Below are 57,671 nucleotides of genomic sequence, written 5' to 3' on the forward strand. Positions count from 1 at the left end.
GGCCCGGCCTCAGCGATGACGACCTGATCGCCGGAGCTCACGACGTCGGCTTTCCGGTACTGGTCAAACCCTCGGCGGGAGGCGGCGGCAAGGGTATGCGGGTGGTGCGCGACCCGTCGGAGTTGGCCGCCGCGCTGACCAGTGCGCGCCGCGAAGCCGCTGCCGCCTTCGGCGACGACACGTTGTTCATCGAGCGGTTCGTGCTGAACCCGCGCCACATCGAAGTGCAGGTGCTCGCCGACGGCTACGGCAACGTGGTGCATCTCGGCGAACGCGAGTGCAGCCTGCAGCGACGCCACCAGAAAGTCATCGAGGAGGCGCCCTCGCCGCTGCTCGACGCGGCGACCCGGGCCAGGATCGGGGCGGCGGCCTGCGACACCGCCCGCAGCGTCGACTACACCGGCGCGGGCACCGTCGAGTTCATCGTGTCCGCGGACCGCCCCGACGAGTTCTTCTTCATGGAGATGAACACCCGGCTGCAGGTCGAACACCCGGTGACCGAATTGGTCACCGGCACCGACCTCGTCGAGCAGCAGGTGCGTATCGCCGCGGGCGAGAAGCTCTCGATCGCCCAGGACGACATCGCGATGCACGGCCACGCCGTCGAGGCCCGTGTCTACGCCGAGGACCCCAGCCGCGGGTTTTTGCCCACCGGCGGCGCAGTGCTGGAGCTGGCCGAACCCGAAGGCCGTGGGGTGCGCGTGGATTCCGGGTTGGCCCGTGGCATGGTCATCGGCAGCGATTACGACCCGATGCTGTCGAAGGTCATCGCCCACGCCGAGGACCGGGCCGGGGCCATTCGCGCGCTCGACACGGCGCTGGCCGGCACCGCGGTACTCGGGGTCGCCACCAACATCGAGTTCCTGCGTTTCCTGCTGGCCGATCCCGACGTGCTCGCCGGACGCCTGGACACCGGGCTGCTCGACCGTCGCACCCCCGACTTCGACCCCGGCCAGCCAACCGACCAGGAACTGATCGCCGCCGCGGCCTACAAGTGGGTGCGTCGCTGGCACACCGCGGGCCCCGAGGTGTGGGCGGCACCGTCGGGATGGCGGATGGGCGAGCACGCACCGACGATCTTTCGGCTGCGGGCCGGCGAGCGCACCGAGCACGTCCGCCTCACCGGCACACCGCAGGCGGCCACCGCGACTGTCGAGGAACGCGAACCGCATTCGTTGTCGGCGTCGTTGACCGGAGATCGGCTGACACTCACCGTCGACGGGTTGACCGCCCGCTACCTCGTGGCCGCCACCGACGGCCAGATCTGGCTCTCGGGTGCCGGGCGCACCGCTGTGGTCGAAGAGGTGCGCGAGGCGCCCGTGCGTCCCGACGACGAACACAGCGGTGACGCCGAGTTGACCAGTCCGATGCCGGGTTCGGTGGTTGCCGTGGGAGTGTCCGACGGCCAGCACGTCGATGCCGGCGCCGTCGTGGTGACGGTCGAGGCGATGAAGATGGAACACGCACTGACCGCGCCGGTCGAGGGCGTGGTGGAACTTCTCGTCGCCGTCGGCGACCAGGTGAAGGTGGGCCAGCCGCTGGCGAGGGTCACCACTATCCAGAAGGAAGAGTCATGAGCGATTTTCTGGCGACGGGCATCCTGCCCGATCACTATGCGCAGCTTGCCAAGACGGTGCGCGACTTCGCGCAGTCGGTAGTGGCCCCGGTGTCGGCCAAACACGACGAGGAACACTCGTTCCCGTACGAGGTCGTGGCCGGGATGGCAGACATGGGACTGTTCGGCCTGCCGTTTCCCGAGGAGTACGGCGGCATGGGCGGCGACTACTTCGCGCTGTGCCTGGCGCTGGAGGAACTCGGCAAGGTCGACCAGAGCGTCGCGATCACCCTGGAGGCCGGGGTGTCGCTGGGCGCCATGCCGGTGTACCGGTTCGGCAACGAGCAACAGAAGCAGGAGTGGCTGCCGCTGCTGGCCAGCGGCAAGGCGCTCGGCGCGTTCGGACTGACCGAGGCCGGCGGTGGCACCGACGCCGGCGCCACCAAGACCACGGCGCGCCTCGACGACGGCCACTGGGTCATCAACGGCAGCAAGCAGTTCATCACCAACTCCGGAACCGACATCACCAAACTGGTCACCGTCACCGCCGTCACCGGGGAGTCCGCGGGCAAGAAGGAGATCTCCTCGATTCTGGTGCCCGTTCCGACACCGGGTTTCACCGCCGAACCGGCCTACAACAAGGTCGGCTGGAACGCCTCGGACACCCATCCGCTGAGCTTCGACGACGTGCGGGTGCCGCAGGAGAACCTGCTCGGTGAACAGGGTCGCGGTTACGCCAACTTCCTGCGCATCCTCGACGAGGGCCGCATCGCGATCGCCGCGCTGTCGGTCGGCGCGGCGCAGGGCTGCGTCGACGAATGCGTGCGCTACGCCAAGGAACGCGAGGCGTTCGGTCAGAAGATCGGTAGCTACCAGGCGATCTCGTTCAAGATCGCGCGGATGGAGGCGCGCGCGCACAGCGCCCGCACCACCTATTACGACGCGGCCGCGCTGATGCTGGCGGGTAAGCCGTTCAAAAAGGCCGCGGCGATCGCCAAGATGGTGGCCAGCGAGGCCGCCATGGACAACGCCCGCGACGCCACGCAGATCTTCGGCGGCTACGGTTTCATGAACGAGTACCCCGTGGCGCGCCACTACCGGGACAGCAAGATTCTCGAAATCGGTGAAGGGACAACGGAGGTGCAGTTGATGTTGATCGCCCGGGAGGCCGGACTGTGAGTGACAAGAAGGTGGTGGTCCAGCGTGGCCTGTGGTTCGAGGAGTTCGAACCCGGGGTGCTCTACCAGCACCGGCCCGGCCGCACCATCACCGAAGCCGACAACGTCTTGTTCACCACGCTGACCATGAACACGCAGGCGTTGCACCTCGATGCGGCGTTCTCCGACGCGCTGCCGCCGTTCAACCAGCGACTGGTCAACTCGATGTTCACGTTGTCCACGCTGGTCGGGTTGTCGGTGGCGCAACTGACGCAGGGCACCATCGTCGGCAACCTCGGCTTCGGCGAAATCGCTTTCCCGAAGCCGCTGTTCCACGGTGACACGCTGTACGCCGAATCCGAGGTGCTCGACAAGCGGGCGTCCAAGAGCAGACCGGGGGAGGGCATCGTCACCTTCTCCCACGTCGGGCGCAACCAGCACGGTGAAGTCGTGGCGACCGCGTCGCGCAAGACGATGGTGCGCATGCGGCCCGAGGGGACAACCTGATGACGTTGAGCGCGACCGGGCCCGGCTGGTTGTTCTGCCCGGCCGACCGACCCGAGCGGTTTGAAAAGGCCGCCGCGGCAGCAGATGTCGTCATCCTCGACCTGGAAGACGGGGTGGCCGCCAAGGACCGCGAGGCCGCCCGCGAGGCTCTGATCGCGTCGCCGCTGGACCCGGCGCGCACGGTGGTGCGGGTCAATCCGGTCGGTACGCCCGACCACGAACTCGATCGCCAGGCGCTGACACGCACCGAGTATTCGACGGTGATGCTGGCCAAGACCGAGGCCGCCGAGCAGGTCGCCTCCCTCGCGCCGCGCAGCGTGGTGGTGCTCGTCGAAACGCCGTTGGGCGCGTTGGTGGTCGACGAGACCGCCCGGGTCGACAACACGCTCGCCGTCATGTGGGGTGCCGAGGATCTGTTCGCGGTCACCGGCGGCACCGCCAACCGGTGGCCCGACGGCACCTACCGAGACGTGGCCACCCACGTGCGCTCCCGCAGCCTGCTGGCCGCCAAGGCGTTCGGCAAGCTCGCGCTGGACTCGGTCTACCTCGACATCAACGACCTCGACGGGTTGCGCGCCGAGGCCGACGACGCCGTGGCCGTCGGTTTCGACGCGAAGGTCGCGATCCACCCGACGCAGGTGAAGGTCATCCGCGCGGCCTATGCGCCGAGCGCCGAACAGGTCGAATGGGCGCGACACGTGCTCGCCGCGGCTCGTGATCAACGCGGCGTCTTCCAGTTCGAGGGCATAATGGTGGATGCCCCAGTGCTGCGGCGAGCAGAGCGCATCGTCGCGTTGGCGCCACACCCCGGCAGCTGACGGACGGGCCTCCCACCAGGGGTTTGCTCTGATCGCCTCCGTGCTGAGCACCTCAGTCGCCTGACGGCGCGATCCGCCGTCAGTGACCCTAGGAGGCGGTATGGCTGACGTGTCGGAGTTGATTGAACTCATCGCGCCGGACGGCGCGCCGACCTCCGAGACCCGATACCGCCGCGACCTTCCCCCCGAGACGCTTCGCTGGCTCTACGAGACCATGGTCGTGACCCGCGATCTCGACGCGGAGTTCGTCAACCTGCAACGCCAGGGTGAGTTGGCGCTGTTCGCGTCGTGCCGTGGGCAGGAGGCCGCGCAGATCGGCGCCGCGGCGTGCCTACGCAAGACCGACTGGCTGTTTCCGCAGTACCGCGAGATCGGCGCGTTTCTGCTGCGCGGCATCACGCCGGCCCAGATCGGGGCGGTCTGGCGGGGCAAGTGGCACGGCGGCTTGGGCTTCACCGACAAATGCGTTGCGCCGATCGCGATCCCGATCGGAACCCACGGGTTGCACGCGGTCGGCGCGGCGATGGCCGCGCAACGTCTCGGCGAGGACTCGGTGACGGTGGCGTTTCTCGGCGACGGCGCGACCAGCGAGGGCGACGCGCACGAAGCACTGAACTTCGCGGCGGTGTTCAACGCGCCGTGCGTGTTCTTCGTGCAGAACAACGGGTGGGCGATCTCGGTGCCGGTCCGCCGGCAGATGGCGGCCCCGTCGATCGCGCAGCGGGCGATCGGCTACGGCATGCCCGGGATCCGGGTGGACGGCAACGACGTGTTGGCGTGCTACGCGGTCACCGCGGAAGCCGCCGAGCGCGCCCGCGCCGGAGGCGGCCCGACGTTGATCGAGGCGGTCACCTACCGGATGGGGCCGCACACCACGTCCGACGACCCGGCCCGGTACCGGTCCGACGACGAGGTCGCGCAATGGGCCGCCCGAGATCCGATCCACCGGTACCGCGTCTATCTGCAGTCGGTCGGACTGCACGACGAGCGCCTCGAGGAGCGGGTGGCCGCCAGGTCGAAGCGGCTGCGCGACGAATTGCGCGCGGCGGTCGTCGGCGTCGAGGACTTCGACGTCGCCGACGTGTTCGACACGGTCTATCACGACATCACTCCACAACTGGCGGCACAGCGCCGACAGCTGCTGGCCGAGTTGGCGAAGGAGGCGTGACATGACCCAGATCATCGAGCGGCCACCGATGCACGGTGAGGACGCGCCCGAGCCGCGGCGTCCACTGCTCACCAGCCTGCCCGCCGCGCCGGCACCGACGGAGCTGAACATGGCGCACGCGATCAATCGCGCGCTGCATGACGCGATGGCCGCCGACGAGCGGGTCCTGGTGTTCGGTCAGGACGTCGCGACACTCGGCGGCGTCTTCCGCGTCACCGAGGGATTGACCGAGACCTTCGGTGAGCAACGGTGTTTCGACACGCCGCTGGCCGAGTCCGCAATCATCGGCATCGCGGTCGGATTGGCCATCCGCGGGTTCGTGCCGGTCCCGGAAATCCAGTTCGACGGTTTCTCCGCACCGGCGTTCGACCAGATCGTCAGCCATCTGGCGAAGTACCGGATGCGGACCCGCGGCGACGTCGAGATGCCGGTGACGATCAGGATCCCGTCGTTCGGCGGAATCGGTGCGGTGGAGCACCATTCGGAGTCCACCGAGAGCTATTGGCTGCACACCGCGGGACTCAAGGTGGTGGCGCCGGCCACGCCCGCGGATGCCTACTGGCTACTGCGCCAGGCCATCGCCTGCCGCGACCCGGTCGTCTATCTCGAACCCAAACGGCGCTACTGGACCCGCGATTCGGTCGACACGAGCGCGCCGGAACTGCCGATGGGGTGCGCCGCGGTGCGCCGCAGCGGTGAGGACGTCACGGTCGTGACCTACGGGTCGATGGTCGCGGCCGCGGTCAGCGCTGCCGAACTGGCAATCGAGCGACACGGCTGGAGCCTGGAGGTGATCGACCTGCGGTCGCTGAACCCGCTGGACTTCGACACCGTGGCCGACTCGGTGCGCAGGACGGGCCGGGCGGTGGTGATGCACGAGGGCCCCCGCACGCTGGGTTTCGGCGCGGAGCTGGCCGCCCGCATCCAGGAGGAGCTGTTCTACGAGCTGGAGGCGCCGGTGTTGCGTGCCACCGGTTTTGACACGCCGTATCCACCGGCACGGTTGGAGAAGCTGTGGCTTCCCGGCGTCGACCGACTCCTGGATTGCGTCGAACGAGCGATGGAGCAGCCATGACCGTGCAGGACTTCGCGGTTCCCGACCTCGGCGAGGGGCTGCAGGACGCGACGATCACGGCCTGGAGCGTCGCGGTCGGCGACACCGTCGAGCTCAACCAGACCCTGTGCACGGTGGAAACCAACAAGGCCGAGGTCGAGATCCCCAGCCCGTACGCCGGCCGAATCGTCGAACTCGGTGGACAGGAAGGCGACACGCTCGACGTCGGTTCGGTGCTGGTGCGCATCGAGACGGCGCCTGCCCGCACACCGGTGCTGGTCGGCTACGGCGCCGACGACGAAATGGACTCCAGCAGACGGCCCGCGCCACCCGCGGGACGGCCGCGGGCGAAGCCGCCGGTGCGCAAGCTGGCCGCCGAGTTGAACGTCGACCTGGGCACGCTGACCGGATCGGGGCCCGACGGTGTGATCACTCGCGACGACGTGCTGGCCGCGGCCGGCCACTCGGCACCGGAGCCCGACACGGTGGCGGTGCGTGGTGTGCGTGCGGAGATGGCACATCGAATGACACTGTCGCGCAGTGAAATACCCGATGCACACGCCAGTGTGCATGTCGACGGTTCGCGCCTGCTGGCGCTGCGCCGCCGGATCGAGGGCAGCGCCGACGAGCCGATCACCCCGTTCGTGCTGACGCTGCGGTTGTTGACCATCGCCCTGCAGCACCATCCCGTTCTCAACGCCACCTGGGTGGACAGCGCCGGTGGGCCACAGATTCACCACCACCGCGCGGTGCATCTGGGGTTCGGCGTGGCCACAACGCGCGGACTGCTGGTGCCGGTGGTCCGCGACGCCCAGGACCACACCACCCGCGAGTTGGCGGCCGCTGTGGCGAGGCTGATCTCCGGCGCGCGGGCGGGCACGCTGATCCCGTCGGAGCTCTCCGGTTCGACGTTCACGGTGTCCAACTTCGGCGCGCTCGGGGTGGATGACGGTGTGCCGGTGATCAATTACCCGGAAGCGGCCATTCTGGGCATGGGTGCGCTCAAGGACAGGCCGGTGGTCGTCGACGGTGAAGTGGTCGCGCGTCCGACCATGTCGCTCACCTGCGCCTTCGACCACCGTATCGCCGACGGCGCGCAGGTGGCGGCGTTCCTGTGCGAACTGCGCGACCTGATCGAATCACCCGATCTGGCGCTGCTCCATTAGAGATTTGTGTGCGTTCAGGAGCGGCCAAGCGCAACAAAACGCACACAAATCGCTACTTGCGCTGGGCGGCCTTCAGGCGGCGGGCGAACTCCGGCGATTCGATCGAGTGGGCCTGCGGCCCGAGTTCCACGTCGACGGCGATGCGGTGCTGGTCGCTGTCGACGACACCGGGGTTGACCGTCGCGCGCATCGAGGCCTTGGTCGCGATGACCACATCGCGTGGGGCACCGGCGGGTCCGGCGGCCAGAGCGCGGGCGGCGGCCACCGGATCGTCGGCGACCTCGAGCGCCAGCCCGTAGCGCACCGCGGCCTCGGCGTCGAAGCGCATCCCGAACAGCAACGCCGCGCGCGCCGCCTGCGGTCCGACCGCACGCTGCAGCATCCAGGTCGCACCGCCGCCGGGATGAATGCCCAGCTTCTGGAACCGGGAATCGAACAGCGCCGCAGGCCCGGCGATGCGCACGTCGGCGGCCAGCGCCAGGTTCAGCCCCGCCCCGACCGCCGCGCCGTTGACGGCGGCGATCGTCGGAAGCTTGCAGTCGGCCACCGCGAGAAACCCGTCATAGATGCGGAGCAGACCGTCCTTGGTCGCCGACCCCAGCGCGGCGAGGTTGGCCCCGGCGCAGAACGCCTTACCCGCGCCGGTGACGATGAGCGCGTGCACATCCGGATTGGCTTCGGCGGCGTCCACCGCGGCGCGTAACTGCGCGGAGATCTCCGCGGTGACCGCGTTGCGGTGGTCGGGGTCGTTGACGGTGATGAGAGCGACACGCTCTTCGACGTGTACCAGTACCGGATCAGCCACGCGCTCAGCCTAATGGTCGCGCCGTGGCGTCGATCAGTTGGTGACCGTGAGGGTGACGTTGTTCAACGAGACCGCGACGTCACCGGGCAGCACGTCCATGAACGTGGGCACGTCGCGGACGGCGGCGCCCGAGGCGATGACATTGCCGGGGAAGCTCGGACCGCACGGGAAGGTGTGGCAGCGGAACCAGAAGCCGGGCGCGCTCTGATACGGGAACATGCTCGGGGCCTGATCCACCCGGTACCGGCCGGGCGGGATGTAGGCCGTCGTCCAACCGTCGCGAGGGTTGGTGGTCACTCCGAAGACGCCGTTGCTGCCATAGCTGGGCGGACTGGCGTGACCCAGCGGCGCGGCCACTGTCAGGGCGAGCAGTGCGCCTGCCACCGAGGCCGCGGCCTTGACGTTCACGGGCTGAGTGTATCGGTGGTTTCTAGGCCGCCGCGGAACTTTCCGCGTCTCCCGGATCAGCGCTGCCCGGCCCGGTCTCGCCGGGGTGAGCGTCGGCTGGGTTGGACACCTCCGTCTCGGTGCCGGTCGGTGCGGCCGGGTCGAGGTCGGGATCGTCGTATCCGTCGGGGCTCGGCTGACCGGTTCCGCCGTCTTCGCCTCGGATCTGCCCGGGCTGGGCTTTTTCGCTCTTGCGCAGGACATTTCGCTGCTGCGGCTTGACCAGATCGTCGGCCGTGTCGGTGATCAGGTCATCGGAGAACTCGCCGGATTCCGCTGGTTGTTCGAGCGTCGCCGCAACGCCGGCGGTCGTGGGTGCCGTGCCCGTCTGCGGGGACGACTTCGCGGCCGCCAGGCTCTGCTGAATCGCCGCGGGAATCTTCGCCACCGTCGCCAGTACCTCCGCGGGCGAGGGCAGGATGCGGGCGGGCCGGTAGGCGCTGGGGTCCTTGGGGATCGGGTTGCCGCCGTAGTAGGCCGAATCGACGGCCAGTCGCAGCAACGGATCGCTGATGTCGGCGATGCGGTCACCGAAGACGTTCCGGATCAGCTTGGTCAGCGGCAGTTCGTCGGTGGTGTAGGTGACGTAGGTGGTGTTGCCGCGGGTGGTGACATACGCGGTGATCCGGTCGGCGGGCGAAGTGCAGCGGGCGTCTGCGCAATCGAGGACCGCACCGCTGAGGGTGATCGCGCAGGTGTTGGCGTTGCAGGTGACCGCCGGTGTGCCGTCGACGTTGACGGGCAGGACGCGTTCGGACTGGTTCAACCGAGTGTTAAGGTAGGCGACCAGCGAGTTGACGGCGGCGATCGGGTTCAGCACGTCCGCGGGCGCATTCGAGTTGTAGTCGTACTGGTATCCGGTGTTGACGACCGCGAGCGCGCCGGTCAGGTCGGGCGTCGGAACGGGATTGACCCCGATCAGCGCGAACCACGGGTATCTGGTGCCGAATCCGCCGTCGGGCCGCGACACGTCGTTGTCCAGGATCACCACGGTGCGGCTCAGATCGGGGTGGTTGGCCAGCAGCAGCAGGCTCGCGTTGGCGGCGCCCCAACCGGAGGCCAGCACGGCGTTGGACTCGCCGGCGTTGGCGGCGAGCGCGGCCGCGATGCCCAGCGGTCCGGTGATGAAGTTGACGTAGCTGACGTCCTCGCCGGTCGGGCCGGTGTAGACCGGATCGTCGAACTTGCCCTCGAAGAAGTCTTCGACACCGGCTCCGCTCGGGTTGGTGGAACTGCCGACGACGATGAGTGCCGTCAGGTCGACCATCGAGGCGGATACGGCGGATATGGATGCGGGCGACGTGGCGGCCACGCCGGCCACGGTGGCCGCGACCCCGGCCGCCGCAACCCCCATCGCCACCTTGCGGGCGCGCTTTGTGCCGCGTGCGGCCATTACGTGTCCTCTGCTAGCAAACCAGTGTGTGATCGAATGGTACGCGCCGTCGCGAGAGGGCGTCGCGCTGCTGCTCAACCACGGTCATTCCGGTTCAGCGCCCCCGGCAGGAATCGAACCTGCGACCTAGGGATTAGAAGGCCCTTGCTCTATCCAACTGAGCTACGGAGGCAATGCGCCTGCAGATTCTATCCCGCCACCCGGTGTTCGCTGCCTCGGTGACAGCGACTAAAGACGCGGCGTGCCACCGCGCGGCGGGCTAGCGTGGTGGACGTGAATCTTCGAAGTGGGGAGGGGAGCGACGACCTATGAGCGACGTGCCGGACCTCGACGCGGCGGGCCTTCCCGAGGAGCTCAGCCCGTTCGATCAGATTCTGCATCGCGGCGAGGCCAATCCGCGCACCCGCTCCGGGATCATGACCGTGGAGATCCTGGACAGCACGCCGGACTGGGATCTGTTCCGGACCAAGTTCGACTATGCCTCGCGAAAGGTGCTGCGGCTACGTCAGAAGGTCGTCACGCCGACGCTGCCGACGGTGGCCCCGCGCTGGGTGGTCGACCCCGACTTCAACCTCGACTTCCACGTCCGCCGGATCCGCATCGCCGGACCCGGCACGGTGCGCCAGGTGATGGACCATGCGGAGGTGGCGGCGCAGTCGCCTCTGGACATCTCCCGGCCGCTGTGGACCGTCACCCTCATCGAGGGTCTCGAGGGCGGCCGGGCGGCGTTGATGATGCACCTCAGCCACGCGGTCACCGACGGCGTGGGGGCCGTCGAGATGTTCGCCAACATCTACGATCTTGAGCGCGACCCCGCCCCACAACCGCGGGCGCCGTTGCCGATTCCGCAGGACCTCTCGCCGAATGACCTTATGCGGCAGGGGATCAACCGGTTGCCCGGCACGATCGCCGGTCGGGTGCGCGGCGCGTTGTTCGGCACCGCGCACGTCGTGGGGGAGGTGATCCGCGACCCGATCTCGAGGATGGGCAGCGCGGTCGGCTACGCCATGTCCGGTGCGCGGGTGCTCGGCCCGGTCGCCGCCCCCTCTCCGGTGCTGCGGCGGCGCAGCCTGGCCTCGCGCAGCGAGTCCATTGACATCGTGTTCGGCGATCTGCACCGGGCCGCCAAGGCGGCGGGCGGATCCATCAACGACGCCTACCTGGCCGGCGTGTGCGGTGCGCTGCGCCTCTACCACGAGGCGTACGGCATCCCGATCGACGCGCTGCCGATGGCGGTGCCCGTCAACCTGCGGTCCGAGGCGGACCCGGCGGGCGGCAACCGGTTCGCCGGTGTCAATCTCGCCGCGCCGATCGGGTTGTCCGACCCCGAGGTGCGCATCAAGAACATCCGCTCACAGATGACGAGCAAGCGCGAAGAGCGCGCCATCGACATGGTCGGGGCCGTGGCCCCGGTGTTGAGCCTGCTGCCGGACTCGGTGCTCGAGTCGATGGCCGGTTCCGTCGTCAATTCCGACGTGCAGGCCAGCAACGTGCCCGTCTATGCGGGCGACACCTACATCGCCGGAGCAAAGATATTGCGACAGTACGGTATTGGTCCACTACCGGGCGTAGCGATGATGGTGGTGCTGATCTCTCGGGCCGGCTACTGCACGATCACCACCCGCTACGACCGGGCCGCCGTCGCCGACCCCGAACTGTGGGCACACTGCCTGCTCTCCGGGTTCGACGAGGTGCTGGCCCTCGGCGGCGACGATGCACGCGCCGTACCTGCGACATTCTCGGCCGGCGCGTCGGAGCCCGCCCCGGTATCGCCGAATGGGAGTGCCTCACAATGACTTCTGGGAACGGCCAAGCCGCACCCAACGCCATCCGCAGGACGATGCGGTTACCGGGATCGGTGGCCGAGATCGAGGCCAGTCCGTCCGGCCCGAGGGTCGGGGCGTTCTTCGATCTGGACGGCACCTTGGTCGCCGGGTTCACCGGTGTCATCATGACCCGGGACCGGCTGCGGCACAGGCAGATGTCCGTCGGTGAGTTCATCGGAATGGTGCAGGCCGGGCTCAACCATCAGTTGGGCCGTTCGGAGTTCGAGGACCTCATCGGCAAGGGCGCGCGGATGCTGCGCGGGAACTCGTTGGCCGACATCGACGAACTGGCCGAGCGGCTGTTCGTGCAGAAGGTCGTCAGCCGCATCTACCCCGAGATGCGCGAACTGGTTCGCGCGCACATGGCGCGCGGGCACACCGTGGTGCTCAGTTCGTCGGCGCTGACCGTGCAGGTAGAACCGGTGGCCCGATTCCTGGGCATCGAGAACGTGTTGAGCAACAAGTTCGAGATCGACGACCACGGGCTGCTGACCGGCGAGGTGCAGCGGCCGATCATCTGGGGTCCGGGCAAGGCCAGGGCCGTGCAGGTGTTCGCGGACAAACACGACATCGACCTGTCGAAGAGTTACTTCTACGCCGACGGTGACGAAGACGTCGCGTTGATGTACCTGGTCGGCAATCCGCGGCCGACCAACCCCGCGGGCAAGCTCGCCGCGGTGGCGGCCAAGCGAGGCTGGCCCGTCTTGCGGTTCACCAGCCGAAGCGGAAGCAACCCGATATCGCAAATCCGCACGGCCGCCGGCATCGCGACGATGATGCCGATCGCGGCGGGCGCGATCGGTCTCGGGCTGCTGACCCGCAACAAGCGCACCGGCGTGAACTTCTTCACGTCGACGTTCGGCCGGACCCTACTGGGCACCGTCGGCATCGACCTCAATGTGCTGGGCCGGGAGAACCTGACCAAACAACGCCCCGCGGTGTTCATCTTCAACCACCGAAATCAGGCCGACCCGCTGATCGCCGGACGGCTGATCGAGACCGACTTCACCTCCGTCGGCAAGAAGGAACTCGAAAACGACCCCGTCGTAGGCACATTGGGCAAGGTGCTCGATGCGGCGTTCATCGACCGCGACGATCCGCAAAAGGCAGTGGAGGGTCTGAAGAAGGTCGAGGAACTGGCCCGCAAAGGCCTGTCCATCCTGATCGCGCCGGAGGGCACCCGCCTGGACACCACCGAGGTCGGGCCGTTCAAGAAGGGCCCGTTCCGCATCGCCATGTCGGTCGGAATCCCCGTCGTGCCCATCGTGATCCGCAACGCGGAGGTCGTCGCCGCCCGCGACTCGAGCACGTTCAACCCGGGCGTGGTCGACGTGGTGGTGTATCCGCCGATCCCGGTCGACGACTGGACCCACGACAATCTCTCCGAGCGCATCGCCGAGGTCCGTCAGCTCTACCTCGACACGCTCAAGGACTGGCCGCACGACGAGCTGCCGACGCCGGAGCTGTACACCCGCGCGAAGAAGGACGCCAAGAAGGCACCGGCCAAGAAGGCGTCGGCCAAGAAAGCGGCCAAGAAGGCGCCGGCCAAGAAGGCCGCGAAGAAGACCGCGAAGAAGGCCGAGAAGAAGACAGCCACCAAGAAGGCGAGCGCGAAGGCGGCGAAAAAGCCCACGGCGGAGGACCGGTCGTGAAAGTCTCTGCCGACCACTTCGCGCCGTTCACGCCCACCGGTGACGCGTTGGTGCTCGCGTCGGTGTCCTCGCCGGCCGAACAGGAACTGCTCAACGACTGGCTGCGACAACAGCGCCGGGAACATCCCGACGTCAACGTCGAGGTTCTGCGGCTTCCGCACGACGATCCACCGCCGGCCGTGCTGGCCCAACTGGTCGCGCAACTGGAGGCCGACGAGGACCGCTCGGTGGTGCCGGTGCGGGTGTTCTGGGTGCCCGGCGGGCTGCCGACGCGGTCGAAAGTCGTCGCCTTACTGTCGGGGCGCGATACCTACCGGCCGCCCGAGATCCTGCAACGGCGCATCCTGCGAAGGGACCCGTCGCGGGCGCGGCTGGTGGCCGGTGAGCCGGCCAAAGTGTCCGAGCTGCGCCAGCAGTGGGCCGATACCACCGTCGCCGAGAACCCGCGCGAGTTCGCGCGGTTCGTCATCCGCCGCGCAAGCCTGGCTATCGAACGCGTTGAGCTGCGGCTGCTGGGCCCGGAGTACAAGTCGCCGCGGCTGATCAAGCCCGAACTGCTGGACAACGCGCGCTTCCGTGAGGGTTTGGACCGGATTCCGGGCGCCACGCTGGAGAAGGCGGGGGAGATGCTCGACGAGCTCTCCACCGGATGGAGCCGGTTCTCCGTCGACCTGATTCCGTCACTGGGGCGCGCGATCTTCAGTCGTGGCTTCGACCCGAACATCGACTACGACCGCGACGAGGTCGAGGTGATGCGGCGCAATCTGGAGAACCATCCGGCGGTGCTGCTGTTCTCGCATCGGTCCTATCTCGACGGCGTGATCGTGCCGGTGGCGATGCAGGAGAACCGGTTACCGCCCGTGCACACCTTCGCCGGCATCAATCTGTCGTTCGGGTTGATGGGGCCGCTGATGCGCCACTCCGGGGTGATCTTCTTGCGGCGCAAGCTCGACGACCCGCTGTACAAGTATGTGCTGCGCCAGTTCGTCGGCTACATCGTCGAGAAGCGGTTCAACCTGAGCTGGTCGATCGAGGGCACCCGCTCGCGAACCGGAAAGATGTTGCCGCCCAAGCTCGGTCTGCTCGCCTACGTGGCCGACGCCTACCTCGACGGCCGTAGTGACGACATCCTGCTGCAGCCGGTGTCGATCAGTTTCGACCAGTTGCACGAGACCGCCGAGTACGCGGCCTACGCGCGGGGTGGCGAGAAGACGCCCGAAAGCCTGTCCTGGATGTACAACTTCATCAAGGCCCAAGGTGAACGCAACTACGGCAAGATTTACGTCCGGTTCCCCGAAGCCGTCTCGATGCGCGAATATCTCGGTGAACCGCACGGCGAGATGACCACCGACGAGGACGCCAAACGTCTTGCGCTGCAAAAGATGGCGTTCGAGGTGGCGTGGCGTATTCTGCGCGCCACACCGGTGAACGCCACCGCCCTGGTTTCGGCGCTGCTGTTGACCACGCGCGGTATCGCGCTGACGCTCGATCAGCTTCACCACACCCTGCAGGACTCGCTGGACTATCTGGAACGCAAGCAGACGCCGATGACCAACAGCGCGCTGCGACTGCGCACCACCGACGGGGTGTGCGCGGCACTGGATGCGTTGTCCAACGGTCACCCGGTCACCTGCATCGACGGCGGCAGGGAACCGGTGTGGAAGATCGCGCCCGAAGACGAGCACGAGGCGGCGTTCTACCGCAACACACTCATCGACGCCTTCCTGGAAACCTCGATCGTCGAATTGGCCCTGGTCTACGCCGCCCGCGCGAACGGAGATCGCTTGGCGGCCTTCTGGAGTCAGGCCGCCCGCCTGCGCGACCTGCTCAAGTTCGACTTCTACTTCGCGGAGTCGACGGCGTTTCGCGAGCACCTCGCCGAGGAGATGTCGTGGTACGACGGCACCTCGGGCGGTGAGACCCGGGACTGGGAGGCACAGGTCGCGGCCGGAGAGATCGACACGCTGTTGTACAAGAAGCGGCCACTGATCTCCGGGGCATTGCTGCGGCCGTTCTTCGAGGCGTACGAGATCGTGGCGGACGCCCTGCGTGACGCACCCGTCGAGATCGACGAGAAGGACCTCACCTCCAAGGCGCTGGGACTCGGTCACCAGTACGCCGCACAGCACCGGGTGGCCAGCAACGAATCGGTGTCGGCGCTGCTGTTCGCGACCGCGCGGCAGGTGGTCGCCGACCAGCGACTGTTGGAACCCGCCGACGATCTGGCCGAGCGGCGAGTGAGCTTCCGTGACGAATTGCGGGGCATCCTGCGCGACATGGACAAGGTCGACAAGATCTCGCGCGACCAGTTCTTCGCCCGCGAGAGGCAACGCCGGGGAATGCGCCGCGAGCCCGCCTGACCCCGCCAGCCGTAGGCGATGAGTTGGCAGGTCATACGCTGGATACATGACCACCCTCGCGGCCAACGTGCGCAACACTGCCGCTTGGCCGGTACTCGTCGGCGTCGGACTGCTGGCCGGTGCGGTCGCCGCGGGGCTGAGCGTGATGTCGCTGGCCGCCGCGCTGACGGCGGCTGGGCTGCCCGATCCCGGGCCGGTCACCACCTACGGCCTGCCGTTCGTGCGGGCCGCAGGCGAGATCGCCGCGGTGACCGCAGTCGGGTCGTTCCTGTTCGCCGCGTTCCTGGTGCCGCCGCAGGCCAACGGGGTGCTCGACGTGGACGGCTACCGCGCCGCGCGGATCGGCACCGTTGCCTCGGGCATCTGGAGTGTCTGCGCGGCGCTGTTGGTACCGCTGACGCTTTCCGACGTCACCGGCCAACCGGTGACCGCGCTGTTCGATCCGGCGAAGGTGTGGGCGTACGCCAGCCTGGTCGACGTCGCCAATGCGTGGCGGTGGACCGCGTTTCTGGCGGCAGCGGTGACACTCGCGGGCCTCGCGGTGCTGCGTTGGTCGCTGACGCCGGTGTTGTTCGCCGGATCCCTGGTCACTTTGGTGCCGTTGGGGCTGACGGGGCATTCGGCCTCCGGCGGCTCTCACGACCTGGCTACCAACAGCCTGCTGATCCACCTGGTGGCCGGCGCGCTGTGGGCGGGCGGCCTGCTTGCGCTGCTGGTTCACGCGTTGCGTGGCGGGGGGCACTCCTACCTGGCTGCGGGCCGGTTCTCCGCGGTGGCCCTGTGGTGTTTCGTCGCCATGGCGTTCAGCGGTGTCATCAACGTGGTGGCGCGGGTGCGCCTGGGCGACCTGATGAGCACCAATTACGGCTGGCTGCTGTTGGCCAAGGTCGCGGCGCTGGCCGTGCTCGGAACCCTCGGATGGTTCCACCGGCGGCACAGCATCGCCGAGCTTCGAGCGGACCCGACGGCCCGGACAGCACTGATCCGGCTCGCACTGGTGGAGGCCGGGGTCTTCGGGCTGACGTTCGGCATCGCGGTCGCGTTGGGCCGGACGCCGCCGCCACCGCCGCTCGTGCTCAACCCGTCGTATGCCACCGTGAAGTTCGGCTACGACCTGGACGGCCCTCCCACCCTGGCCAGGGTGCTGTTCGACTGGCGCTTCGATCTGTTGTTCGGCACCGCGGCGATTGTCTTCGCCGTCGTCTACCTGCTCGCCGTGTACCGGCTGCGGCGCCGCGGCGACGTGTGGCCGGTTGGTCGGACGACGGCGTGGGTGCTCGGCTGTCTGACGTTGTTGGTGGCGACGTCATCGGGCATCGGCCGCTACATGCCTGCGATGTTCAGCATGCACATGGTCGGCCACATGCTGCTGTCCATGCTGGTGCCGATCCTGTTGGTGCTCGGCGCGCCGGTGACGCTGGCCCTGCGGGCACTACCCGCCGCCGGGCGCGGTGAACCGCCGGGGCCACGGGAGTGGCTGCTGACCGCGCTGCACTCCCGGGTGTCGCGGGTGCTCACCAACCCCTTCGTCGCGACGTTCCTGTTCATTATCGGTTTCTTCGGGCTGTACTTCAGCGGCATCTACGACGCGGCGGTGCAGAGCCACGGCGCCCACGTCGCGATGAACCTGCACTTTTTGCTCAGCGGCTACCTGTTCTACTGGGTGATCATCGGGGTCGACCCCACACCGCGCCCGCTGCCACCGCTGGCCAAGGTCGCGGTGTTGTTCGCGTCGCTGCCGTTCCACGCCTTTTTCGGGGTGCTGCTGATGAGCACCAACACCGTGCTGGGCGAGTCGTTCTACCGGGCGCTGCAGCTTCCCTGGCACGCCGATCTGCTCGGCGACCAGAAACTCGGAGGCGGTATCGCCTGGGCCGCCGGGGAGGTGCCCCTGCTCGTGGTGGTCATTGCGCTGCTGGTCCAGTGGCGTCGCAGCGACGACCGCACCGCCAAACGACTGGACCGCGCCGCGGATCGTGACGACGACACCGAACTGGCCGCCTACAACGCGATGCTGGCCGAATTGGCCCGCCGCGACCGTGCGCACGGCTGAGCACCTCGTTATCCCCAACGGCTGATTCATCCACAACCGTCCCGGCGAGGGCGGGTGCGCTGACCCGTGCGCGTCGGTGTTCAGGGGCTCAATGGTGCTGTCCCCGACGGACCTGACGGCCGTCGCAGCAGATGAACGGAAGGAAGCACCATGTTCGAGACACCCATCACCGTGGTCGGCACCATCGTGACCAAGCCGGACCGCAAGCGGGTCGGCGATCAGGAGCTGATCAAGTTCCGGATGGCCAGCAACTCGCGGCGCCGCACGCCCGACGGCAACTGGGAGCCGGGCAACTCGTTTTTCGTCACGGTGAACTGCTGGGGCAGGCTGGTCACCGGGGTCGGCGCCGCCCTCGGGAAGGGCGACGCGGTGATTGTTGTTGGAAACGTGTACACCAGCGAGTACGAGGACAAAGAAGGCGTCCGTCGTTCCTCGGTGGAGGTGCGGGCCACTTCGGTGGGCCCGGATCTGGCGCGGTGCATCGTTCGCATCGAGAAGGTCAGGGGTCCGAACAACAGCGAGCCGGCATCCGCCCCGGCACCCGCGGACACCCCCGCCTCCGGCGACGAGAGCGCGGAGATGACCGGTGCTGACCCCGATCCCGATGGGGAGGGGCTGGCGCTGAGCGCTTAGCCGGATCCGGCCACGCCTAGGATGGTCCGCGGTACCCGAGACCACCAGACTTTCGAAAGGCAACATCACGGCATGGCCGAATTCATCTATTCGATGCGGAAGGTCCGCAAGGCGCACGGCGACAAGGTGATCCTTGACGACGTCAGCCTGAACTTCCTTCCTGGCGCGAAGATCGGCGTCGTCGGGCCCAACGGAGCCGGCAAGTCGAGCGTCTTGCGGATCATGGCCGGACTGGACACCCCCAACAACGGCGACGCGTTCTTGCAGCCGGGCGCCAGCGTCGGCATCCTGCAGCAGGAGCCGCCGCTCAACGAGGAGAAGACCGTCCGCGGCAACGTCGAGGAGGGCCTCGGCGACATCAAGGTCAAGCTCGACCGCTTCAACGAGGTGGCCGAACTGATGGCCACCGACTACTCCGACGAGCTCATGGAGGAGATGGGCCGGCTGCAGGAGGAACTCGACCACGCCGACGCGTGGGACCTCGACTCGCAGCTGGAACAGGCGATGGATGCGCTGCGCTGCCCGCCGCCCGACGAGCCGGTCACCAACCTGTCCGGTGGCGAGCGGCGCCGGGTGGCGCTGTGCAAGCTGCTGCTGTCCAAACCCGATCTGCTGCTGCTCGACGAGCCGACCAACCATCTCGACGCGGAGAGTGTGCAGTGGCTCGAACAGCACCTCGCCGAGTACAAGGGCGCCATCCTGGCCGTCACCCACGACCGCTACTTCCTGGACAACGTCGCCGAGTGGATCCTCGAACTCGACCGCGGCCGCGCGTTCCCCTATGAGGGCAACTACTCCACCTATCTGGAGAAGAAGGCCGAGCGCATCGCGGTGCAGGGTCGCAAGGACGCCAAACTGCACAAGCGGCTCAAAGACGAGTTGGCGTGGGTGCGCTCCGGTGCCAAGGCGCGGCAGGCCAAGGGCAAGGCCCGCCTGCAGCGGTACGAGGAGATGGCCGCCGAAGCCGAGAAGACGCGCAAGCTCGACTTCGAGGAGATCCAGATCCCGACCGGCCCGCGGCTGGGCAGCGTGGTCGTCGAGGTCGAGCACCTGGACAAGGGGTTCGGCGGTCGGCCGCTGATCAAGGATCTGTCGTTCACGTTGCCGCGCAACGGCATCGTCGGCGTCATCGGTCCCAACGGTGTGGGCAAGACCACGCTGTTCAAGACGATCGTCGGCCTGGAGCAGCCGGACAGCGGCACCGTCAAGGTCGGCGAAACCGTCAAGCTCAGCTACGTCGACCAGAGCCGGGCCGGCATCGATCCGAAGAAGACGGTCTGGGAGGTCGTCTCCGACGGACTGGACTACATCGAGGTCGGCCAGAACGAGATCCCGTCGCGCGCCTACGTCTCGGCCTTCGGGTTCAAGGGGCCCGATCAGCAGAAACCGGCGGGCGTGCTGTCCGGCGGTGAACGCAACCGGCTCAACCTCGCGTTGACCCTCAAGGAGGGCGGCAACCTGATCCTGCTCGACGAGCCGACCAACGACCTGGACGTCGAGACGCTGTCCTCGCTGGAGAACGCCCTGGAGAACTTCCCGGGTTGCGCCGTGGTGATCAGCCACGACCGCTGGTTTCTGGACCGCACGTGCACGCACATCCTGGCGTGGGAGGGCACTGACGACAACCCGGCCCAGTGGTTCTGGTTCGAGGGCAACTTCGCCGCCTACGAGGAGAACAAGATCGAACGGCTCGGCGCCGAAGCCGCCCGCCCGCACAGGGTGACCCACCGCAGGCTGACCCGCGACTAGTGTCCAAGGGGCAGACCACGGTGCCGCTCGGCTCACCCGCAGGCGGCGCCATCCACTGCCAGACGGTCTGCGCCAACAGGCAAGGAGCGTCGCATGTCGGACATTCCGGGAGCCTACGGACGACCAACTGACGCCGAGCCCGGGGTCGTCGGGCCGCCCGAGCCGGCGCTGAGTCAGCAGACCGTCGCGCAACTGGGCCGCGCCTACCTGGACACCTACCGCGGTCCGCACGCCGACGCACCCGACGCCGACACCGCCGTGACGCTGCCCGTGCAGCTCTCCGCGCACGCCGTGGTGTCCCCGGCGCTGATCGCCGCGCACCACCGGCTGGCCCGGCACCGGCGCGACGGCGACACCCGGGTCGCGGTGTACGGCGTCGACGACCCGGCGGGGTTCGGGCCGGCACTGCAGATCGCCACCGACTACACCCCGATGGTGCTGGACTCCGTCACCGTGCTGCTGCACCGCTTCGGCGTCGCCTACACCGCGATCATGAACCCGCTGCTTCGGGTCCGTCGCGGGCCGGCCGGAGAACTGCGCGACGTCACGCCGCTGGCCCACCTCGACGGTGCGGGCGGCGGCCTCGACGAAGTGTGGATCCACGTGCAGCTGGCACCCACCGCCGACACCGAGGCGGTCGCCGAGGTCGCTGGGCTGCTGCCCGAGGTCCTGGCCGGCGCGCGCCTGGTCGCCGTCGACTCCGGTTCGATGTCGAAGACGATGCGGGGACTGGCCGACACGCTCGACACCGCCGCCGCGGGCCGCTTCGCCGAGGCCGACCGCCGTGATGTGGCGGCGTTTCTGCGTTGGCTCGCCGACGGCCACTTCGTGCTGCTGGGTTATCAGCGCTGCGAGGTCGGCAACGGCCACGCGACGGCCGATTTGTCGAGTCGGCTCGGTGTGGTTCGGCTGCGAAGCGACGTGCTTCCCCAGCTCACCGAGGACGACGACCTGCTGGTGCTCGCTCAGGCGACCATTCCGAGTTATCTGCGCTACGGCGCCTACCCGCACGTCGTGGTGATCCGCGAACGCGCAGGCACCACGGCGATCGAACACCGCTTCGTCGGGCAGTTCACCGTCGCCGCGATGAACGCCAATGTGCTTGAGATCCCGCTGATATCGCATCGGGTACGCGACGCGCTGGCGCTCTCGGAGCGAGATCCCGGCCACCCGGGGCAGTTGCTCGTCGACATCATCCAGACCATTCCCCGCTCTGAGCTGTTCGCACTGTCCGCCCGACAATTGCTGGACATGGTCCGCGCGGTCGTCGATCTGGGGTCGCGGCGGCGTGCGCTGCTGTTCATGCGGGTCGACTCGGTGGCGCACTTCGTGTCGTGTCTGGTGTATCTCCCGCGGGACCGCTACACCACCGCGGTCCGGCTGCAGATGCAGGACATCCTGGTCCGCGAGCTCGGCGGCATCAGTATCGAGTACACCGCCCGGGTCAGCGAATCACCCTGGGCGGTCGTTCATTTCACGGTACGGATGCCCGACGGTGCCCGGACCAAGGACATCGACACCTCACTCGAGAACCAGAGCCGGGTCCAGAACCTGCTCACCGAGGCCGCCAGGACGTGGGCGGACCGGCTGATCGGGGCGGTCAAGACCGGTTCGGCGCAGCAGGCCGCCGAGCAGGGCATCGATCAGCGCAAGGCCGAGCATTACGCGACCGCGTTTCCCGAGGTCTACAAGCAGGCCGTCGCACCGTTGGACGCCATCGGTGACATCGCGATAGTCGAACAGCTGCAGCCGGATTTGATCACCCCCGTGCTCGTCGACACCTCCGACGACGGCATCGCGCAACTGACCCTGTATCTGGGTGGCCGCTCGGCGTCGCTGAGCGACCTGCTCCCGATGCTGCAGTCGATGGGTGTGGTGGTGCTCGAGGAGCGCCCGTTCACGGTGGTTCGGCCCGACGGGCTACCGGTGTGGATCTACCAGTTCAAGATCTCGCCGCATCCGTCGATCCCGACGATCGAGCCGGGACCGCAGCGCGATGCCATCGCCGAACGATTCGCCGATGCGGTCACCGCGATCTGGTACGGCCGCGCCGAGATCGACCAGTTCAACGAGTTGGTCATGCGCGCGGGCCTGACCTGGGAACAGGTCTCGATCGTGCGCAGCTACGCCAGATACCTCAAACAGGGCGGATTCCCCTACAGCCAGGCCCACATCGAGTCGGTGATCAACGAGCACGCCAAGACCGCGAGGTCACTGGTGGCACTGTTCGAGGCACTGTTTCGCCCGCCGACCGGTGCGGACGACGGATCGCCGAAGCGACAGGACGCGCAGGCCGCCGCCGCGGCGGTCGCCGCCGACATCGACGCGTTGGTCAGCCTGGACACCGACCGGGTGCTGCGGGCCTTCGCGTCGATGATCCAGGCCACCCTGCGCACCAACTACTTCGTCACCCGGCCGGATTCGGCGCGTGCGCACAACGTGTTGTCGTTCAAGCTCGAGCCGGGCCTGATCGACGAACTTCCGCTGCCGCGACCGCGTTTCGAGATCTTCGTGTACTCGCCGCGGGTCGAGGGCGTGCATTTGCGGTTCGGTCACGTCGCACGCGGCGGGCTGCGCTGGTCGGACCGCAAGGAGGACTTCCGCACCGAGATCCTCGGACTGGTGAAGGCGCAGGCGGTCAAGAACGCCGTCATCGTCCCGGTCGGCGCCAAGGGCGGGTTCATCGTCAAGAATCCGCCGCGGCCCACCGGGGACCCCGCAACCGACCGCGACGCGGTGCGCGCCGAGGGCGTGGAGTGCTACAAGCTGTTCATCTCCGGACTGCTCGACGTCACCGACAACGTCGACAAGGCGAGCGGCGCCGTCACGCCCCCGCCCGGCGTGGTGCGCCGCGACGGCGACGACGCCTACCTCGTCGTCGCCGCGGACAAGGGCACCGCCACGTTCTCCGACATCGCCAACGAGGTCGCCAAGTCCTACGGGTTCTGGCTCGGCGACGCCTTCGCCTCCGGCGGGTCGGTGGGCTACGACCACAAGGCGATGGGCATCACCGCCAAGGGCGCATGGGAATCGGTCAAGCGGCACTTCCGCGAGATGGGCGTGGACACCCAGTCCGAGGACTTCACCGTCGTCGGCGTCGGCGACATGAGCGGCGACGTGTTCGGCAACGGCATGTTGCTGTCCAAGCACATTCGGCTGCTCGCCGCGTTCGACCACCGCCACATCTTCATCGACCCCGACCCCGACGCCGCACGGTCGTGGGACGAGCGCAAACGCCTCTTCGACCTGCCGCGGTCCAGTTGGGAGGACTACGACACCGCGCTGATCAGCGAGGGCGGCGGGGTGTACAGCCGCCAACAGAAAGCCATCGCCGTCACGCCTGCGGCGCGCGCCGCGCTGGGCATCGACGACGGCGTCGAGGAACTCACCCCGCCCAACCTGATCAAGGCGATTCTGAAGGCGCCCGCGGACCTGCTGTTCAACGGCGGCATCGGCACCTACATCAAGGCCGAGACGGAGTCCGACGTCGACGTGGGTGACCGCGCCAACGACCTTGTCCGGGTGAACGGAAATCAAGTGCGCGCCAAGGTGATCGGTGAAGGCGGCAACCTCGGTGTGACACCACTGGGCCGGGTCGAGTTCGACCTGGCGGGCGGGCGCATCAGCACCGACGCGCTGGACAACTCCGCCGGGGTGGATTGTTCCGACCACGAGGTCAACATCAAGATCCTCATCGACTCACTGGTCACCGCCGGCAAGGTCAAGCCCGAAGAGCGCACCGAACTGCTGCTGTCGATGACCGACGAGGTGGGTCAGCTGGTGCTGGTGGACAACACCGATCAGAACGATTTGATGGGCACCAGCCGGGCGAACTCCGCCAGCCTGTTGCCGGTGCACGCCCGCATGATCAAGGACTTCGTCGGGCAGCGCGGTCTCAACCGCGAACTCGAGGCGCTGCCCTCGGAGAAGGAGATCACCCGCCGCGCCGAGGCCGGAATAGGTTTGACGTCACCGGAACTGGCGACGCTGATGGCCCACGTGAAGCTCGCACTCAAGGACGACCTGCTGGCCAGCGACCTGCCCGACCAGGAGGCCTTCGCCTGCCGGCTGCCCTGCTACTTCCCGGTCAGGCTGCGCGAGCAGTTCGGCAGCGAGATCCGCGCGCACCAGCTGCGCCGGGAGATCGTCACCACGATGGTGGTCAACGATCTCGTCGACACCGGCGGCATCACCTACGCCTACCGCATCACCGAGGACGTGGGCGTCGGCCCGCTCGACGCGGTCCGCAGCTTCGCGGCGACCGACGCGATTTTCCGCATCGACGAGGTGTGGCGCCAGATCCGCGCCGCAGGCGACGACGGGGTGCCCGCCGCGGTGACCGACCGCATGACGCTGGACCTTCGGCGGCTGATCGACCGGGCCGGCCGCTGGCTGCTCAACTACCGCCCCCAGCCGCTGGCCGTCGGTGCCGAGATCAACCGTTTCGCAACCAAAGTGGCCGCGCTGACCCCGCGGATGGCCGAATGGCTGCGCGGCGACGACAAGGCGATCGTGGCCAAGACGGCCGACGAGTTCAGCGCCCACGGCGTGCCCAAGGACCTGGCCTACATCATCGGCACCGGGCTCTACCAGTACAGCCTGCTCGACGTGATCGACATCGCCGACATCGTCGACCGTGAGCCCGACGAGGTCGCCGACACCTACTTCGCGCTGATGGACCACCTCGGCACGGACGGTCTGCTGACCGCGGTCTCGCGGCTGGGCCGAGACGACCGCTGGCATTCGTTGGCGCGACTTGCCATTCGCGACGACATCTATGGTTCGCTGCGGGCACTGTGCTTCGATGTGCTGGCGGTCGGCGAGCCCGCCGAGAACGGTGAGGAGAAGATCGCGGAGTGGGAGATGACGAACAGTTCACGTGTCACACGGGCCAGGCGAACGCTCGGAGAGATCTATGAAGGCGGCGAACTGGACCTGGCGATCCTGTCGGTGGCGGCGCGCCAGATTCGCAGCATGACCAGGACGAGCGGAACGGGGACCTCGGGGTGACGGGTTTTGTCGCACCGGTACACGTCCGATGGTCCGACATCGACATGTACCAACACATCAACCACGCGACCATGGTGACCATCCTCGAAGAGGCGCGGATCCCGTTCCTGCGGGAACCATTTGGCCCCGAAATCGAGACGATCGGTCTGCTCATCGCCGAGGTCAACATCTCCTACAAGGCGCAATTGCGGTTGGTGGACTCGCCACTTCAGGTCACCATGTGGTCCAAGCGGGTGCGCGCGGTCGACTTCACCGTCGGATACGAGGTGCGTCCCGTCGGCGCGGCCGTCGACTCGAAACCGGCGGTGATCGCCGACACCCAGTTGGCCGCCGTGCACATCAAAGAGCAGCGACTGCAACGGCTGTCGCAAGCGCAGCGCGAATATCTGCAACGCTGGACGCGATGAGCTGATTGCGATGGTGAGTTCCGAACGCGGTATCTGGCTGGAGCATGTCGACCACCGCGACGACCTCGCGGCGTTCGTCGATCGGGCGTTGCGTCTCGACGAAGCCGCGGTGATCAGGCTGCGGGAGCGTTCCGACGGGCTGCTGGCGGCGTGGGTGGCGACCGGTTTCGACGTGCTGGCGACCCGGGTGGTCAGAGGCCGGGTCAAACCCGCCGACCTGTCGGCGGGCGCCGACGCGCTGGCGGCCGGGCTCGCCGCGGTGGGCCCCGACGGGCGCGTCGAGCCGGGATTCCCGATGGACTCGGCCTGGCGCGGCGCACTGCCCCCCGAGACGGGCTTCGTGCACCTCGACGACGTGCCCGCCCGCGTCGTGCAGGACCTGGCCCAGCGCGGCGCGGACCTCGCCAAGGAACATTCCAGCGCGCACGGCCCGCCGGCGTCCATGCTGGATCAGGAGGTGGTCTCGGTCAGTTCCGGTGAGTCCAGCGTCGGGATTCCGATGCGCTGCGTGTTCGCGCTGACCGCGATGGGATTCCTGCCGCCCGCGGCCGACGAGATCGTGCGCGTGCGGGCGCTACCCACGTGGTTGCGCATCGACGCCCGCTTCGGCTCGGTGTATCGCCGCCGCGGCCACATCTCGGTGCTGCTGGGCTGACGTTCCTTCGAGCGGATTAGCGGTCGCTCGCGGCGGGGCTCAGACCAGCCAGGCGGCCGCGTCGGGCGGCAGTTGGCCGTCGACCAACGCGTCACTGGCGAGCAGCACCTCGCCGGCGGGCAGGGCCAGCGGCCGGCGGCCCGCGTTGAGCGCACAGGTCATTCCACCGCGCCGGAACACCAGAGCGCCGGGCGGAGCGGCCAGCCACTCGAGTGCGGTGCCGTCACCGCTGCGACGCATCCGGATGGCCTGCCGGTAGAACGTCAACATCGACCCGGGATCGTCGACCTGCTTCTCGACCGTCAGCGCCGCCCACTGCGGCGGCATCGGCAGCCACGTGTCGGGATTGTCCGAGAAACCGAACGGGGGAGCGTCACCGTGCCACGGCATCGGCACCCGGCAGGCGTCCCGGCCGCGGCGGGTGCGCCCGGAGCGCTCCCACACCGGGTCGCGCAGCGCTTCGTCGGGCAACTCGACGTTGGGCAGCCCGAGTTCCTCGCCGTTGTAGACGAACACCGCGCCGGGCAGCGCCAGCATCACCAGCGCCATCGCCCGCGCCCGCGCCAGGCCCCTGGCCCCGCCGCCGTAGCGGGTCGGCTCGCGGTCGACGTCGTGATTGGCCAGGGTCCAGGTCGGTGTCGCATCGGCGATCGCGGCGGCGGCCAGCGAGTTCTCGATGGCCCCGCGGATGTCGTCGGCGTCGAACTCGGCGCGCAGCAGCCGGAAGTTGAAGCCCAGGTGCAGTTCGTCGGGTCGCACGTAGCGGGCGAACTGTTCGTTGTCGTACACCCACACCTCGCCGATGGCCACCGCGTCGGGATAGTCGTCGAACACCCGGCGGATCTGGCGGTGGATGTCGTGCACGCCGTCGTTGTTGAACCGGGGGTCGTCGTCCATGTCGGCCAGCAGCGGTTCGCTCTGGCTCACCTGCATATCCGGCAGACCGGGCGGTTTGGCCATACCGTGCGCCACGTCGATGCGAAACCCGTCGATGCCGCGTTCCAGCCAGAACCGCAGCGTCTTCTCGAGGTCGTCGAAAATCTCCGGATTGTCCCAATTCAGGTCCGGCTGGCCGGGGTCGAACAGGTGCAGATACCACTGCCCGGGGCGGCCGTCGGGCTCGGTGACGCGAGTCCACGCGGGGCCGCCGAAGATCGACGACCAGTTGTTGGGTGGACGCCCACCGCCGGGTCCGGTGCCGTCGCGGAAGATGTACCGCTCGCGTTGCGCGCTGCCCGGCGCGGCGGTCAGCGCCGACTGAAACCACGGATGCGCCGAACTGGTGTGGTTGGGCACGAGGTCCATCGTCACCTTGATGCCGCGCCGGTGGGCGGCCTCGGTCAGCCGGTCCAGGGCGTCGAGCCCGCCGAACAGCGGGTCGACGTCGCGAGGATCGGCGACGTCGTAGCCGTTGTCGGCCATCGGCGAGACCATCACCGGGTTGAGCCAGATCGCGTCGACACCGAGTGCCCGCAGGTAGTCGAGCCGTGCGGTGACCCCGTCGAGGTCACCGACGCCGTCGCCGTCGCTGTCGGCGAACGAGCGCGGGTAGACCTGGTAGAACACCGCGTCTGACCACCAGGGCGCCGGGCCGGGGACAGCCATCAGAACGGCGAGTTCACCAGCGACTCGGCGGCCATCTCCAGGTAGTCCAGCAGCTCCTTGCGGTGCCGGTCGTCGAGCGTGTCCGAGTCGATGTCCGCGATCGCCGTGCGCATGCACCGCAGCCACGCGTCGCGCTCGAGAAAGCCGATCCGAAACGGCACGTGGCGCATCCGCAACCGGGGGTGACCTCGCCGCTCGGAGTAGGTGCGCGGCCCGCCCCAGTACTGCTCGAGAAACATCCGCAGGCGCTCTTCGGCGCCGTCGAGGTCGTCTTCGGGATAGAGCGGGCGCAGGATCTCGTCGTCGCGCACCAACTCATAGAAGCGCGACACGATGGCGTGGAAGGTCTGATGGCCACCGACCTCGTCGTAGAACGACCGCTGCGCTTGTGTCACACCACCATTGTGTCTGGTCGCCGGATCGGGCTGGTCAGGCGGTCGCGGCACCGGATGTTCATCGGATTGACCTGCGAACACAGGCAGAATTGTCGTGCGATTGCCAGCAATCCAGGGTTTACTGTGCGTCGGAGGACGTATGGCGCATCGCAAGAAAGGCCCGTCCAGAAGGGCGGCCCGGCAGCACGGCATCGCTGCGGGCGTGTCCGGGCCGGTGATGACCCACGCTCAGGCGCGCGTCCTGCACAGCGTCGAAACCCATCCACCAAGTACCACCGAGGTCTCGGTCTGGGGCCGGCGGCGGGTGCTGCTGCTCAACTCCACCTACGAACCGTTGACCGCTCTGCCCATGCGGCGGGCGGTCATCATGCTGATGTGCGGCAAAGCCACCGTCGTGCACGACGACCCAAACGGCCCGGTCATCCACTCCGCGACCCGCTCGATCGTGGTGCCCTCGGTGATCCGCCTGCACAACTACGTGCGAGTGCCCTACCGGGCGCGCGTTCCGATGACCCGCGCGGCGCTGATGCACCGCGACCGGTTTCGCTGCGCCTACTGCGGCGGCAAGGCCGACACCGTCGATCACGTGGTGCCGCGCAGCCGCGGCGGCGACCACTCCTGGGAGAACTGCGTGGCGGCCTGTTCGACCTGCAATCACCGCAAGGCCGACCGGCTGCTCGCCGAGCTGGGCTGGGCGCTGCGCTCGGCCCCGGTCCCGCCGAAGGGCCAGCACTGGCGGCTGCTGTCGAGCGTCAAGGAACTCGACCCGTCATGGGCGCGGTATCTGGGTGAGGGCGCGGCCTGACCCGCGGCTGATACGGTTTGCGCGTGAGCACAGCAGCACTTACCCATACCATCACCATCGGGGTGCCCCTGGTCCTGATGCTGATCCTGATGGCGCTGATCTACCGCCACAAGGGCCCGCACCCGGAGACGTACAAGTTGTCGGACGAGTGGACGCACGAACCGATCCTGTGGGCGGCCGACGAGCCGGTCGAACATGGACATGATTCGCGCCCGTCGACGGTAGGAGGCGGCGCCAGTGGCAAGTGGTGAAGTTCAGACTCAGACATCGACGGCCCTGGCCGAGCTGCCGCGCGGCTGGGTCGTCACGTCCAGCGGTCGGATCTCCGGGGTCACCGAGCCCGGTGAGCTGTCGCTGACATACCCGTTTTCGGTCAAGGACCTGGTGTTCCTCGACAACGCGTTGCTGTACGGCTCGCGCGCGGCCAAGGCCCGATTCGCCGTCTACATCGGTGACCTCGGCGCCGACACCGCGGCCGCTGCCCGCGACATCCTCGCCCAGGTGCCGATACCCAACAACGCTGTGCTGCTGGCTGTCTCACCGAACCAGCGGGTGATCGAGGTGGTCTACGGCAGCGACGTCAAGGGCCGCGGCATCGAGGAGTCGGCGCCGCTGGGTGTGTCGGCGGCCGCCGCCTCGTTCAAGGACGGCAATCTGATCGACGGCCTGATCAGCGCGGTGAACGTGATGAGCGCCGGCGTCTCGCCCGCGTAGTCACGTCGCCTCGAGGGCGAGTCCGGCGCGGATCTCCACGTAGCGTTCGAGGAACCTGCGCTCGTCGAGTTGCTTGCGGCGCATCCACGCGGTGACCTCGTCGTTGCACTTGCTGGTGTTGCAAGACGCGCACGCAGGCACCACGTTGTCGATGGTGTAGCGCCCGCCGCGGGAGATCGCCATCACACAGTCGCGCTGCAGCGGACGGTCGGTCGCGCCGCAGTAGGCGCATCCGCCCCATGCCGCCTTCAGCTGCTCCCACTGTTCAGGGCGCAGGTCGTGGTCGACGGCGGCGAGCCGGCGTTTGCGCTTGCGCGCTGCGCGCGCCCGACGGGTTCGACTGACGGCCACCCCACGAGGATGCCGTGTGAGCGTGCGCAAACTCTGTCTTGAGGACGGCGTGTCGCCCTCAGACGCGCACGCTCGCGGAGAAGGTGCGGGCGCGGAGCGCACGCTCGACGCCGGCGCGGCCTTCGAGCACCAGCCGGTGCAGCGGCGGTGGCACGTCGGGGTCGGAGAGGAACCTGTCGGCGGCGGCCAGCGCCTCCTCGCTGATGTCCCACGACGGGTACAGCCCGATCACCACCGTCTGCGCGACCTCGCTGGTCCGTCGCTGCCAGACCCCGGAGATGGCACGGAAGTACTTGTCGCGGAACGGCTTCAGTAGCTCGTGCTGGCCCGGCTGGACGAAGCCGCCGATGATCGACCGCGCGGTGATGTTGGGCAGCGTGTCGTCCTCGATGACCTGTTGCCACGCGGCGTCCTTGACCGCCGACGCCGGACGTGCCGCCGCAGCCGCCGCGGCGTGGCGCCGGCCCGCCGCGGTCGGGTCGCGCTCGACCTCGGCGTCGATGAACGGCGTGTCCAGGCCGTCGGAGTCGACGACGCCGGACGCGGCAAGGGCGGTGACGATGCGCCAGCGCAGGTCGGCGTCGACGAGCAGGCCGGGCAGACCCTTCACGGCCGGATCGCCGTCCAGCAGCGCCGACAGCACCTCGGTGTGACGCGCGCTGAGCACCGAGGAGCACAGCGCGTTGACGTAGGCCAACTGGTGGTCGGATCCGGGCTCGGCGCCGCGGGCCAACTCCAGCAACCGGTCGGCGAACTCGGGCCAACCCTGCTCGCGGGCCCACTGCGGCTCGGCGTAGGACGCCAGCGCCGTCTGCGCCTGCAGCAGCAGCCGTTGTGCGACACCGACTTCGGTTTCGGCGTGCACGCCACCGCAGACCAGCGACACGAAGTCCTGCGCCGTCAGCTCGGCTTCGCGGGTCATCTCCCATGCCGCTGACCAAGCCATCGTGCGGGGGAGCGGTTCGGCGATGTCGGCGATCCTGGTGAGTACGGTCTGCAACGAGTCGGCGTCCAGCCGCAGCGAGCAATAGGTCAGGTCGTCGTCGTTGACCAGGATCAATTTGCCACGCGAAACACCGTGCAAATCGGCGACTTCGGTGACCTCACCCTCGATGTCGAGCTCCTCGCGATGCACCCGCACCAGTTGCCCGGCGCCGTCGTCGTCGTAGATGCCGACCGCGATCCGGTGCACCCGGGTTTCGCCCGCACCGGGGGCCGCGCCGCTCTGACTGATCGCGAACCGGGTGAAGCGTCCGTCGGCGTCGAGGTCGAAGTCGGGACGCAGCGTGTTGAGCCCGGTGGTCTTCAGCCACTGCCGGCCCCAGCCCGACAGGTCGCGACCCGACGCCTTCTCCAGCGCGCCGAGCAGATCACCGAAGGTGGCGTTGGCGAAGGCGTGGTCGCGGAAGTAGTCGCGCAGTCCGGACAGGAACTCCTGCAGCCCGACATAGGCGACCAGTTGTTTGAGCACGCTGGCGCCCTTGGCGTAGGTGATGCCATCGAAGTTGACCTCGACCGCGGCCAGGTCCGGGATGTCGGCGGCCACCGGATGCGTCGACGGCAGTTGGTCCTGGCGGTAGGCCCACGACTTCTCGACGTTGGCGAACGTCGTCCACGCCTCGGTGTACTCGGTGGCCTCGGCCTGGCAGAGCACCGAGGCGAATGTCGCGAAGGATTCGTTGAGCCACAGGTCATCCCACCACGTCATGGTCACCAGGTCGCCGAACCACATGTGCGCCATCTCGTGCAGCAGCGTCTCGGCGCGCCGCTCGTAGGAGGCCCGGGTCACTTTGCTGCGAAAGACGTAGTCCTCCAGAAACGTCACCGCGCCCGCGTTCTCCATCGCGCCCGCGTTGAACTCCGGGACGAACAACTGGTCGTACTTGCCGAACGCGTAGGGAAAGCCGAAGTTCTGGTGATAGAAGCCGAAGCCTTGTTTGGTCTCGGTGAAAAGCCGCTCGGCGTCCATGAATTCGGCCAACGACCTGCGGCAGAACAGACCCAGCGGGATGTCGCCGTACTCGTCGGTGTAGGTGTCGTCCCAGCGCGCGTAGGGCCCCGCGATCAGCGCCACCAGATAGGTGCTCATCCGCGGGGTCACGGTGAAGCGGTGCCGCTTGGCTGCCCCGGCGTCCTCGACGTCGATGGTGGCGCCGTTGGAGACCACCTCCCAATGCGGGGGAGCGGTGACGACGACGTCGAAGGTGGCCTTCAGATCGGGTTGGTCGAAGCAGGCGAACATGCGCTTGGCGTCGGCGGTTTCGAACTGCGAGTACAGATACACCTCGCCGTCGACCGGGTCGACGAACCGGTGCAGTCCCTCACCGGTGTTGGAGTAGCGGCAGTCGGCGTCGACCACCACCACGTTGCGTTCGGCCAGACCCCTCAGCGCGATGCCGGTGGACTCGTCGTAGGCCGACACGTCGATGTCACGGCCGTTGAGGGTGGCGGCGCGGATGCGCTCGGCGGCGATGTCCAGGTAGGTGTCGGCGCCGGCCAGTGCGTCGAACTCGACGGTCGTCACCGACCGGAAGGTGCGCTCGCTCGGGCCGCCGCGGCCGTCGGTCAGATCGAGGTCGATGCGGTAGGTGTCGACGGTGACCAGCGCGGCGCGTTCGACGGCCTGCTCGCGGGTGAGGTTGGGGAGTGCCACGGGTTCAACCTAACCGCCGCGGGCGCGCGCCGCCGATCAGAGGCCAGGGGTGCGCAGCCAGTTGAGGAACACGCCGTTGCCGAGCGAGGACATCATCTGCGGGCAGTACATCGAGATCGCGATGCCGGTGAAGAACGCCGCCATCTCCGGCGGAACGCCGTTGTCGGCCACTGTCGAGTACACGCTGGCGAACGACTTGCCGGGTTCGACGAGCATGGGACACACCGACTTGCCCAGATCGACGGCGCTGGCCGGATTGTTGTAGGCGACGCCGGCGTCGGCCAGCGCGGACAGGAACGAGTCGTCGATCGGGGCCGCGTGGGCCGGTGCGGCGACCGCGACCGCGGCGGCCACCCCGGCGGTGAGCGCGAGAGTGCGAAGGGTGCGATTAACGGGTGCATTCACTTCGGTAACGATTCTTTACAACAGTCACATAAGAAACACGGATCGGTAACCGTTTGCACACTTAGGCGTTTCTTACGTGCTTATCGGGGGCCGATTGAGTCCCGCCGGTTCGGGAACACGTTCGGTGTCGGTGAGGTTGAGCTGAACAAGTCAACCCGTCACGCCAAACGAAGAGGACGCCGTATGCCCGCGAAGTCTGTCGCCGATTTCTGGTTCGATCCGCTGTGCCCCTGGTGCTGGATCACGTCGCGCTGGATCCTCGAGGTGGAGAAGGTCCGCGATATCGAGGTGAAGTGGCACGTGATGAGCCTGGCCGTGCTCAACGAGGGCCGCGACCTGCCCCAGGAGTATCAGGACATGATGAAGCGGGCGTGGGGGCCGGTGCGGGTGGCCATCGCCGCCGTGCAGGCCAAGGGCAGCGAGATCCTCGGGCCGCTGTACACCGCGATGGGAACGCGCATCCACAACCAGGACAACAAGGACTTCGACCTGGTGATCAAGGAGTCGCTGGCCGAAGTCGGGCTGCCCGCCGAGCTGGCCGAGGCGGCCACCACCGACAAGTACGACGAAGCGCTGCGCAAGAGCCATCACGAGGGCATGGACCCCGTCGGCGAGGACGTCGGCACCCCGACCATCCACGTCAACGGCGTCGCGTTCTTCGGGCCGGTGCTGTCGAAGATTCCGCGCGGTGAGGACGCAGGCACGCTGTGGGACGCCTCGGTGACGTTCGCGTCCTATCCGCACTTCTGGGAGCTCAAGCGCACCCGCACCGAACCGCCGACATTCGACTGAAGGCCGCGCCGAAATCGACGAAAATCGCGAACGTCTCGCACTTTGATGCCCGTTTGTCCGGTTGGGCAGTTTCGCTAACCCCGACGTAGGGTGGCCGCCGTGGGGGCATCGTCAGATCAGTCGTCGATGCCCGCATCGGCGAGGAGAATGAATGGCGAAAACCGGCACCCGGCGTCCCACAAGCCGTGTCGTCGACACGATTGTTGATTCCTGGCGAGGGCTGCGCAAACCGGTATTCATTCCGGCGTCGCTGCTGATCTTCGGGCTGATCCTGGTGGCGGTCGCGTACTCCAGCACCGCCGAAGACGCGATGAGCAGGCTCAACGCCAGCATATCCAACGGCATCGGATGGTGGTACATCCTGGTCACCACCGGCTTCGTGGTCTTCGCCGTCTACTGCGCCATCTCGCGTATCGGCGCCATCCGCCTGGGCGCCGACGACGAACAACCGGAGTTCGGCTTCTGGCCGTGGCTGGCCATGCTGTTCAGCGCGGGCATGGGCATCGGGTTGGTGTTCTACGGCGTCGCCGAACCGCTGAGCCACTACGTGGAACCGCCCGAATCCCTCGGCACGCCGGGGCGCACCGAAGCCGCCGCCGACCAGGCCATGGAACTGACGATGTTCCACTGGGGCCTGCACGCGTGGAGCGTCTACGTCGTGGTGGGCCTGGGCATGGCGTACATGACCTACCGCAGGGGCCGGCCGATGACGCTGCGCTGGCTGCTGGAGCCGGTGCTGGGCCGCGAGCGCGTCGAGGGCGTGATCGGACACGCCGTCGACGTCACCGCGATCGTGGGCACCCTGTTCGGCGTCGCCACCTCGCTCGGGTTCGGCATCACCCAGATCGCCGCCGGACTGCAGTACCTGGGTTGGATTGACGTCAACAACTACTGGATCATCGGCATCATCGCGGGTATCACCGCGCTCGCCACGTATTCGGTGGTGAGCGGGCTGGACCGGGGCCTGAAGTGGCTGTCGAACATCAACATGACGATGGCGGGCGCGCTGGCGGCGTTCGTCATGCTCGCCGGCCCGACGCTGTTTTTGCTGTGGGCTTGGGTGCAGAACATCGGCGGCTACGCGCACAGCCTGCCCGCGTTGGCGCTGCGCACCGCGCCGTTCTCGGACAACTCCTGGTTGGGGTCGTGGACGATCTTCTACTGGGGCTGGTGGATCAGCTGGGCGCCGTTCGTCGGGATGTTCATCGCCCGGATCTCGCGCGGACGCACGATCCGCCAGTTCATCGGCGGGGTGCTGCTGGTCCCGACCGTCATCACCTCGCTGTGGTTCACCATCTTCGGCGACTCGGCGATCCTGCGGCAGCGCGAGCACGACGACATGCTGGTCGACGGGGCGGTCGACACCAACACCACCCTGTTCCGGCTTCTGGAGACGCTGCCGTTCGGCGTCATCACCAGCGTGGTGGCGATCGTGGTGATCGGCCTGTTCTTCATCACCTCGTCGGACTCGGGGTCGCTGGTGATCGACATTCTGGCCACCGGCGGTGACCTGGATCCGCCGAAGGCCAGCCGGGTGTACTGGTCTCTGCTTGAGGGCGTGGCGGCCGCGATGCTGCTGGTCATCGGCGGCGCCGGCTCCCTGACGGCGTTGCAGACCGCGTCGATCGCCACCGCGGCGCCGTTCTCGGTCGTGATGGTGTTGGCCTGCTTCTCGCTGCTGCGGGCCTTCCACTACGAGGTGGCGACGAGGCCGCGGCTGCTGCACGTGTCGCCGCCCGACGGCCTCGATGGCGAGCGAGGCCCGCGGCGCACCGTGTCGGCCACCTTGGCCGGACTGGTCGAGGTGCGCCAACTCGAACGCGGCGGCTTCGAGGTGGACGAGGACACCGGCACGCTGACCCTGCAGCCCGATCCCATCGGCGAGTACGAGCCGGAGCATGCCGACCTCGACAAGGTCTAGCTCGTCTAGCTCGGTTTAGCTCGCCGCGAGATCTACGCCAGGGTCGTGGTCAGCCGGAATCGACAACCCTCGTGTCGATTTCGGTGGCCCCGAAGTAGGGTGACCGCCATGCGCGTCTACCTGGGAGCTGACCACGCGGGCCTCGAGCTCAAGCAGGCCATCATCGAACACCTGCAGAAGAACGGCCACGAGCCCGTCGACTGTGGCGCATTCGCCTACGACGCCGAGGACGACTATCCGGCGTTCTGCATCGCGGCCGCGGAGAAGACTGTGGCCGACCCGGGCAGCCTCGGCATCGTGCTCGGCGGGTCGGGCAACGGCGAACAGATCGCGGCGAACAAGGTGCCCGGCGCACGCTGCGCCCTGGGCTGGAGCGTGGAGACCGCGCAACTGGCCCGCCAGCACAACAACGCCCAGCTGATCGGCATCGGCGGGCGCATGCACACCGTGCCCGAGGCGTTGGCCATCGTCGATGCGTTCCTGGAGACGCCGTGGTCGCAGGCCGAACGACACCAGCGGCGCATCGACATCCTCGCCGAGTACGAGCGCACGCACGTCGCGCCGCCCGTGCCCGGCGCCCCGGACGCCTGAGGTATGCCCGAGGGCCACACGCTGCACCGCCTGGCCCGGTTGCATCATCGTCGCTACGCGCGCGCACCGGTGACGGTGTCCAGCCCGCAGGGCAGGTTCGCCGACGGTGCCGCCGCGGTCGACGGCCGGATCCTGCGAAAGGCCACCGCGTGGGGAAAGCACCTGTTTCACCACTACGAAGGCGGCCGGGTGGTGCATGTGCACCTCGGCCTGTACGGCACCTTCACTGAAATGCTGATCCCCATGCCGCCGCCGGTCGGCCAGGTGCGGATGCGGATGATCGGCGCCGAGTACGGCACAGATCTGCGCGGGCCGATGATCTGCAGGGTGATCGACGAACCCGAAATCGCCGACGTCGTCGGCGGACTCGGGCCCGACCCGTTGCGTCGCGACGCCGACGGTACGGTGGCATGGAATCGAATCCGCAAGTCGCGCAGGCCGATCGGCTCATTGGTGATGGACCAGAAGGTGATCGCGGGTGTGGGCAATGTCTACCGCAACGAGTTGCTGTTCCGGCACGCCGTCGACCCCTACCGTCCCGGCACACATGTCGACGAAGCCGAATTCGACGCGATGTGGGCCGATCTCGTCGACCTGATGAAGGTGGGCGTTCGTCGCGGGAAGATCATCACGATCCGGCCCGACGACGACCACGGCCTGCCCGCCTACGGGCCCGACCGGCCCCGCACCTACGTCTACCGCCGCGCCGGTGAACCATGCCGGATCTGCGGCACCGAGGTCCGCACCGCGGTGCTGGAGGGGCGAAACCTGTTCTGGTGCCCGACCTGTCAGCAATGACGGCCGTTGACCCTCACACCGTTTGTGGCGGAGCGGATGGGCCGATGTCGCCGAGGTCGATCACCGACACTGTGCCGCTGGTTTGACTTGCGACATAGAGCAGAGCGCCGTTCGGGGTGGCGACCGCTCCGGTCGGGCCGGCACCGACCTTCACGGTGGTGAGGACGGTGTTGGTTTCGGTCTCGATCACCGAAACGCTGCCGTCCTCTGAGTTCGTGACATACACCTGCTTTCCGCCAGGACTGACCGCCACTGCGACCGGCCGCTCACCCACATGAATGGTGTCAATGACCGTGTTGCTTGCGAGGTCGATCACCGACACTGTGTTGCCCATCCGGTTCGCGACGTAGGCACGGCTGCCATCGGGAAGCACCACCACCTCAGCGGGTTCGGCGCCGACCGTGATGGTGTGGGTGACGGCGTTGGTATCGGTGTCGACCACCGACACCGTGCCGCTGAAGGTGTTGGCGACGTATACCTGCTTGCCGTCGGGGCTGATCGCCACCCCGGTAGGCGTATTGCCCACGGTGACAGTGTCGATGACGGTGTTGGTGGAGGTGTCGATCACCGCCAACTCGCCATTGCTCAGCCTCGAGGCATAGACACGGGAGCCGTCGGGGCTGATCGCCACGTCGAACGTGTTGGCGCCGATGTCAATGGTTGTGACGGCGTTGGTCTGCGTGTCGATCACCGCCACGTTCTCGCCGAAGATTTGGGCGACATAGATTTTGGTGCCGTCGGGGCTGACGACCGCCCCACCGCTGATCGAGCCGACGTTGACGTGATCGATGACGGCGTTTGTCTGCGTGTCGATCACCGCGACGTCGACCCCCGCCGAGCCATTGGTCACATAGACATGCTTGCCGTCGGGGGTGACGACGACGCTGGAGGGCTCGCCGCCGATCTGGATGGTGCTGACCTGCGCGGTGATGACCTGTGCAGTGGCCGAAGTGCTATGGAAGGTGGGGCTGACGGTGCGCAGCAGCGCGTGTGCGAGCGACGGAGTGTTGTCGGTGACACGCACGGTGAAGGTGTCCGGCCCGCTGTGGCCGGGGTCGGGCGTATAGGTGTAGGTGCCGTCCGGATTGATCTCGACGGTGCCGTTTTCCGGCTGCTGGGTGACAGTGAACATCACGTCGTCGCCGTCGGGATCGAGGACGCCGAAGGCCCCGCTGATGGTGCCGTCGGCGTTCTGGACGTGTTGCTCGGTGGGGTGAGTGACTTCGGGCGCCCGGTTGAACAGCGTGTGGTAGATCTGATCAGCCACGAAGGACAGCAGTCCGAACGGGCCGAACTGTGGCGACGGTGTTGACGGCGCCGCCGACTCGCCGAGGTTGATCACCGAAACGGTGCCGCTGTCGAAATTGGTGACGTATGCGGTCGTGCCGTCTGGGTTGACGGCCACCGCCACAGGCTGTTGGCCGCCCGTTTGGATCTGTCCGAGGACGCCCAATGGGGAGTCGAGTTGCAGCAGCGTCACGGAGTCGCTGAAGGCGTTGGCCACCAGGCCGCGGCCCACGCTGTTGTCTGAGGTTTGCAGGCCGACGCCGAACGGTCCCTCGCCGACGAGAAGTTCGGCGATAGGAGCGAGGGTGTTGGCGTTGAAGATATGCAGTGTGTTGTCGTTGTCGCCGACGACGTACAGCGTCTGGCCGTCGGGGCTGAGCGCGGCGCCGATCGGGGTGAAGCCCGGTTCGACGGTTCGTTCGACCCAGTTGGTCACGGGGTCGATCATCGAGATGGTCTGGCTGTCTCGGTTGGTGACGTACACCGGGCCGTGATTGTTGGCGGCGATGGCGCTGGGCAGCTCGCCGACCGGGATGGCGGTGACGGGCTCGTTGACTTCGGTGTTGATGACCACCACATGTCCCTCTTCGGTCCCGGTGGCCACGTAAACTCGCTCACCGCCGTTGCCGACCCCGATGGCGTTGGCACCGTTTCCGACGTCGATGGTGGCGATGATGGCGTTGGTTTCGGTGTCGATCACCGAGACGTGGGTAACATCGAAATTCGCCACGTAGAGGTACTTGCCGTCCGGGGTGAGCGCGACGTCCCGTGGTGTGGTGTTCTCGCCGATGTCGATGCGTGCGATGACCTCGTTGGTGGAGTTGTCGATCACCACCACCTCGTCATTGCCGCCGCCCGCAACGTAGGTGCGGTCCCGGTCGATGGCCATACCGAATGGCGAGCCGCCGACGTCAATCGTTTCCACCGTGACGGCGTGTAGGTTGACGGTCGCGGAATCGCCATGCAAGCCGGCGTTAATCGCCCGCAGGAGGCCGTGCACAACGGAACCTGTGTCGTCGGTGACGCGCACCGTGAAGCCGTCCAGGCCGACGAAGCCATCCTTCGGCGTGTAGGTGAAGGTGCCGTCGGGGTTGATCGCGACGGTGCCGTTATCCGGTTGCCTGGTGACGGTATAGGTCAGCGGATCGCCTTCGGGATCGGTGGCCTGCAGTGTGCCGGTGATGACGCCGTCGACGGTCTGGCTGGTCTGGACCGGGTTGTAGGCGACGGTCGGGGACTGGTTGATGAAGGTGGACTCGAACTGGCGACGAACCCAGGCCAGCGCCGCCCACAGACCGATGTCCGTCGCAGGTGCGATCGGGCTGCTGGCGGCGCCCGGGGGCAGCCCGATCCAGGCCAGCACGCTGGTCAGGACACGCGTGACGGCACCTGTCGCAGCGCCTGTCGCGGCGGTGGGGCTGGCGAGTGCTTGGATTTCTTCGGTCGGGCTGGTCTGGCTCAGTGTGGTGAAATCAGAAGCCGTGCTGGAGAACTCGCCCCCGACGGCGGAGATGGGGATGTCGGAGATCGACGTCGTCGCTTCGTCGAGTGCGAGAGGTTCGTCCTCGTCGATCCGCACAGAGAACAGGGCCGACGGTGAGGGTGTCGCGTCTAGCTGGCGGCGGGGCGTGGCCTGGGAACCAGAAGACATGGGCGTGGTGTCGGAACCGGTCACGGCGTCGAATTTCGTGGTGTTGTCTTCGGCCTCAACCTCATCGGCTTCGGTGTCGCCTGTGTCGCCCGTGTCGATGTCGTCGTCGGCGGCTTCGGTCCCGTCGCCTCCTACCTCCAGGGCGGTGTCTGGCTCCTCGGTTTCGATGGCACTGTCGGACTCCTCGCTGACGATGTCGGTAGAGGTCGCCTTGGGCACCGAGGACGTCTCGTCCTCAGCCTGTCCGGCAGGTGACGTCGTCGATGAGTCCGTTTGGCTTGCTGACGGCGGTGTTGGCGAGGAGTGCTCACCGTCAGCGTCGGCGTGGGCCACCGCAGGCGAATTGGCCACCGCCACAGACAGAATCACTGCGGCCGTTACGCCGCCGAGCTTCGAGGTGTTGTTCAGTGCAGTCATGTCGTGCTCCTCCCTCGTATGAGCTCAGACTGCGGTGATTACGAATTGACCAAGCGGTCGAGAAGCGCACGCGCGCTGGGGTGATCGAGGGCAACGGTCGACCGGTTTATGCGTGATCGCGCGTCTCGTGTCCATGACCGTCTCGACCTGTTTCGACCTGTGCCCTCTTCTTGCGGGAGCAGAGGCTACTCGCACGCCAGGCCCGACGTGGCAAATCGATGAAATCGCAAGAATTTGTCTTGCTCCCAGTACCGGCGGCCCAGGTCCGTTCACCGCTTCGTAACTGTGCGGTGGTTAAACGTTCGTCCTGAAATGCTGGTCAGTGCCGATTGTGTTGGGTGAAATGCTGTCTAAGCTGCGTATTGACATCGGGCACATCTAACCGCGGGTCCTGATCAGTAGGCGCGATGCCGCTTCTTCGTTTGCCCTCCATACCCGGCGTTGTCGCGTGATGCGCCGGGCTCGGACCTGCCGGCCAGCGTCTGGCAATGCACAGCAACGCGCACCAACGGCTGCCCGCCACTCGCCGAAACTGAACTCATGGTCCAAAACCCGCTCGGAAAGCGTGCAAAAGTTCAGTCTCGGCGCCCGACTGCCGCGAGGTAACGCTAGAAACCCCCGAAGTCGCCGCCGAAGTCCCAACCGCCACCGTCGCCGCCGAAATCGCCACCACCGGCCTCACCGAAGCCTTGGTCATAGCCCTGCGCGAAACCCTGCTCGTATCCGCTGCCGTGCATACCGGAGAACAGCGCGTCGAACAGCATCACCGATCCCAAACCCCACGCGCCGGCCACCAGCGCCGGTTTCCACCACGGTTCGGAGTACCAGCCCGCGGGCACCGGACGTCCGGCCACCCGACCGCCGGGGTAGTAGTTCGGTGTGCGCTCCGAGGGCGCAGGAGACGCCTCGATCTCTCGGCCCTCGAAGTTGACGCGCCGGTCCTCGGTCACCACACCCGCCGCGCGCTGACCGGCCAGCGGTTCGAGGTCCGGGCCCGGATCCATGTCCATCGCGACGCGCGCGGCGCGGACGTAGTAGAGGCCCTCCAGCGCACTCTCCTTGGCGAGCATGGCCTGTTTTGCCGTCGATGCCTGCTCGATCTGCGAGCCCGCCGCGGTGTATCGCTCGGCGGCGTCGGCCAGCGCCTGCTTGGAGGCATCGTCGGTTCCGGTCAGGTTGATCACCTGTCCGCCGAGTCGTTCGATGGCGCGACGGGCATCGGCCTTGGCATCGTCCAGCGACGCCGCCGCGCGCCGGTCGGCTGCCTTCATCGTCGCGTAGATGACGGCCCCGAGTGCGACGACGACCAGGACGAGAAGGACCAGCAGCACGCCGTTCATGGTTTTCAGCGTACCGACGCAGCGACCGCTCGATTACGCGGTCAGCGGAGCGAATTCGACGGAGAGGGCGTGCTGTTGCCCTTGTCGCGTTAGTGTCGCCGTCGAGGGGTAGGCGCGGAAGGACATTTCATGGCCTCGCAGCGAATCGGGGGACTGGCCGTCGCGTTGGGTATCGGGTCCGCGGTCGTGGTCGGGCACGGGGTCGCCTCGGCGGACTCCACTGACGGGTCGACGGGTCCGTCGTCCCCCGACTCATCGGCTTCGGCATCGACGGCGGACGGCGGCGCGGACACGACGGCCGAATCGACGCCACCCGCTGGATCGTCGCCGTCGGATCCCGTCGATGCCGATATCAGCGATGCCGAAACTGCCGACGCCCCTAAGGGTCTCGGCGTCGATGACCCCCCGGGCGACAACGACAGCTTCACTCGCAAGAAGCGGCTCAACGGGTCCGACGAACTGCGCCGGTCGATCGGCGAGCCCGGCGAGACCTCGGTGGTGACCACGCAGTCGACGCCGATCGACGAGCCCGACGCGCCAGCGGCCGTCCTCGACGACTTCCCGCCGGCCGAGGAGCTCGCCGAATTGACCGTCGAGGCGGTCGGCACGACGACCCAGCCGCTGCGCACTGTGGAGCCGCCAGAGGACGCGCCGCCGCCGGAACCGACCGAGGCGGCGGTCGTGTTGACCAAGGCCGTCAGCGCGCTGCTGGACCCGTTCGCCGGGGACGCGCCGGCGACGCCGATGGCCTCGCCCGCGATGTGGACGATGGCCGCTGCGGCCAGGCGCGAATTGCTCGCGCCCGCGCCGAACCTCGATCAGCCCGCGGACCCGGTGACGACCAGCCTCACCACTCTCGCCGAGGAACCGGCCGTCGTCGCGATCGAGCAGACCGCGCCGCTGGCGTGGCTGCAGCAGCTGCCGATCCTCGGACCGCTGGCGGTGACTCCTCTGGTGGTGGTCGTGCACCAGATTCCGGTCATCGGCGACATCCTGCATCCGTTCGTGGGCTACCCGGTGCAACAAAGCCTTGCCGCCGGGGCGCCGGCACCACGCGATGTGAAGGTGATCTCGTTCGACGGCACGCCGATCTACGTCCACTTCATGCCCGCCCGCGGGCTGGCGGCGGGGCAGACGGCGCCGACGGTGCTCAACGGGCCCGGCCTGGGCATGCCCGGATCGACCAGCCTCGACGGCACGATCCTGGACGCCGTTTTGGTCGATGCTCTGGGCTTGATGAGCGTCGGGGTGCTGCGCGACGCGGGATACAACGTCGCCACGTGGGATCCGCGCGGGGAGTACAGCTCCGGCGGTCGGCTGGAGCTCAATGCCGCCGAGTTCGAGGCCCGCGACATGTCGGTGATCATCGACTGGCTGGCCACCCTGCCCGAGGTAGGCCTCGACGCGCCCGGTGATCCGCGCCTCGGCATGACCGGTGTGTCCTACGGCGGCGGCATCCAACTCGTCACCGCCGCCAACGACACCCGCGTCGACGCGATCGTGCCGGCCATCACCTACCACAGCTTCACCAACTCGCTCTACGAGGCCGAGGCGTTCAAGAACAGTTGGGCCACCCTGCTCACCGGGGTTCTCGGCGTCACCATGGCCCGCACCAACCCGCGGATTCTGCCCGCCGCGATCATCGGAGCGCTGACCGGCAGGATGCTGCCCGAAGACCAGGCCCTGCTGGAGTCGCGCAACCCGGTCATCGGCGACATCACCGTGCCGACGCTGCTCATCCAAGGCACCGCCGACACGATCTTCACGCCCGAGGAGGCGGATCAGACCGCGCAGATCCTGATCGCCAACGGGGTGCCGACCAAGGTGGTGTGGTTCTGCGGCGGGCACGGGTTCTGCGCGAACCGACCGGCCGACCTGCTCGACGGGGTGGTGATCACGCAGCGGACACTGCAGTGGCTGGATCGGTATGTGAAGGGCCTCGATGTGCCGACCGGGCCGCAGTTCGAGTGGGTGGACCAACGCGGGCAATGGTTCTCGTCGGATACCTACCCGGTGGCGCAGGGTTCGCCGGTCGTCGCGTCGAGAACCGTCGGCGCCACGTTGCCGCTCTTGCCCTACTTCGGCGGCTCGGGAATCCCGTTCGTGCCGTTCGCGCTGCAGGCGCCCATCGCGGTGAACCTTCGCGTGCCCGCCGCCGACGAGACCAGGTACCTGGTCGGCACCCCGGAGCTGACGCTGACGTATTCCGGAACCGGCTCCAGCCGCCACGTCTACGCCCAGCTGGTCGACAACACCACCGGGCTGGTGGTCGGCAGCTTCGCCACCCCGATCCCGGTGACGCTGGACGGCAACACGCACACGGTCACCGTCCCGCTCGAACCGCTCGCGCACACGCTGCGTCCAGGGGAGACGATCACCCTGCAGCTGGTCGCGTCGGCGGGCCTCTACGAACGCATCCTGCCGTCGCTGGGTCTGTTGGAGGTATCGGAAATGCAGCTGAGTTTGCCGACCGCCGAGGCGGTCACGCTGTCGGTGTCACCGCAATCGACGACGGCGGCGTAGGACGGGGTCGCTCGAAGCAGTTTGTCCCCGCGCGCTTACCTCGGCCAGTCCTTGCCGAACCAGCGTCGGATCCGGTCGGACCCGAACCGTGACTTGTCAGCGGCCAGCGCGGTACTGGGGCCCGCCATGGTGCCGTGCGGTGTCACGCCTGGCTGGAAGGCCACCTCGACGGTCGCCACCTGGCCATCGCCGAATTCGAGATAACAGATGCCCTCGCCCCCGTAGGCCGGCGCTTCGCCGCCCTGAGACTTGGCGATCAGCGCTTGCGCGACGATTGCCGCCTGCCCCTCGGCGAACACCCCGGCTTTGGGTGTGCCGACGCTGGTGACGTCGCCGATCGCATAGACGTTCGGGTATTGCGTCTCGAGCGTGTAGGGGTCGACCGGGATCCACCCGTCCACGCACATCCCGGCGTCCTCGACGACGGTCGGCGCCCGGTGCGTCGGTACCGCCAAGAACAGGTCATAACCGAGTTCGTCGCCGTCGGCGAGGGTGGCCACGTTGCGCGCCGGGTCAAGCTGGGCCACGATCCGGTTCGGGTAGAAGCGGATTCCGCGTTGCTCGAACGCGTCCAGCAAGCGGGCAGAAGCATCCGGAGAGGGCGGGATGGGCGCCGGAAGCGGCATCACGAGCGCGATCTCGGACTTCTCCCGCAGTCCGCGAGTGCTCAGGTAGTCGTGCATCAGCAGCGCGGTCTCGCTGGGGGCAGGTGGACACTTGAACGGCGTCGACGTCACGCCGACCACGACGCGACCGCCCTGGAACTGTTCGAGGACTTCGCGAATCGCGAAGGCGCCTTGTTCGGTGTAAAACTCATAGCCTCCGCCCTCGGCGAGGCCGGGGGTGGCCTCCGGATGCAGGTTCGCGCCGAGTGCGACGACCATGACGTCACCTTCGAACTGACCGGCGTCGGTCTGCACCCGCCGGTTCACCGGATCGATGGATTCGATGGCGGCCTGCACGAAACGGACACCGGGTTTGACGCAGTCTCTGTACTGGTGCACGACGGAATCGGCGGTGGTCGTACCGAACATCACGTCGAGCTTCGAGAAGCCGAATACGAAACCGGCTGTCTTGTCTATCAGCACCACGTCGGCCTGGTCGCCCAACGCCTCAGACAGTCGCGCCGTCAACTCCAGCCCGCCGAAACCCGCGCCCAGCACCAACACCCGCATCTCTCGTCACCTCCGTTTCGCCGCGCCGCAAACAGTGCGTCACCCTACTCGCGCTCGTCGGCTCGCAAAAGGCATCAGAAGTCATCAACTGCAACAAGTTTTCCCACGGTCTTTTGCGCGCAGGTCGTTGAAGGTATCGTGTCGTCCGCAAACTTGCCCGCGACCCGAATACCATTGGAGTTCGTGAAGATGCTGACCATCGGCGACACCGCACCGGACCTCACCGCGCAAACCACCGAAGGGCCCATCAACTTCCACGAATGGCTTCCACGAATGGATTGGGGACAGCTGGGCGGTGCTGTTCTCGCACCCCCGCGACCTCACCCCGGTGTGCACCACCGAACTCGGTTACATGGCGCGGATCAAACGCGAGTTCGACCAGCGCAACGTGAAGATCATCGGGTTGTCGGTTGACCCTGTGGAAAACCACACCGAGTGGGCCGACGACATCGCCGAAACGCAAGGCGTCGCGCCCAACTATCCGATGATCGCCGACACCGACTTCGCGGTGTCGAAGGCCTACGGGATGCTGCCGGCCGACACCGTCGGGGATCCCTGTGCACGTACCCCCGCCGACAACGCCACGCTGCGCAACGTGTTCGTCATCGGACCGGACAAGAAGATCAAGCTGGTGCTGATCTATCCCATGACCACTGGACGTAACTTCGACGAGGTGTTGCGTGTCATCGACTCGCTGCAGTTGACCGCCACCCACCAGGTGGCCACACCCGCACAGTGGAACCAGGGCGACGACGTCATCATCGCCGGTTCGGTCTCCGACGAGCAAGCCCGCGAGATCTATCCCGACGGCTGGAAGGCACCGCGTCCGTACCTGCGGATCGTCCCGAGTCCCTGAGCGCCACAGCCCAGCCGGTGATGATTGAGTGAAATCCGTTGGGAAAAGTTACTTTCGGTCTCAGATCAGCCGGCGACTGGCAATACCGATGGCTCGGCGTCCGTGCTGGGGATTGTCGGCGCTGGCTGGAGGAACCCTGGCGTCGGGTGAACAGCCGAAGGTAGCAGCGGCAGTACAGCGACAGCACGAAATCCACTTTGTCCGTGATGATTCGGCTGACGGTGCGGCGGCGAGTACTGGAACCCCCACCGCGCCGGGGCGTTGAACCCGCACGTTCAAGGTGGCGTCCATGACCCGCTCGGTTCCCGCCGCCCCTTCTTGTCGGCCCTGGCCGAGGCGCCGCAGTCAGGCCCCAAGGGGCCGGCCGTCTCCGCGGTCCGGCCGGGAGGACGTACACGGGCAGCCGGGCAGCGTGGAAGTCGATGTCGCGACACTTCGGGGCCCGCTGCAGGAGGCCGGTCACCCGCCGCGAACGCCGCCACCCGATCGGCCGTGGCCGGCCACCGCTCGGTCCATGGCGAAGACGGTCTTCCTGACCCGACCGAGTCTTGTCGCCGAAGTCGACCCCCGCGGCCCCGGGGGCCAAGGTCGACGGCACAAGACGGCACGAAAGAAAACCCGCCCTGCGGGGCGGGCCAACTGGAGCGGGCGACGGGAATCGAACCCGCGTCGCTAGTTTGGAAGACTAGGGCTCTACCATTGAGCTACGCCCGCGTGTGCAGCAGCACCAGCAGACTGTACCGGCGCCGCCCGAAACAAATCCAATTGAAGGCATCGCTTGATCAGCCCGTAGTATTCCGCGTGGTCGCTCGGTGTTTTCCGGGTGGCCCAACAGCGCGGGGTGTAGCGCAGCTTGGTAGCGCATCCGCTTTGGGAGCGGAAGGCCGCAGGTTCAAATCCTGTCACCCCGACTGCACCCCCGCACGACCCACCAGACCGGACCACAAGGAGCAGGAACGTGAAGAGCACCGTCGAGAAGTTGAGCCCGACGCGGGTTCGCATCAACGTGGAGGTGCCCTTCACCGAACTCGAGCCGGAATTCGACCGCGCGTTCAAGCAGCTGGCCAAGCAGGTGCGGCTGCCCGGCTTCCGCCCCGGCAAGGCACCACGCAAACTGCTCGAGGCGCGTTTCGGCCGCGAGGCGATGCTGGACCAGGTCGTCAACGAGGCGGTGCCCGGCCGGTACTCCGAAGCGGTCACGACCTCGGATGTGAAGCCACTGGGACAGCCCGAGATCGAGATCACCAAGAAGGAGTACGGCGAGGACCTGCAGTTCACCGCCGTCGTCGACATCCGGCCCGACATCGAACTGCCCGATCTGGAGAACCTGAAGATCGTCGTCGACCCGATCGAGGTGACCGACGACGAGGTCGACGCCGAACTGCAGTCGCTGCGGGCGCGCTTCGGCACGCTCAAGGGCGTCGACCGGCCCGCCGAGAACGGCGACTTCGTCTCGATCGACCTGTCGGCCACCGTCGACGGCAAGGAACTGCCCGAGGCCGCCGCCGAGGGACTGTCGCACGAGATCGGCTCGGGTCAGCTGATCGAGGGCCTCGATGAGGCGATCATCGGCCTCAAGGAGGGCGAGACCAAGGTCTTCACGACCAAGCTGGTCGCGGGTGACCACGCCGGTCAGGAGGCCGAGGTCACCGTCACCGTCAAGTCGGTGAAGGAACGGGAGCTGCCCGAGCCAGACGACGAGTTCGCCCAGCTGGCAAGCGAATTCGACACCATGGACGAGTTGCGCGAGAGCCTCGTCGAACAGGTCCGTCGCGTCAAGCGCGTGCAGCAGGCCGAGCAGATCCGCGACAAGGCGCTGGAGACGCTGCTCGAGCAGGTGGAGGTGCCGGTTCCGGAGAACGTGGTGCAGGCGCAGGTCGACGAGACGTTGCACAGCGCGATCCACAGCCTCGATCACGACGAGGCCCGGTTCGCCGAGATGCTCGAAGCCCAGGGCAGCAGCCGCGAGAAGTTCGACGCCGACAACCGCAGCAACGCCGAGAAGGCGGTCAAGACCCAGCTGCTGGTGGACGCGATCGCCGACACGCTCGGCATCGAGGTCAGCCAGAGCGACCTGACCGAGCGGCTGGTGCTGATGTCACAGCATTACGGCATGGAACCGCAGCAACTGCTGCAGATGCTGCAGCAGAACAACCAGCTGCCCGCGATGTTCGCCGACGTGCGACGCGGCCTGGCCGTGGCCGCGGTGGTCGAGGGCGCCACGGTGACCGACACCGAGGGCACCGAGATCGACACCTCCGAGTTCTTCGGCCGGCCGGCTGCCGAGACCGACGAGGCCGGGGAGACCCCCGAGACCGCGGAAGCGTCGGAGGACGACGGCAAGGCCGAGTCAGCCGCCGACGAAGCCGCAGCTGACGAAGAATCTGCCGACGCCAAGTGACGCTGTGAGCGAACGGGCGCCGTGTGGGGAGTGCACGACCGCGCCCGTTGGTTAGTGTCGATGTCAACCCAGACTTCAAGAAAGCAGGTACCCAGTCGTGACTGACATGCGTGGCGCCGGCCAGGGGCTCAACCTCGTCGACTCGGTGTACGAGCGCTTGCTCGCCGAGCGAATCATCTTTTTGGGCTCTCAGGTCGACGACGACATCGCCAACCGGTTGTGCGCGCAGATTCTTCTGCTGGCCGCCGAGGATCCCACCAAGGACATCCACCTCTACATCAACTCGCCGGGCGGTTCGATCAGCGCCGGCATGGCGATCTACGACACCATGGTGCTGGCGCCGTGCGACATCGCCACCTACGCCATGGGCATGGCCGCGTCGATGGGTCAGTTCCTGCTCGCCGCGGGCACCAAGGGCAAGCGCTACGCCCTTCCTCATGCGCGCATCCTCATGCACCAACCGCTCGGCGGGGTCACCGGCAGCGCGGCCGACATCGCGATCCAGGCCGAGCAGTTCACCGTCATCAAGAAGGAAATGTTCCGGCTCAATGCCGAATTCACGGGACAGACGGTGGAACGCATCGAGGCCGACTCCGATCGCGACCGCTGGTTCACCGCGCAGGAAGCGCTCGAATACGGATTTGTCGACCACATCATCACCAATGCCAGCGTCAACGGCGCCGGACCAGGAGCAGGACTAGACAAATGAGCCGAGATATTCAGCCTTCAGCGCGTTACATCCTGCCGTCGTTCATCGAGCACTCGAGCTTCGGCGTCAAGGAGTCCAACCCGTACAACAAGCTCTTCGAGGAGCGCATCATCTTCCTCGGGGTTCAGGTCGACGACGCGTCGGCCAACGACATCATGGCCCAGTTGCTGGTGCTCGAATCGTTGGATCCGGACCGCGACATCACCATGTACATCAACTCTCCGGGTGGCTCGTTCACGTCGCTGATGGCGATCTACGACACCATGCAGTACGTGCGCGCCGACATCCAGACGGTCTGCCTCGGGCAGGCGGCGTCGGCGGCGGCGGTGCTGCTGGCCGCGGGCACCAAGGGCAAGCGCATGGCGCTGCCGAACGCTCGCGTGCTCATCCACCAGCCCGCGCTGGCCGGTGTCATCCAGGGCCAGTTCTCCGACCTGGAGATCCAGGCCAAGGAGGTCGAGCGGATGCGCACCCTGATGGAGCACACGCTGGCCAGCCACACCGGCAAGGACGCCGAGACCATCCGGCGCGACACCGACCGCGACAAGATCCTCACGGCCGAGGAGGCCAAGGAGTACGGGATCATCGACACGGTGCTCGAATATCGCAAGCTCTCGGCCCAAACGGCCTAGCCGAACCGCTCGTGCCGATGGCCGGTGATCCACGCGATGACCGGCCGTCGAGCACCGTTTCACGCCGCGACAAGCCGGCGAATTTCGCGGGCGCCCAGCCGCGCGCAGGACTGTATGGTGGGGCGCAGCGACCCATCTGCGCATCCTTTCGGTCCGGTAACGGCGGCGACACGCCAAAGACACGGAGGCGCGTTCGGACGGGCTCGCGGGGTGACAGACGATATGTTCTGGCAGACACGTAAATACCAATCACGCGATTCGGCTTTATCGGTCGCACCGCGCGGGAACAAACGGGTAGCGTCGGGTAAACCCCCGAGGTGACCGAGTAAATGAATCAACACCGACTTCGAGGAAAGTAGGGCCCCACCACCATGGCGCGCATTGGAGACGGCGGTGACCTGCTGAAGTGCTCGTTCTGCGGGAAGAGTCAGAAGCAGGTCAAGAAGCTGATCGCGGGCCCAGGCGTCTACATCTGCGACGAGTGCATCGATCTGTGCAACGAGATCATCGAAGAGGAACTCGCCGACGCCGATGACGTCAAGCTCGACGAGCTGCCCAAGCCGGCCGAGATCCGCGACTTCCTCGAGAGCTACGTCATCGGTCAGGACACCGCCAAGCGCACGCTTGCGGTCGCGGTCTACAACCACTACAAGCGCATCCAGGCCGGCGAGAAGAGCCGCGACTCGCGTTCGGAGCCGGTGGAGTTGGCCAAGTCCAACATCCTCATGCTCGGCCCGACCGGCTGCGGTAAGACCTACCTCGCGCAGACCCTCGCGAAGATGCTCAACGTGCCCTTCGCGATCGCCGACGCGACGGCGTTGACCGAGGCCGGCTACGTCGGCGAGGATGTCGAGAACATCCTGCTCAAGCTCATCCAGGCCGCCGACTACGACGTCAAGCGCGCCGAGACCGGCATCATCTACATCGACGAGGTCGACAAGATCGCCCGCAAGAGCGAGAACCCGTCGATCACCCGTGACGTGTCCGGTGAAGGCGTGCAGCAGGCGCTGCTGAAGATCCTCGAAGGTACGCAGGCATCGGTGCCCCCGCAGGGCGGGCGCAAGCACCCGCACCAGGAATTTATCCAGATCGACACCACCAACGTGCTGTTCATCGTGGCCGGTGCGTTCGCCGGGCTGGAGAAGATCGTCTCCGATCGGATCGGTAAGCGCGGGCTGGGCTTCGGCGCCGAGGTGCACTCCAAGGCCGAGATCGACACCCAGGACCACTTCGCCGAAGTGATGCCCGAAGACCTGATCAAGTTCGGGCTGATCCCGGAGTTCATCGGCCGCCTTCCCGTGGTGGCGTCGGTGACCAACCTGGACAAGGATTCACTGGTCAAAATCCTGTCCGAGCCCAAGAACGCGTTGGTCAAGCAGTACACCCGGCTGTTCGACATGGACGGTGTGGAACTGGAGTTCACCGACGACGCCCTCGACGCCATCGCCGATCAGGCCATCCACCGCGGCACCGGCGCCCGTGGCCTGCGCGCGATCATGGAGGAAGTCCTGCTGCCGGTGATGTATGACATCCCCAGCCGCGACGACGTCGCCAAGGTCGTCGTCACCAAGGAGACGGTGCAGGACAACGTGTTGCCGACGATCGTGCCGCGCAAGCCGTCGCGCACCGAGCGTCGCGACAAGAGCGCCTAGTACCGGCTAGCGCCTGACCCGGTCGGGACGCGTGTAGACGTTCATCGACTCGCCGCGCAAGAACGCCACCAGCGTCAGGCCCGACTGGCTGGCCAAATCCACCGCCAGCGACGACGGCGCGGACACCGCGGCGAGCACCGGAATGCCCGCCATCACCGCCTTCTGCGTGAGTTCGAAGGACACGCGCCCGCTGACCAGTAGCACGGTGGCGGTCAGCGGGATCCGGTTCTGTTCGAGCGCCCAGCCGATCACCTTGTCGACGGCGTTGTGGCGGCCGATGTCCTCACGCACGGCCAGCTGTGTGCCGTCGACGTCGAAGAGCGCTGCGGCGTGCAGACCGCCGGTGGCGGCGAACACCTTCTGCGCGTCGCGCAACCGGGCGGGCAGGCTCGAGAGGGTGTCCGCGGCGACCACCGACGGGTCATCGCCCGGGCAGTGACGGCTGATCAGTTGCACGGCGTCCAGGGACGCCTTACCGCACACCCCGCATGACGAGGTGGTGTAGAAGTTGCGGGTGACGTCGAGGTCGGGCATCGCGACATCCGTGGCCAACGTCACGTCGAGCACGTTGTAGGTGTTCAGGTTCTCGGGGCCGGCGCCTTTGCAGTAGCGCACCGTGAGCACATCCTCGCGACGGCCGACAACCCCCTCGGTGAGCAGAAAACCTTGAGCCAGTTCGATATCTGAGCCGGGCGTGCGCATGGTGACGGTGATCGGGTTGCCGTTGACCCGGATCTCCAGCGGTTCCTCCACCACCAGGGTTTCGGGGCGCGCGACCGCGTCGTCGGCGGTGACGTGCTGGGCCCGTCGTCGGGCTGTGACCCGCCCCACTAGACGACGACCTGACCGCAGAATCCGCACGTCGCGCACCGCATGGTCCTCAGCCTAGGCGGCCGCGCAGCGCGAGCCGACTCGTCGTCACCGCGCGAACACGGCACAATTGGGTCGTGCACAGTGAAACCAGATCGAAGGCAACCACGCCGGCCTGGCGTGACCCGCTTTCAGCCGGCTTCCGGGCGCACCGCCACCTGCTGCTACTGCGGTTGCGCTGGCACGAGCGGCGGGCGTCGGCGGTGGCCGACCGCTCAGCCTGAGGTGCTAGCAGCGGGGTTACCGCGGAGTAATCAAATCCTTAGAAATGGTTGTCTCGTCGAGGTGACGAATGACACAGTTTTGTCTCATCACGACCGTCGCCACGCGGATTGAGCAGTGCGTTCAAGGTGAGGTAACCCATGCGGTATCCGCGGGTCGGGTCAAGGGCTACCTAAGAGAAGTGCAATAATCGGTACTAGCAGTGACATAAAAAATCCAACGGAGGTTCGCCGACAGCGCGTCGTTCGACTGCGGCTCGGTAGACATCCATCGGTACGGCCGAAATTCGACGGAAGGCAGGCGAGTGCGGGCGAACGGCAACGGCGCCACTCCAGGCGACGAGGTAGGTGGCGGCTCCGCAGGACCCACACGGGAACGACAGAAGCTGGAGAAAGTTGTCATCCGCTTCGCCGGAGACTCCGGCGACGGTATGCAGCTCACCGGCGACAGGTTCACCTCCGAGGCCGCGCTGTTCGGCAATGACCTTGCCACACAACCGAACTACCCTGCCGAGATCCGTGCGCCGCAGGGCACGCTGCCCGGTGTGTCGTCGTTTCAGATTCAGATCGCGGACTACGACATCCTGACCGCCGGTGACCGGCCCGACGTGTTGGTCGCGATGAACCCGGCGGCGCTGAAGGCCAACGTTTCGGACCTGCCGCGCGGCGGGCTGATCATCGCCAACTCCGACGAGTTCACCAAGCGCAACCTGTCCAAGGTCGGCTACGAGTCCAATCCGCTGGAGTCCGAGGAACTCTCCGACTACGTGGTGCAGGCCGTGCCGATGACGTCGCTGACGCTGGGCGCGGTCGAGTCGATCGGCGCGTCCAAGAAGGATGGCCAGCGCGCCAAGAACATGTTCGCGCTGGGACTGCTGTCGTGGATGTACGGCCGCGAACTGCGGCACAGCGAGGGCTTCATCCGGGAGAAGTTCGCCGCCAAGCCCGATATCGCCGAGGTCAACGTGCTCGCGCTCAAGGCCGGCTGGAACTACGGCGAGACCACCGAGGCCTTCGCCAGCACCTACGAGGTGGCGCCGGCCAAACTGGCCCCCGGTGAATACCGGCAGATCTCGGGTAACACCGCGCTGGCCTACGGGCTGGTCACCGCCGGGCACCTGAGCAATCTGCAGTTGGTCCTGGGCACCTACCCGATCACCCCGGCCTCCGACATCCTCCACGAGCTGTCGAAGCACAAGAACTTCAACATCATGACCTTCCAGGCCGAAGACGAGATCGCCGGAATCGGCGCGGCCATCGGCGCGTCCTACGGCGGTGCGCTCGGTGTCACCAGCACCTCAGGGCCAGGCATCTCGCTGAAGTCCGAGGCTCTCGGGCTGGCGGTGATGACGGAGCTGCCCCTGATCGTCATCGACGTCCAGCGTGGCGGCCCGTCGACCGGCCTGCCGACCAAGACCGAACAGGCCGACCTGCTGCAGGTGCTCTACGGGCGCAACGGTGAGTCGCCGGTGGCAGTGCTGGCCCCGCGCTCGCCGTCGGACTGCTTCGAGGTGGCCCTGGAGGCTGCGCGCATCGCGGTGACCTACCACACCCCGGTCGTCATCCTCTCCGACGGCGCGATCGCCAACGGCTCTGAGCCGTGGCGTATTCCGGAAGTCGCCAGCTATGCGCCGATCGAGCACAAGCTCGCGAAATCCGGTGAACCGTTCCAGCCCTACGCACGCGACCCCGAAACCCTGGCGCGCCAGTTCGCCGTCCCGGGCACGCCCGGCCTCGAACACCGCATCGGCGGACTCGAGGCGGCCAACGGGTCGGGCAACATCTCCTATGAGCCCAAGAACCACGACCTGATGGTGCGGCTGCGGCAGGCCAAGATCGACGGCATCACGGTGCCCGACCTCGAGGTCGACGACCCCACCGGCGACGCCGAACTGCTGATGCTGGGCTGGGGTAGCAGTTACGGACCCATCGGTGAGGCGTGCCGGCGCGCGCGCAAGCGGGGCGTCAAGGTGGCCCAGGCGCATCTGCGCAACCTCAGCCCGCTGCCGGGCAACCTCGGCGAGGTACTGCGGCGCTACCCCAAGGTGGTGCTGCCGGAGATGAACCTCGGCCAGCTGGCGCTGCTGCTGCGCGGCAAGTACCTGGTCGACGTCCAGTCCGTCACCAAGGTGGAGGGCATGGCGTATCTGGCCGACGAGGTCGAGGGCATCATCGACGCCGCCCTCGAGGGAACGTTGAGCGAGAAGGAAACGGACAAGGCCAGATTCGCTCGGCTGGCGGCGGCCACCATCGAGGCTGAAGACACTGACGCGAGCGGCGTGGGAGCAATGGCATGACAGATCTGATCGGAGTCGACCTCGGCCTGGCGGGCACCAGTGGCGTACCGACCACTGACCAACCCCAGAAGGGCAAGGATTTCACCAGCGACCAGGAGGTCCGCTGGTGCCCCGGCTGCGGTGACTACGTCATCCTCAACACCATCCGCAACTTCCTGCCGGAGTTGGGCCTGCGGCGCGAAAACATCGCGTTCGTCAGCGGCATCGGCTGCTCGAGCCGCTTCCCGTACTACCTGGAGACCTACGGATTCCATTCGATCCACGGTCGCGCCCCGACGATCGCCACCGGCCTGGCGCTGGCCCGTGAGGACCTGTCGGTGTGGGTGGTCACCGGCGACGGTGACGCACTCTCGATCGGCGGCAACCACCTGATCCATGCGCTGCGCCGCAACGTCAACCTCACGATCCTGCTGTTCAACAACCGGATCTACGGGCTCACCAAGGGGCAGTACTCGCCGACCTCGGAGGTCGGCAAGGTCACGAAGTCTACGCCGATGGGTTCGCTGGACTATCCGTTCAACCCGGTGTCGCTGGCACTGGGTGCCGACGCGACGTTCGTCGGCCGTGCGCTGGACTCCGACCGGGCCGGGCTGACAGAGGTGCTGCGGGCAGCCGCCGCGCACCGCGGCGCCGCGCTGGTGGAGATCCTGCAGGACTGCCCGATCTTCAACGACGGTTCCTTCGACGCGCTGCGCAAGGAGGGCGCCGAGGAGCGCTTGATCACGCTGCGCCACGGTGAGCCGATCACCTTCGGCGCCGACGGCGAATACTGCGTGGTGCGGTCCGGCTTCAGCCTCGAGGTGGCCAAGACCGCCGACGTGGCTGCCGAGGAGATCGTCGTGCACGATGCCCAACTGCAGGACCCGGGATACGCGTTCTCGCTGTCGCGGCTGTCCGAGCAGAATCTCGAACACATGGTCATGGGTATCTTCCGACAGGTCAGCAAGCCGACCTACGACGACGCGGCCCGCAACCAGCTGGCGGCCACCCGGCAGGCCAAGGCCCACGACGCGGCGGCGCTGCAGTCGCTACTGCGCGGCAAAGACACCTGGACCGTCGACTAGTCTCACTGACGTGACGACCCCCGTGCCCCTCGCTGGAATCGTTTTGGCCGGCGGGGCATCCCGTCGGATGGGCCGCGACAAGGCCACCGTGATGTTCGAGGGGCAGACCCTCGTCGAGCGCACCGTGACCGCCGTCGGCGCCCGCTGCGCTCCCGTCTACGTCGTGGCCGCGCCGGGCCAGCCCCTCCCGGCCCTGAACGCCGAGGTTCTGCGGGACGAGATCCGCGGTGTCGGCCCGCTGTTGGCGACCGGTCGCGGGCTGCGCGCGGCGGCCGAGGCCGGTCTCGAGCTCGCGTTCGTGTGCGCCGTCGACATGCCGTTCCTGTCGGCCGACCTGATCGACGAGCTGGTGGGGCCGGCGGTGCGGTTGGGGGCGGACGTGGTGTTGCCGTGGGACGGCCGCGCGCACTATCTGGCCGGGATCTACCGGACCAGCCTGCACACCCGGATCACCGAGTTGGTGGCGGCCGGGGAGCGCAGCATGCGGGCGCTGGTCCACACCGTGGACACCCAACGGATCGTCATGCCCGAGCAGCGTGCACTGACCAACATCAACACCGCGGCCGACCTGGCCGCCGCCACCACCCCGCAGCTAGCCAGCAAATTAGCAATCGCATAATTGTCAATTTATGTTTGAGCGGCCCGAATTATTGGCCCGCTATTTCTTCGTTAATTTATCGTTATATGACGAGGTCGGCGTGCGGGATATTCGACCGATGGCGGGCTCCGGCCTAGCGCGCTAGGTGTGAAACCGCCTGACTCCCTTAGAGTTTCGGGCGCCAACCCGCTGAATTCCATGCCATTTGGTCGCGAATTCGACTGTCATTTCGGCGCTTCGGGTCAACTCCGGCGGTGCATTTCGCGTCCGAGACGCCGCCGCAGGCTGCGCTGACGGATGGTGCCAGGCGGCGAGGCGTGCCGCCGGCCGATCGCGACGTGGTACGCATCCGGTTCGTCAGCTGTAAAAACCTGGTATGCAACGCAACTGAGCGGACCCCGCGGGTAGGACCCTGGTCGGACGTGTGCGCTCATCGCGGCCTACCCGCAGTCGGCGAGATAGTGTAGTCGAGTGTTGCAACATGTTTGATGAATGAACCACCGACGCCACAGTCAGCGAACCCATTTGCCAGT

Annotated in this window: 44 protein-coding genes and 3 tRNA genes (1 of these 47 only partly in view); 33 read left to right on the top strand and 14 right to left on the bottom strand. The window is 67.2% G+C overall.

Translation table 11 applies throughout. The annotated features are described in order from the left end of the window. The 7 genes from ABQE89_RS20450 to ABQE89_RS20480 form a co-directional block, all read left to right on the top strand. On the top strand, window positions 1-1,577 hold the 3' portion of the coding sequence (locus tag ABQE89_RS20450) for an acetyl/propionyl/methylcrotonyl-CoA carboxylase subunit alpha (RefSeq protein WP_448419967.1). It extends 409 nt beyond the left edge of the window; 1,577 of the gene's 1,986 nt are visible here — the last part of the coding sequence; its start codon lies off the left edge, out of view; it ends in the stop codon at window positions 1,575-1,577. Then, window positions 1,574-2,734, top strand: coding sequence for an acyl-CoA dehydrogenase family protein (locus tag ABQE89_RS20455; protein WP_448419969.1), 1,161 nt, complete (start codon window positions 1,574-1,576; stop codon window positions 2,732-2,734). The genes ABQE89_RS20450 and ABQE89_RS20455 overlap by 4 nt, the downstream gene beginning before the upstream one ends. Then, window positions 2,731-3,219, top strand: a complete 489-nt coding sequence (locus tag ABQE89_RS20460) for a MaoC family dehydratase (RefSeq protein ID WP_448419971.1) — start codon at window positions 2,731-2,733, stop codon at window positions 3,217-3,219. Before ABQE89_RS20455 ends, ABQE89_RS20460 begins: the two co-directional genes overlap by 4 nt. Further along, the gene (locus ABQE89_RS20465) at window positions 3,219-4,037 is read left to right on the top strand and encodes an HpcH/HpaI aldolase/citrate lyase family protein (RefSeq protein ID WP_448419973.1); all 819 of its coding nucleotides are present in this window, start codon (window positions 3,219-3,221) and stop codon (window positions 4,035-4,037) included. The genes ABQE89_RS20460 and ABQE89_RS20465 overlap by 1 nt, the downstream gene beginning before the upstream one ends. Before the next feature lie 100 nt (window positions 4,038-4,137). Continuing rightward, entirely contained in the window at window positions 4,138-5,205 is a 1,068-nt protein-coding gene (gene pdhA, locus ABQE89_RS20470; protein ID WP_448419975.1) for a pyruvate dehydrogenase (acetyl-transferring) E1 component subunit alpha, read from the top strand. Between the two features lies 1 nt (window position 5,206). Continuing rightward, complete coding sequence (locus ABQE89_RS20475) at window positions 5,207-6,280, top strand: alpha-ketoacid dehydrogenase subunit beta (RefSeq protein WP_448419977.1); 1,074 nt, start codon at window positions 5,207-5,209, stop codon at window positions 6,278-6,280. Next, window positions 6,277-7,425, top strand: coding sequence for a dihydrolipoamide acetyltransferase family protein (locus ABQE89_RS20480; protein WP_448419979.1), 1,149 nt, complete (start codon window positions 6,277-6,279; stop codon window positions 7,423-7,425). Before ABQE89_RS20475 ends, ABQE89_RS20480 begins: the two co-directional genes overlap by 4 nt. Window positions 7,426-7,477: 52 nt before the next feature. Here the strand turns inward: ABQE89_RS20480 and ABQE89_RS20485 are convergent, their stop codons facing one another. The 4 genes from ABQE89_RS20485 to ABQE89_RS20500 all read right to left on the bottom strand — a co-directional run bounded on the left by ABQE89_RS20485 (window position 7,478) and on the right by ABQE89_RS20500 (window position 10,242). Beyond that, complete coding sequence (locus ABQE89_RS20485) at window positions 7,478-8,230, bottom strand: enoyl-CoA hydratase (protein WP_448419981.1); 753 nt, start codon at window positions 8,228-8,230, stop codon at window positions 7,478-7,480. 33 nt (window positions 8,231-8,263) lie between these two features. Beyond that, window positions 8,264-8,638 carry a hypothetical protein gene (locus tag ABQE89_RS20490; RefSeq protein WP_448419983.1) on the bottom strand — a complete coding sequence of 125 codons (375 nt, stop codon included), beginning with the start codon at window positions 8,636-8,638 and terminating at the stop codon, window positions 8,264-8,266. A gap of 22 nt (window positions 8,639-8,660) precedes the next feature. Further along, window positions 8,661-10,070 (bottom strand): PE-PPE domain-containing protein, encoded by a 1,410-nt coding sequence (locus ABQE89_RS20495; RefSeq protein WP_448419985.1) that lies wholly within the window; start codon window positions 10,068-10,070, stop codon window positions 8,661-8,663. A 98-nt stretch (window positions 10,071-10,168) separates the two neighbouring features. Beyond that, a tRNA-Arg gene (locus ABQE89_RS20500) sits at window positions 10,169-10,242 on the bottom strand. A 136-nt stretch (window positions 10,243-10,378) separates the two neighbouring features. Between ABQE89_RS20500 and ABQE89_RS20505 the strand changes: the two genes are divergently transcribed. The 9 genes from ABQE89_RS20505 (at window position 10,379) to ABQE89_RS20545 (ending at window position 26,415) form a co-directional block, all read left to right on the top strand. Then, entirely contained in the window at window positions 10,379-11,866 is a 1,488-nt protein-coding gene (locus ABQE89_RS20505; protein WP_448419986.1) for a wax ester/triacylglycerol synthase family O-acyltransferase, read from the top strand. After that, on the top strand, window positions 11,863-13,548 hold the full coding sequence (locus ABQE89_RS20510) for an HAD-IB family hydrolase (protein ID WP_448419988.1): 1,686 nt from the start codon (window positions 11,863-11,865) through the stop codon (window positions 13,546-13,548). The genes ABQE89_RS20505 and ABQE89_RS20510 overlap by 4 nt, the downstream gene beginning before the upstream one ends. Further along, window positions 13,545-15,908 carry a glycerol-3-phosphate 1-O-acyltransferase gene (locus tag ABQE89_RS20515; RefSeq protein WP_448419990.1) on the top strand — a complete coding sequence of 788 codons (2,364 nt, stop codon included), beginning with the start codon at window positions 13,545-13,547 and terminating at the stop codon, window positions 15,906-15,908. Before ABQE89_RS20510 ends, ABQE89_RS20515 begins: the two co-directional genes overlap by 4 nt. Before the next feature lie 46 nt (window positions 15,909-15,954). Continuing rightward, window positions 15,955-17,961, top strand: coding sequence for a bifunctional copper resistance protein CopD/cytochrome c oxidase assembly protein (locus tag ABQE89_RS20520; RefSeq protein WP_448419992.1), 2,007 nt, complete (start codon window positions 15,955-15,957; stop codon window positions 17,959-17,961). Window positions 17,962-18,111: 150 nt separating this feature from the next. Next, the gene (locus ABQE89_RS20525) at window positions 18,112-18,594 is read left to right on the top strand and encodes a single-stranded DNA-binding protein (protein WP_448419994.1); all 483 of its coding nucleotides are present in this window, start codon (window positions 18,112-18,114) and stop codon (window positions 18,592-18,594) included. Between the two features lie 72 nt (window positions 18,595-18,666). Then, window positions 18,667-20,343, top strand: a complete 1,677-nt coding sequence (gene ettA, locus ABQE89_RS20530) for an energy-dependent translational throttle protein EttA (protein WP_448419996.1) — start codon at window positions 18,667-18,669, stop codon at window positions 20,341-20,343. Window positions 20,344-20,436: 93 nt separating this feature from the next. Next, window positions 20,437-25,353 carry an NAD-glutamate dehydrogenase gene (locus ABQE89_RS20535; protein WP_448419998.1) on the top strand — a complete coding sequence of 1,639 codons (4,917 nt, stop codon included), beginning with the start codon at window positions 20,437-20,439 and terminating at the stop codon, window positions 25,351-25,353. Then, window positions 25,350-25,760, top strand: a complete 411-nt coding sequence (locus tag ABQE89_RS20540; protein WP_448420000.1) for an acyl-CoA thioesterase — start codon at window positions 25,350-25,352, stop codon at window positions 25,758-25,760. Before ABQE89_RS20535 ends, ABQE89_RS20540 begins: the two co-directional genes overlap by 4 nt. A 10-nt stretch (window positions 25,761-25,770) precedes the next feature. Further along, window positions 25,771-26,415, top strand: a complete 645-nt coding sequence (locus tag ABQE89_RS20545) for a DUF8185 domain-containing protein (protein WP_448420002.1) — start codon at window positions 25,771-25,773, stop codon at window positions 26,413-26,415. A gap of 39 nt (window positions 26,416-26,454) precedes the next feature. Here ABQE89_RS20545 and ABQE89_RS20550 read toward each other — a convergent pair whose 3' ends face one another. Beyond that, window positions 26,455-28,020, bottom strand: coding sequence for a glycoside hydrolase family 13 protein (locus ABQE89_RS20550; RefSeq protein ID WP_448420004.1), 1,566 nt, complete (start codon window positions 28,018-28,020; stop codon window positions 26,455-26,457). Further along, entirely contained in the window at window positions 28,020-28,415 is a 396-nt protein-coding gene (locus ABQE89_RS20555) for a globin (RefSeq protein ID WP_448420006.1), read from the bottom strand. The genes ABQE89_RS20550 and ABQE89_RS20555 overlap by 1 nt, the downstream gene beginning before the upstream one ends. A gap of 139 nt (window positions 28,416-28,554) precedes the next feature. On the opposite strand from ABQE89_RS20555, the gene ABQE89_RS20560 reads away from it, so the two are divergent. The 3 genes from ABQE89_RS20560 to ABQE89_RS20570 all read left to right on the top strand — a co-directional run bounded on the left by ABQE89_RS20560 (window position 28,555) and on the right by ABQE89_RS20570 (window position 29,934). Beyond that, window positions 28,555-29,220 (top strand): HNH endonuclease, encoded by a 666-nt coding sequence (locus ABQE89_RS20560; RefSeq protein WP_448420008.1) that lies wholly within the window; start codon window positions 28,555-28,557, stop codon window positions 29,218-29,220. A gap of 77 nt (window positions 29,221-29,297) precedes the next feature. Beyond that, complete coding sequence (gene ctaJ, locus ABQE89_RS20565) at window positions 29,298-29,471, top strand: aa3-type cytochrome oxidase subunit CtaJ (protein ID WP_448420075.1); 174 nt, start codon at window positions 29,298-29,300, stop codon at window positions 29,469-29,471. Next, on the top strand, window positions 29,458-29,934 hold the full coding sequence (locus tag ABQE89_RS20570; protein ID WP_448420010.1) for a DUF5130 domain-containing protein: 477 nt from the start codon (window positions 29,458-29,460) through the stop codon (window positions 29,932-29,934). The genes ctaJ and ABQE89_RS20570 overlap by 14 nt, the downstream gene beginning before the upstream one ends. On the opposite strand, the gene ABQE89_RS20575 is transcribed toward ABQE89_RS20570, so the two are convergent. The 3 genes from ABQE89_RS20575 to ABQE89_RS20585 are packed head-to-tail and all read right to left on the bottom strand — an operon-like array spanning window position 29,935 to window position 33,343. Beyond that, a complete protein-coding gene (locus ABQE89_RS20575; RefSeq protein ID WP_448420012.1) occupies window positions 29,935-30,285 on the bottom strand; it encodes an HNH endonuclease in 351 nt (116 codons plus the stop codon). Between the two features lie 58 nt (window positions 30,286-30,343). Continuing rightward, on the bottom strand, window positions 30,344-32,938 hold the full coding sequence (pepN, locus tag ABQE89_RS20580; protein ID WP_448420014.1) for an aminopeptidase N: 2,595 nt from the start codon (window positions 32,936-32,938) through the stop codon (window positions 30,344-30,346). Window positions 32,939-32,974: 36 nt separating this feature from the next. Further along, window positions 32,975-33,343: a DUF732 domain-containing protein gene (locus ABQE89_RS20585; RefSeq protein WP_448420016.1), complete on the bottom strand. Its 369-nt coding sequence runs from the start codon at window positions 33,341-33,343 to the stop codon at window positions 32,975-32,977. A gap of 183 nt (window positions 33,344-33,526) precedes the next feature. On the opposite strand from ABQE89_RS20585, the gene ABQE89_RS20590 reads away from it, so the two are divergent. The 4 genes from ABQE89_RS20590 to ABQE89_RS20605 all read left to right on the top strand — a co-directional run bounded on the left by ABQE89_RS20590 (window position 33,527) and on the right by ABQE89_RS20605 (window position 37,445). Continuing rightward, window positions 33,527-34,135 (top strand): mycothiol-dependent nitroreductase Rv2466c family protein, encoded by a 609-nt coding sequence (locus tag ABQE89_RS20590; RefSeq protein ID WP_448420018.1) that lies wholly within the window; start codon window positions 33,527-33,529, stop codon window positions 34,133-34,135. 151 nt (window positions 34,136-34,286) lie between these two features. Further along, window positions 34,287-36,056: a BCCT family transporter gene (locus ABQE89_RS20595; protein ID WP_448420020.1), complete on the top strand. Its 1,770-nt coding sequence runs from the start codon at window positions 34,287-34,289 to the stop codon at window positions 36,054-36,056. A 108-nt stretch (window positions 36,057-36,164) separates the two neighbouring features. Next, the gene (locus ABQE89_RS20600) at window positions 36,165-36,647 is read left to right on the top strand and encodes a ribose-5-phosphate isomerase (protein ID WP_448420022.1); all 483 of its coding nucleotides are present in this window, start codon (window positions 36,165-36,167) and stop codon (window positions 36,645-36,647) included. Between the two features lie 3 nt (window positions 36,648-36,650). Beyond that, window positions 36,651-37,445 carry an Fpg/Nei family DNA glycosylase gene (locus ABQE89_RS20605; protein WP_448420024.1) on the top strand — a complete coding sequence of 265 codons (795 nt, stop codon included), beginning with the start codon at window positions 36,651-36,653 and terminating at the stop codon, window positions 37,443-37,445. A 13-nt stretch (window positions 37,446-37,458) separates the two neighbouring features. Here the strand turns inward: ABQE89_RS20605 and ABQE89_RS20610 are convergent, their stop codons facing one another. Both ABQE89_RS20610 and ABQE89_RS20615 read right to left on the bottom strand, forming a co-directional pair. Continuing rightward, window positions 37,459-40,800, bottom strand: a complete 3,342-nt coding sequence (locus tag ABQE89_RS20610) for a beta-propeller fold lactonase family protein (protein WP_448420026.1) — start codon at window positions 40,798-40,800, stop codon at window positions 37,459-37,461. A 608-nt stretch (window positions 40,801-41,408) separates the two neighbouring features. Continuing rightward, on the bottom strand, window positions 41,409-42,140 hold the full coding sequence (locus ABQE89_RS20615; RefSeq protein ID WP_448420028.1) for a DUF1542 domain-containing protein: 732 nt from the start codon (window positions 42,138-42,140) through the stop codon (window positions 41,409-41,411). A 129-nt stretch (window positions 42,141-42,269) separates the two neighbouring features. Here ABQE89_RS20615 and ABQE89_RS20620 point away from each other — a divergent pair, with 129 nt between their 5' ends. Beyond that, window positions 42,270-44,663, top strand: coding sequence for a S15 peptidase family protein (locus ABQE89_RS20620; protein WP_448420030.1), 2,394 nt, complete (start codon window positions 42,270-42,272; stop codon window positions 44,661-44,663). Window positions 44,664-44,698: 35 nt separating this feature from the next. Here ABQE89_RS20620 and ABQE89_RS20625 read toward each other — a convergent pair whose 3' ends face one another. Beyond that, the gene (locus tag ABQE89_RS20625; protein WP_448420032.1) at window positions 44,699-45,838 is read right to left on the bottom strand and encodes an NAD(P)/FAD-dependent oxidoreductase; all 1,140 of its coding nucleotides are present in this window, start codon (window positions 45,836-45,838) and stop codon (window positions 44,699-44,701) included. Between the two features lie 295 nt (window positions 45,839-46,133). Between ABQE89_RS20625 and ABQE89_RS20630 the strand changes: the two genes are divergently transcribed. Beyond that, window positions 46,134-46,694 (top strand): redoxin domain-containing protein, encoded by a 561-nt coding sequence (locus ABQE89_RS20630; protein WP_448420034.1) that lies wholly within the window; start codon window positions 46,134-46,136, stop codon window positions 46,692-46,694. A 640-nt stretch (window positions 46,695-47,334) separates the two neighbouring features. Here ABQE89_RS20630 and ABQE89_RS20635 read toward each other — a convergent pair. Then, a tRNA-Gly gene (locus ABQE89_RS20635) sits at window positions 47,335-47,408 on the bottom strand. A 123-nt stretch (window positions 47,409-47,531) separates the two neighbouring features. Between ABQE89_RS20635 and ABQE89_RS20640 the strand changes: the two genes are divergently transcribed. From ABQE89_RS20640 to clpX, 5 genes are all read left to right on the top strand, one after another. Next, window positions 47,532-47,605: transfer RNA gene (locus ABQE89_RS20640), tRNA-Pro, on the top strand. A 47-nt stretch (window positions 47,606-47,652) separates the two neighbouring features. Beyond that, window positions 47,653-49,095, top strand: a complete 1,443-nt coding sequence (gene tig, locus ABQE89_RS20645) for a trigger factor (RefSeq protein ID WP_448420036.1) — start codon at window positions 47,653-47,655, stop codon at window positions 49,093-49,095. 106 nt (window positions 49,096-49,201) lie between these two features. Beyond that, on the top strand, window positions 49,202-49,804 hold the full coding sequence (locus ABQE89_RS20650; protein ID WP_448420077.1) for an ATP-dependent Clp protease proteolytic subunit: 603 nt from the start codon (window positions 49,202-49,204) through the stop codon (window positions 49,802-49,804). Beyond that, on the top strand, window positions 49,801-50,436 hold the full coding sequence (locus ABQE89_RS20655; RefSeq protein ID WP_448420038.1) for an ATP-dependent Clp protease proteolytic subunit: 636 nt from the start codon (window positions 49,801-49,803) through the stop codon (window positions 50,434-50,436). The genes ABQE89_RS20650 and ABQE89_RS20655 overlap by 4 nt, the downstream gene beginning before the upstream one ends. A gap of 371 nt (window positions 50,437-50,807) precedes the next feature. After that, entirely contained in the window at window positions 50,808-52,088 is a 1,281-nt protein-coding gene (clpX, locus tag ABQE89_RS20660; protein ID WP_448420040.1) for an ATP-dependent Clp protease ATP-binding subunit ClpX, read from the top strand. A 6-nt stretch (window positions 52,089-52,094) separates the two neighbouring features. Here clpX and fdhD read toward each other — a convergent pair whose 3' ends face one another. Further along, the gene (fdhD, locus tag ABQE89_RS20665; protein ID WP_448420042.1) at window positions 52,095-52,919 is read right to left on the bottom strand and encodes a formate dehydrogenase accessory sulfurtransferase FdhD; all 825 of its coding nucleotides are present in this window, start codon (window positions 52,917-52,919) and stop codon (window positions 52,095-52,097) included. A gap of 565 nt (window positions 52,920-53,484) precedes the next feature. Between fdhD and ABQE89_RS20670 the strand changes: the two genes are divergently transcribed. Genes ABQE89_RS20670 through mobA form a run of 3 tightly spaced genes read left to right on the top strand, consistent with a single transcriptional unit; the run spans window position 53,485 to window position 57,159 of the window. Continuing rightward, entirely contained in the window at window positions 53,485-55,476 is a 1,992-nt protein-coding gene (locus tag ABQE89_RS20670; RefSeq protein WP_448420044.1) for a 2-oxoacid:acceptor oxidoreductase subunit alpha, read from the top strand. Continuing rightward, a complete protein-coding gene (locus ABQE89_RS20675) occupies window positions 55,473-56,540 on the top strand; it encodes a 2-oxoacid:ferredoxin oxidoreductase subunit beta (protein ID WP_448420046.1) in 1,068 nt (355 codons plus the stop codon). Before ABQE89_RS20670 ends, ABQE89_RS20675 begins: the two co-directional genes overlap by 4 nt. A 10-nt stretch (window positions 56,541-56,550) precedes the next feature. After that, the gene (gene mobA, locus ABQE89_RS20680; protein WP_448420047.1) at window positions 56,551-57,159 is read left to right on the top strand and encodes a molybdenum cofactor guanylyltransferase; all 609 of its coding nucleotides are present in this window, start codon (window positions 56,551-56,553) and stop codon (window positions 57,157-57,159) included. Window positions 57,160-57,671: the final 512 nt, after the last annotated feature.

The sequence above is a fragment of the Mycolicibacterium sp. XJ1819 genome, from assembly GCF_053483675.1.

What these genes read in the sequence shown, in the direction of transcription:
- ABQE89_RS20560 (WP_448420008.1), top strand. Translation starts at nt 28,555, where the DNA reads ATGGCGCATCGCAAGAAAGGCCCGTCCAGAAGGGCGGCCCGGCAGCAC.
- ABQE89_RS20625 (WP_448420032.1), bottom strand. Translation starts at nt 45,838, where the DNA reads ATGCGGGTGTTGGTGCTGGGCGCGGGTTTCGGCGGGCTGGAGTTGACG.
- ABQE89_RS20610 (WP_448420026.1), bottom strand. Translation starts at nt 40,800, where the DNA reads ATGACTGCACTGAACAACACCTCGAAGCTCGGCGGCGTAACGGCCGCA.
- pdhA (WP_448419975.1), top strand. Translation starts at nt 4,138, where the DNA reads ATGGCTGACGTGTCGGAGTTGATTGAACTCATCGCGCCGGACGGCGCG.
- ABQE89_RS20675 (WP_448420046.1), top strand. Translation starts at nt 55,473, where the DNA reads ATGACAGATCTGATCGGAGTCGACCTCGGCCTGGCGGGCACCAGTGGC.
- ABQE89_RS20545 (WP_448420002.1), top strand. Translation starts at nt 25,771, where the DNA reads ATGGTGAGTTCCGAACGCGGTATCTGGCTGGAGCATGTCGACCACCGC.
- ettA (WP_448419996.1), top strand. Translation starts at nt 18,667, where the DNA reads ATGGCCGAATTCATCTATTCGATGCGGAAGGTCCGCAAGGCGCACGGC.
- ABQE89_RS20590 (WP_448420018.1), top strand. Translation starts at nt 33,527, where the DNA reads ATGCCCGCGAAGTCTGTCGCCGATTTCTGGTTCGATCCGCTGTGCCCC.
- ABQE89_RS20520 (WP_448419992.1), top strand. Translation starts at nt 15,955, where the DNA reads ATGACCACCCTCGCGGCCAACGTGCGCAACACTGCCGCTTGGCCGGTA.
- ABQE89_RS20510 (WP_448419988.1), top strand. Translation starts at nt 11,863, where the DNA reads ATGACTTCTGGGAACGGCCAAGCCGCACCCAACGCCATCCGCAGGACG.
- ABQE89_RS20455 (WP_448419969.1), top strand. Translation starts at nt 1,574, where the DNA reads ATGAGCGATTTTCTGGCGACGGGCATCCTGCCCGATCACTATGCGCAG.
- ABQE89_RS20480 (WP_448419979.1), top strand. Translation starts at nt 6,277, where the DNA reads ATGACCGTGCAGGACTTCGCGGTTCCCGACCTCGGCGAGGGGCTGCAG.
- ABQE89_RS20550 (WP_448420004.1), bottom strand. Translation starts at nt 28,020, where the DNA reads ATGGCTGTCCCCGGCCCGGCGCCCTGGTGGTCAGACGCGGTGTTCTAC.
- ABQE89_RS20600 (WP_448420022.1), top strand. Translation starts at nt 36,165, where the DNA reads ATGCGCGTCTACCTGGGAGCTGACCACGCGGGCCTCGAGCTCAAGCAG.
- clpX (WP_448420040.1), top strand. Translation starts at nt 50,808, where the DNA reads ATGGCGCGCATTGGAGACGGCGGTGACCTGCTGAAGTGCTCGTTCTGC.
- ABQE89_RS20505 (WP_448419986.1), top strand. Translation starts at nt 10,379, where the DNA reads ATGAGCGACGTGCCGGACCTCGACGCGGCGGGCCTTCCCGAGGAGCTC.
- ABQE89_RS20650 (WP_448420077.1), top strand. Translation starts at nt 49,202, where the DNA reads ATGCGTGGCGCCGGCCAGGGGCTCAACCTCGTCGACTCGGTGTACGAG.
- ABQE89_RS20525 (WP_448419994.1), top strand. Translation starts at nt 18,112, where the DNA reads ATGTTCGAGACACCCATCACCGTGGTCGGCACCATCGTGACCAAGCCG.
- ABQE89_RS20465 (WP_448419973.1), top strand. Translation starts at nt 3,219, where the DNA reads ATGACGTTGAGCGCGACCGGGCCCGGCTGGTTGTTCTGCCCGGCCGAC.
- ABQE89_RS20495 (WP_448419985.1), bottom strand. Translation starts at nt 10,070, where the DNA reads ATGGCCGCACGCGGCACAAAGCGCGCCCGCAAGGTGGCGATGGGGGTT.
- ABQE89_RS20615 (WP_448420028.1), bottom strand. Translation starts at nt 42,140, where the DNA reads ATGAACGGCGTGCTGCTGGTCCTTCTCGTCCTGGTCGTCGTCGCACTC.
- ABQE89_RS20605 (WP_448420024.1), top strand. Translation starts at nt 36,651, where the DNA reads ATGCCCGAGGGCCACACGCTGCACCGCCTGGCCCGGTTGCATCATCGT.
- ctaJ (WP_448420075.1), top strand. Translation starts at nt 29,298, where the DNA reads ATGCTGATCCTGATGGCGCTGATCTACCGCCACAAGGGCCCGCACCCG.
- ABQE89_RS20620 (WP_448420030.1), top strand. Translation starts at nt 42,270, where the DNA reads ATGGCCTCGCAGCGAATCGGGGGACTGGCCGTCGCGTTGGGTATCGGG.
- ABQE89_RS20475 (WP_448419977.1), top strand. Translation starts at nt 5,207, where the DNA reads ATGACCCAGATCATCGAGCGGCCACCGATGCACGGTGAGGACGCGCCC.
- ABQE89_RS20655 (WP_448420038.1), top strand. Translation starts at nt 49,801, where the DNA reads ATGAGCCGAGATATTCAGCCTTCAGCGCGTTACATCCTGCCGTCGTTC.
- ABQE89_RS20535 (WP_448419998.1), top strand. Translation starts at nt 20,437, where the DNA reads ATGTCGGACATTCCGGGAGCCTACGGACGACCAACTGACGCCGAGCCC.
- ABQE89_RS20595 (WP_448420020.1), top strand. Translation starts at nt 34,287, where the DNA reads ATGGCGAAAACCGGCACCCGGCGTCCCACAAGCCGTGTCGTCGACACG.